Raw genomic sequence first — 57,671 nt, forward strand, 5'->3', positions numbered from 1 at the left:
CAAGTCGCCAATTTGTTGGTCACGAAGATCCTTTTGTGTTGGCGTATTATCGTTTGCTTTCCAACGATAATACGACGAGCGACACCTAAGTAAAGGCAGATTTCTCGGATTGGCATGATTATAGCCTCATTTCAATCGCCTTCATTTTTACTTCTACTGGATAGCTTACTCTAGTTCCCGTAGAAAAAACACCTCCACGTTGGTTTTTAAAGGTAGCATACCCATTTTTCAACGAAAGGTGTTTTTATTTGTCTCATATTTCTAGGTCAGTGCACTTAAACTGAGTATGGGCTTTTTAATAATAATGAAAAATATCCAAGTTGATTGATACAATATTATTCTACCACACTGAAAGGACTCCAACTACAAAGCCCTTGTCTGTGAGAGGAGCCACTTCTTTACAAAATTAAGGTTTGATATTTAATTTTTTTGTTTTTATTTCCTTGAATTTAAGAGTGTAGGGTCTTATATATATTAAGACTACTATCTTATATTATTTGTTTTTGAACTCTAAAATTTGTACTTTAAATAAATCGAGATCTTTATCTCCACGATTATTTATCGCTATTAATAATTTGTTGATTATATCTTCGCCAACAATAAATTCATTTATTATCAAACTAGTAAGTTCTTGAGCAGATTGATACATAATATCTTTATCTTCGTGATTTTCAATAAAGTTAATTAATATAAGAACTAATTGATCAAATTCCTCATAGGATGAAACCCAAATAGAGATGCCGTGTGAAATTTCATCTTTATTCTCACTATGAATTAATTTTTTTGCATTGCTAACTGATAATTCGTACTGATATGGTCCAACTAAATCTATATCATTATAGTCGTGAGTGTATAAATTATTTACCATTTCTTTAAAAGAATTAAATATAGTTTTTATTAGGCGATTCTCTGAGTCAATAAAAGTTATTCTAGGTTCCATAGTAGATTTTCTATAGTCGAGAACTATCCAATAATGTCCATCTCCACTAATAGTTATTAATTTTTTTTCATTAATCCCCCATTCTTTGAGTGCCTCAGTGAATTCTATGATTCCTTTAACCTTCTTTACCCCATATAAAAAGTTTAATGGAACATGATCATCTGCCCACGAATTTTTAAAGCTAACTGGTAAAGAATTGTATATTAGAGAACCACCATTCTGTATCTTTAATAGCTCTGTATATTCCTTTGGTAATTTAATTGAAAAAAATTTTTCTGCGAATTCTATATCAGATTCTTCAAGGCCTTCTAGTTTATAATAGTTATCTTCTGAAAGCTCCCAAATATTTCTCATTTAACTCTGCTCCTTTTTGTGCATTTAGTATAGTATTACATATGTACTGTAAAAAGTTAAGGGGGAACAAAATGTTTAAGAATTTATCAAGGATAATGATAATGCTATTATCAGTTTCATTAATCATTAGTACGGTTCTATCTGCGAAGGTATTTGCAAGTGAAGAATCTAGCATGATTACTGACAATGAAATTAGTGTTACTGACAATGAAAATAATATTACTGAAGATGATCCACTGTCACCCGATGAATATCTAACAGATGAAGAAATTGAAAAATTAGGTGGCGCAGAATCTGTTGAGCCAGATCAGTCTCATTTTCGACCATCTGATGAAGTTACTAGAGATGATTTTGAAACAGAAGAGGAATATCAAAAGTATCAATCAGAAAACACTTATATTACCCCCAGATTAGTTTGGTTAATTCCTCCTGCGATTGCACTAGTAACTAGAGTAGGTGGAAAATTAGTTGTTAAACAGTCATTAAAAAATACAACAAAAAATCTTACAATTAGAAACGGAGCTCTAGCTGGTAAAAAACATCCAGTGACTAATATTCTTTTTGATAAGAATGGTTTCCCGATCTTTCCGAATAAAGCCCAGTATACTCTACCAATGGATTTGCTTAAGTCTTCAAATTCAACACAATTTAAATTTGCTAATCAACAATTGTTAATTAAAGTAACTACTAACCTTAGTTATAGATCTCAGTTTACCTCAGCTCAAATTGCCCAGATTAAAAAGTTACAAACGCCTTCGGGATATATTTGGAATCACCACCAAAATAGAGGTGTCTTACAATTAGTTGATGCCGTTAAACATTCGAAGACTGGTCATACAGGCGGGAAAGCGATCTGGGGATCTTTGTAAATTAAATAGTAAGCCCTTACTCGTTTTGAGTAGGGGCTTTTTTGGTGTGCCGGGCATGTCCGTCAACTAGGTGATGAAAGTTCACTGTGGGCGTTGGGATATGCGAACCACTAGCCAAGAGCAAGGGTGTCCGCGGCGACGCGGAATCTGAAGGAAGCTGGCGGCAAAACCTTGGTACGAGGTACACGAATCACATTCGAGGTTGTTCTGTTTGGACGAGATTGTAGAACAAATCGAAATCCTAAATATCCACGGAAATCAGAGCAATAAATGTGACGGATAGGAATTTGTAGGTTTAAAGCATCCGATATAGAGGAATATTATTTTCCTATATCGGATGTTTTTTACTGGTGAATGGATTGCATGCCGTTCTTTTTCAAATATTTTATCTAAGTAAATCATTGTCGTATCTATTTTTGCATGACCTAGTAATTGCGATACCAATATCTCAAGATAAAGTAGTAGCAATATAAATCTACTAACTTAGTCGAATCATTCGAGAACTGGCAAAACGTTATTGCTTGGATTACTAAGGAGTGTGGTGAAAACAATGAACATGAATATGCGGATTTTTATATTCATACAGTTTCATCAACAATGTAAGTCATTTTCATGTACAATTCACTGAGTTTCTTCTATTATATAGAATGCACTAATTTCGTTTTGTTTAATTCCCTTTTTTCTGGGCAACACTACGATATCTATGATTTGACCATAAATTGAACACATACAATACAAAAAGATTAAATCGTATACATGCATGTAACAAGGTAGTTAAGAATAATGCTATAATAACAAAGGTTTGAATTACCGTTTCGTTGTATACAATTTTTATTTTTTTATTTCGTTGTCGTTAGAGGGGGAACAAGATGAGACAAGCAATACCATTTGCTCTTTCAAAAGATAAATCATTCTTCGACTCATTAGGTGATTGGATGGGCGATATGCTTTATGATGAATTACCTGAAAAGGGTTTAGAGTGTCGTGATGAGCAAATTTTCATGGCTTATCAAATTGAGAAAGTTTTACGCGAAAAATCTGTCCTATTCGCAGAAGCGGGTGTTGGTACAGGAAAAACAATCGCATATTTATTACCAGCAATTTCTTATGCACGTTATACAGGACGTCCAGCACTGATTGCGTGTGCAGATGAAACATTAATCGACCAGCTAGTGAAAGACGGCGGCGATATTCATAAATTACAGCAATATCTTGATTTAAATATTGATGTACGTTTAGCAAAATCACGTGACCAATATTTGTGCTTAAAACGTTTTGAAGAGGCTGAGAAGTTTCATGATGGCGCGTATATCGATGACATCGTAGAAACGATTCCAGACGGCGTATTTGGTCAAGGAAAGCTATCTTTATATGGTCAACGTAGTGACTATCCAAATGTTAGCGATGCAGATTGGCAAAAGGTCAATTACAACTCGATTCAACAATGCTCGGTTTGTGATCTTCGCAACCGTTGTGGTCAAACACTGCATCGTGCAGATTATCGTCAATCGACAGATTTAATCATCTGCTCACAAGATTTCCTTATGGAGCATATTGCGACGAAGGAATCGCGTGAACGTGAAGGACAATTAGCACTTCTTCCTGAAGTATCCATGATTGTTCTAGATGAAGGGCATTTACTTGAGTATGCAGCACAAAAAGCAATGACTTACAAAGTACAAGATTATACAATTGTGAAGCTTTTAGATATGTTAATGGTTGATGGTTTACGAGAAAAAACACTCTACACAATGGAAAAATTACAAGATGGTCATGAATTATTCTTTGATCAATTGCGTGATGATGTCATTGAATCAGATGAAGAACGTAAACGTATTAACAAATCACAGATACTATTAAAACTAGGTCAAAAAGTTATTGACACAGTAGAATCTTTACTTGAAGAATTTGTTTTCGAATCAGAAATGTATGTCATTCCTGACTATGAATTGCGTATGGTAGAAGAATTCTTAGAGCAATATGAAGCAGCATTACGTATTTTCATTGCGCAAGGTGATGCGGTAGATTGGCTAGAGGAAACAGACGGGGAAGAAACGCTAGTTATTATGCCACGCCTTATTACTGAAGTACTTGAGGAAAAGCTGTTCTCCAAAAAAGTACCGTATGTCTTCTCATCAGCAACTTTATCAATCAATAAAGATTTTTCATATATCGCAAACAGTTTAGGAATTAACAAATTCCAATCATTCTCTGTTTCTTCTCCATTTGACTATGAGGAAGTAATGAAAATCTTTTTACACAAAGTAGCACAAGAAGAGAAAGTTGCAGCTGTAGAAAATTTACTACAAGATGATGAAAAAACATTAATCCTTTTCAAATCGAAACAAGCGATGCTTCATTTCAAAGGGAAATTAGTAGAAGAACTGCAAGGAGACATAGCATTTGAAGGAGATCGTGAGCTTTCATCAATCATACGTGATTTCCAAGCTGGTGAAGCGAAAGTTCTATGCTCATACCATTTATGGGAAGGCTTAGACTTACCGGAGGAATCATTAACACGTGTAATCATTTTCGATTTACCATTCCCACCAAATGATCCATTATTTGATGCGAAGCGTTCATTTGCAACTGATGCATTTGAAGAAGTTGATTTACCATTTATGCTATTACGTCTACAGCAAGGTATGGGTCGTTTAATCCGGACATCAAAAGATCATGGTGATATTCATATTTTACTAAACGAAGAAGAATACAAACATATAGACAAAATCAAACCAATTTTCGCTGTTGAAGCGAATGAAGTTTAAATAACGACAGAGCCGGCTCAGCAATACCAATGAGCCGGCTCTTTTTTATAAAATAGGCTCTGTTAAAGAATAATGTTGATATTGGATAATTTTTCAAAATTTTGTAATGGAGAAGTAAGAACTAACGTTCGGGGATATTGCAAAGGTGAGCAAAGCGTTTAGTAACTTATTAAAACTTATCGACAAACTATCGCATACGGAAAAAGAACGAGTATTTCAATGGGTGAAACGCTATGTTGAACCTGTAACCTCTGTCGGTGGTCGTCTAATCAATGAAATGGAAGAAACCCGTTTTAAAGAAGGGTTCGAGTGTTCTTATTGTGCTTCTGAACACGTTGTACCGTTAAAAGCTTATTCCCACCCCGTCGAGGTCGTTTCAATCCCTCGGGTGAAAGGTGGAAAGACACTTTCACTTCGGACTTTCTAGTACTTGTCGGGGGTAAGTGGGCGAATGCCTTCTCTTATTGCGGTATAATTCGGAAATCTATTCAATTTACTTCGAATTTCGTGATAAAATAGAAGTAAGATAAGAGGAGGTTTTACAATGACAGTTGAACAACGCTTTTTGAATTACATAAAGAAAATCGATAATTATGAAGAAGCCCTTTCAGTAATCTATTGGGATATGCGCACTGGAGCACCGAAAAAAGGACTTGAACAACGCTCAGAAGTAGTAGGTACCATATCTTCAGAACTATTCCGCTTACAAACATCTGATGAATTAGATGAAATGCTACAAGAACTTGCAGTAAAAAAAGAAGAGCTATCAGAAATTATCCGCCGTACTTATGAAGAAACACAGAAAAACTTTGATTTAAATAAGAAAATTCCAGCAGAAGAATATAAAGCATATGTCGTACTACAATCAAAAGCAGAAGCTGTTTGGGAAGAAGCAAAAGATAAAGCAGACTTCAATCTATTCTTGCCTTATTTAAAGGGCATCATTGAAGCACAAAAGAAGTTTATTACGTATTGGGGTGTCAAGGACAACAACCCGTACAACACGTTACTAGACCAATATGAGCCTGATATGACAACCGATATTTTAGACCGTGTATTTGCCGAGCTTAGAGAGAAAATCGTGCCATTAGTAAAAAAAATTGTCGCATCGCCAAATCGCCCAGATATGAGCGTAATTTTCGATTTTTTCCCAAAAGAAGGACAAAAGGAAGCTTGTTTAGAAATTTTACAACAACTTGATTACGACTTTGAAGCAGGCCGCCTAGATGAAACAGTGCATCCGTTTATGATCGGTCTAAACCGAGGTGATGTTCGCGTCACAACAAAATATGACGAGCATGATTTTCGCTCAGCACTACTTGGTACAGTGCATGAATGTGGACATGCCCTTTATGAACAACATATAATGCCGGAATTAGACGGCTTACCACTTAGCACTGGAACTTCCATGGGGATCCACGAATCACAATCATTATTTTTCGAAAATTTTGTAGGCCGTAACAAAAACTTTTGGATTCATAATTACGATATGTTGAAAAAACATTCACCAAAACAATTCGAAAATGTATCATTAGAGACATTCTTACGTGCGATTAACGCAGCACAACCATCTCTAATCCGTATCGAAGCAGATGAATTAACATATCCACTCCATATTATGATTCGTTATGAAATCGAAAAAGAATTATTCAACGGTACCTTACAAGTGGAAGACCTACCAAAAGTATGGAATGAAAAATACGAAGAATACTTAGGTATCACGCCACAAAATGATGGTGAAGGGATACTACAAGATATGCACTGGTCGGGTGGTAGCTTCGGATACTTCCCATCCTATGCACTTGGATTCATATATGCAGCGCAGTTTAAACGTGCGATGGATCAAGATATACCAAACTTTGATGAACTCCTTACAGCAGGCAATTTAACGCCAATCCGCGAATGGTTAACAGAAAAAGTACATCAATATGGCGCGCTGAAAAAACCTTTTGAATTATTAACAGAAGCAACAGGCGAAGGTTTAAATGCCAAGTATTTAGCAGATTATCTAACGGAGAAATATACACGGATTTATAATTTGTAAAATGGTACCACCTATCGAGGTGCTTATCCATCAAAAATGGCCGATTTACCAATAAGACGATAAAATTCGCCAACAAAATCAAACTTCCAAAAGCAATACCCTGCAAATACACAAAGGCCAAAGAGGAGCTTAATCGTAAGCTCTCCTTGGCCTTTGTGATTTTTAAGGAAATTATAAAATTTTACATTGAGGAGAATATTAGTGCAAGAAATCTGCTACGTCCAGCTCCGAGCGTTGTCGGGTGTAAACGGTAAACTCATCTATTATGACTATAATGCCCTGGATTTGGCACTGCTCCAATCATACTTACCCAGCGATTTGTGAAGTTAAAGAAACCAGCTATAAAAGAAGCCTCTAATATTTCATGATCGTTAAAGCCAGCATCGCGTAGTAAATCTACTTGTTTTGCCGTTGTTTCTTGCGGGTAGGCAGTGACAAAGTATGCGTAATCACAAAGGGCACGTTGCTTTAATGTCAATTTTGCGGCACGATAATTATAAGTTAGCTGATCCACCAAAATGGGGTCCTTTGTTAAGCCTCTTAGTGCATCGCTATGTGTTGTTAAGCAATAGGCACAGCAATTTGTAGAGGACACAACAAGTCCAATCATTTCCTTATCTGCATTGCTTAAATAACAAGTATCTTCATTAAAAGCGTATTTTTGAAATCAATAAAGCCTTTATACTGTAGGGCATTCAAGGGGAGTACTTTAAATAAATTATTGATAAATCCCCAGTTCTCTTGCTGGAAGGTCGTGTGCTGATCGAACTCAGCTTGTAACTTAATTGGAATGTCTTCTACATTAGGTTTTTGTAAATAAGATAGCTGCTTTTCGTATTTAGTCATCGTAAACACCTCTTAACATTTTATGGAAACTCAAATTATTCATTAACGTAACGGATACATCTTTTTAAGAGAAAATAAAAGCCCCTCCACCAAATAGTGGAGGGGACAGATTCACACATTTACCAAAGTTTATAACCTTTAGAGCCAAGTGGTGCATTTTGAATAATATCAAAGATTGGGTACGAGTACGCGATTAATAGTAACGCAACAAGTACAACAATCCAAAGTTTGAAGTTTTCTAGAATAGCAGGTGTTTTTTCAGCATTTGGTGCAACTTCTCCGATTGGGAATTCTTCTTGGCCTTTTGGTGCGAACCAGCAAAGTTGCACGAAAATATAAAGGAAGAGTAGAATGCCGATGAAAAGAAGTGTACCACCAACAGCTTGTGCGATTTGATACGATGCCCATGTGCTAGCAATTTCTGCACCGCCGTAATCAGAAAATGTAGAACGGCGCGGTGCACCTAGTAAACCAGCTACGTGCATTGAACTAGACATGATAGTCATACCAATTACCCAAACAATCGATTGAATAATTCCTAATTTATTCAACTCTTTTGTAAAAGTACGTCCAGTTAAGTGAGGTACTAACCAATAAGCTGCACCGAAGAATGTTAAGACAACGGTTGTTGCAACAGTTAAATGGAAGTGACCTGTTACCCAAATTGTGTTGTGGATTAATTGGTTCATTTGGTAAGAAGCATTGACGATACCGCCTGCACCACCAGGAATAAAGACTAACATGCCAAGAAACGGTACGAAGAAACGTGCATCTCCCCAAGGTAATTGTCTTAACCATCCAAATAAGCCTTTAGCACCAAGAGCTCTACCACGTAATTCAAAAGTAGCGAATAAAGAGAAAGCAGTTAATAATGAAGGAATGACAACCATCATTGTTAAAATAACTTGTAGGAATTTCCAAGATCCATCCACACCAGGTTCAGTTAATTGGTGATGAAGACCTACAGGAATTGAGAATATGACGAACAGGATAAATGATAAACGAGATAATGCGTCAGAGAAAATTTTCCCGCCAATTATTTTCGGTATAACTATATACCAAATCATATATGCTGGCAATAACCAGAAGTATACAAGTGCGTGACCGAATGACCAGAACAATGTACGTGATAATAGAATATCAATACGATCAACTAAACCTAATGACCACGGAAGTAGTTGGAATAAAACTTCAGAAGCCACACCAATTGTAGCTACGAACCACATTAAGTTGTTACAAACGACCATGAACGATAATAATGGTGATGTTTGACCTTTGTTCTCTTTTCGCCATTGCATCCAACGTAATGCTTGCCCTAAAGCACCAATCCATGAACCTACAACGACTAATGTTAAGCCTAAGTAGAAGATCCAGTGAGCTTGCAGGGGAGCGTAGAAAGTGTAAAGAACTGATGCTTCATTTAATAAAACCATAACTGATGACATGGCAGTACCAGCAGTCATTGTCCAGAAACCAATCCAACAAATTAAGCGCTGTTTGGCTGTTAATGTACCAGAAGTACGACTAACTGCAGCGATTTGGAATCCGTAGATGAAGAATGTTGTTAATATTAATCCTAGTAATACACCGTGAACAGTAAGAACTTGGTAATAGCCAATACCCCAAGGTAATTTAAATTCACCAGAACGCACAAGGACTTGTAATAGACCCGCTATTCCACCTAAAAGTAGAGCAATCATAGCGACATAAATATGTGCCATAGCTACATTTGCGTCTTTACGATCGACTTTCATGAAATCGTTTACTTTATTAGAAGCTTTACTAACGATGTTTTGTTTTTTTGTATCCGTATTTTGTTTATCCGCGATTGCTTGACTCATTTAGGATCCACCACCTTAAGCATAGAATGCATTTGGGCATGACCTGCACCACAATACTCATTACAAACGATTAAATATTCGCCAACTTTATTAACTGTTGTTACATATTCGGAAACGTAACCAGGTTCTAACATCATATTAATATTCGTACCAGCCACACCAAAGCCGTGAACAACGTCTTTAGAAGTAGCGATAAATTTAACTTTAGCGCCAACAGGTACTTCTAATACAGGTGGATCATAATAGAATGCTGAAGCAACAACAACTGCTTCATAATCCCAATCTTTTCCTTCTACCTTATGTACTCCTGGGTTATTGAAAGGAGCAATTTCATCCACTTTCTCGTGGTTAATTGTATTTTTGGCACTTGGTGGGTGACTACCGTTATGGAAGGCCATGATACCAGTAATTAATAAGAATACAATAAGTGAGCCTACCCCAAAAACAAGCCAATACTTTTCATACTTATGAAGATGCATAATTTTCCCTTCCTTCTATCAGTTTAAAAGCGATCAAGAAATAGTCCAAAACAAAGTCCCCAAACTACAACTATAAAGACACCTAATGCCATAACTAAGTAAAATGTACCTTTTAAGTCGCCATCGGTTTGATTTTTGTTAGCCATATTGATCCCTCCCTTTTCATTTAAGTAAAACCTATCTTCCTTGTGTTCATCATATAAAATATAAAATTCCCCGGATGTGATAAAAGTCACACCTTAGCACTTGAAATGTGAATGATGTGTGAAGAAACTTGAATAAGCTACACACTGTGAAGGAAGGATGTATGGGAAGAGGCAATAAAAAAGTGTCCAGTTCATCAATAGAACCGAACACTTAAATGTTATTCATTTGTATCGATCGTTAATAATAGAATAAGATTACCGACGTTCTCAATCGTTACAGGAATTTTGAATGCATGTTGGAAGCCGTATAATTTTGTATGCCCTACCATAACAGTAGGTGGTGTTATATCTAAATCCAACTCTTTGGCAGCCGCAAATGTACAAAGATTCCCAGCAATCATATTGCCGAATTCTCCTGTAAAGGATTCTAACATAGCGCCTTCTAATGTCATTCCATACATACCAGCACCAATAGCACTAAATGTCTCGGGTGTCGAATCGATAATAATGCGTCCCTTTAGATCCCCAACCATGCCAATTAACACGCCTATTTCATTTTGTTCATACGGATCTGATGTAATAGATGGAGATGCAACTTGAATTTCATATGGAATGACAGATTTTAATGCATTTATAGTACCGTTTAGCACGGCTTGTACTTGAATCGAAATACTCATTTTAAACACTCCCGTTACATGACTTTATTTCTATAATAACATGCTCGACACCAAATATGAAATAGAGCTTGACTAAATGAGTGATATTTATTATCATATATTTAGTTGAGAATGATTTTCATATTCAGTACATATATTTAAATATTAAATAAAAGGGAGCGGTCAAAGTGACATTTGCATTTATTGGAGCTACATTATTAATATACGGAGCAATTAGTAAGTATGTTTTCACACAAACAACCGCACATTTAAAATAACAACAAAATCCCCCTGGAAACAGGGGGATTTTTTGTTTGTCCTTTGCCAACAACATGTTAGAATGAGAATACTATAGATAAAGGAGTTATAGCCTTTCATGACAGTATTTGAACAGCAACTTCAACAATTATTAAAGCAAACAGCAATGCAATATTTGATTTACAAAGAAAATGCAGATGAGGAACGTCTACAAAAAACGACTTTATTTGCAAATAAGCTATTGAATAAGGAATACATGATTGGTTTTGCAGGGCACTTCTCCGCAGGGAAATCGAGTATGATTAATGCTTTAACTGGTGATCAGCTCTTACCATCTAGCCCAATTCCAACAAGTGCGAATGTTGTTAAAGTACATAAATCTGAACAAGATTACGCAATTGCCTATTTAACTGGACAAGAGCCTGTGAAATTCGATGGTGATTATGATATTAAAACCGTCAAAGCATTTGCGAAAAACGGTGCGCTCGTATCACAAATTGAAATCGGCCATTCAAAATCTGTCTTACCTGTGGGTGTTACGGTAATGGATACACCAGGGGTTGACTCAACAGACGATGCTCATCGTATGTCGACTGAATCAGCGCTACATTTAGCAGACATCGTGTTTTACGTAATGGACTACAATCACGTGCAATCTGAACTAAATTTTCAGTTTACGAAGCAGTTGATGAAATTTAATCCGAATGTCTATTTAATCGTCAATCAAATAGATAAGCATAAAGACAATGAGCTCGATTTTACTGACTTTGAGCAGTCTGTGCATACATCTTTTGCAAACTGGGGTGTTGTACCTAAAGGGATTTTCTTCACATCTTTACGTGAACTTGAGCATCCTCGTAATAATTTCCAAACGGTAAAGGGAATTGTCATGAGCAGTATGGATGGTTGGCAAGAACAACTGATTGCAACAGCAAAAAAAACACTACAGCAATTAAATAAAGAGCATGAAGAATATTTGCAAGTGACAAAGCAAGAAATTTTCGATACAAATGAAGAAACATTACCTTTTGCAGATTGGGAAAATCGTCAGGAGCTAAAAGAGCAATTTGCCAATATAAAGCGTCAGCTAGAATTATACTCTGTTGTGAAATGGAAGGAATCATTTGAACAACAGCGACAAGAGTTACTTGAAAATGCAGGGATTATGCCGTACGAACTACGTGATAAATTAAAACTTTATTTAGAAAGTATGCAACAGGATTTTAAAGTGGGGGTGTTCTTCTCAGCAAAGAAAACAGTTGCTGAAAAAGAATTACGTAAAGAAGAACTATATAAACTATACCAATTAATTATTACTTCACAAATTTCAGGTCATATGCTGACTATGATGAAAAAGTCTTTGAAGGATGTCGGAGCATTAACAGATGATCTATCACTTGAAATTGATAAGATTGAATTCGATGTACCATTTGAAACAATTCAAGACCAAGTGAAGAAAGATGCTCTAGCAACTGGCGATGCATTATTAAACTTTGCTAATCGTGTGTCAGAAGCGACAAAACGTTGGTTTACAAGAACAACCGATGAATGGAAAGATGACAAAGCTACTTTCATTGAGCAACTATCATTTGGCTCAGTTGAACCATTAAAGAAAAAAGAAGCCATGCTTTCTGAAAAAGTAGATGTGATTAAAGAAATAGAGCATGTCGAAGAACAGGAACAGTTCTATGTGAAAAAGGCAGCTGCTTCTACAAGTGTTTTAAATAAAGATGCGGACAATTATGTCGCATCTTGGACGAAGGAACATTCAGAAGCCTTTGCAAAAATTCGCTTATTTGACCCATCTATGTTAGAACAAGAGGAAGATTCTAGTATAGAAGAAACACAAAATGAAGAGGTTCAAAATGGTATTACGGTTCAAACGACAACAGCTGTCCATCATGCGATACGGACAGCAAATGCCGTTGCCAATGTGCAAGGTTTTAAAGAAGTGTCAAATTATTTGAAGAATAAAGTCGAACGGCTTGAGAAAAAGGACTTTACTATTGCTTTATTTGGAGCTTTTAGTGCGGGTAAATCATCTTTCTCAAATGCACTTATGGGTCAACAAGTATTACCAGTGTCACCAAACCCTACGACAGCTACCATTAATAAAATTCGACCAGTGTCACCTGACCATCCGCATGAAACGGCAGATGTGCAATTAAAAACAGCTTCGCAATTACAAACGGACATCATTGCGTCATATGAAGCAATCGGTGTACGGGTTGCATCTTTAGATGAAGCCTTTATAAAAGCAGATGAAGCTTTGCAGATGGAGTTAGTGGATGAAAGACTACATGTTCATAAATCATTTGTCCGAGCATTTGTACAAGGCTATGAGGAATTTAAAGACCAATTAGGTGAGACATTACGAACAAATCGTGATGACTTCGAGAAATTTGTTGCAGAAGAAAAACGTAGTTGTTTTGTTGATTCCATTGATTTCTACTTTGATTGTGAATTGACGAGAATGGGTGTTACATTAGTAGATACACCAGGAGCAGACTCCATCAACGCTCGTCATACGGGTGTTGCTTTTGATTATATACGAAATGCCGATGCGATTTTATTCATTACGTATTACAATCACGCCTTTGCTAGAGCAGACCGGGAATTTTTAATACAATTAGGTCGTGTAAAAGACGCCTTTGAACTAGATAAAATGTTCTTTATCGTTAATGCAATCGACCTTGCAGCAAATAAGGAAGAAGAGCATGATGTTAAAAAATATGTTCAGCAAGAGTTACAACGCTTCGGTATTCGTAAACCGCGATTATTTGGTGTGTCTAGCTTACTTGCTTTAAAAGAAAAAGTAGAGAAGAACGAATATCAATCAGGTATGCCGCCATTTGAAGAGGCATTCGATCATTTCCTATCTGAAGAACTGAGTGCTTTAGCTGTCCAAGCTTTAGTAGAAGAAACAGAGAAAACGCAAAACCGTCTCGCTTCACTTATAAAGCAAACAGAGGACAACATGAAGCGTAAAGACGAACGCCTAGCGGAGCTGACGAAACTTGAGCAATTTGTCCATACACGTTTTGAAAAATCAGCTGCGGCCGTTATTAAAAAAGATGTCGAGCAAGAATTAGCAGAGCTTATGTATTATGTATTGCAGCGTGTTTACTATCGCTTCCCAGATTTTTATAATGAAGCTTATAATCCAGCGACATTTACAGGGAAATCTTCATCATTAGCTTTACAGATAGCATTAAAAGAAGTATTACAGAGCTTAAGTTTCGACTTTGAACAAGAAATGCGTGTTACAAACTTCCGTGTAGCGCAATTTATTCATAAAAAAGTGACAGAACGTTACATTGAAGATGTACGAAAATTGAAGGATGTTAATGCTAGCTTCTCCTTCACGCCATTTGAAGCTGAAGAGCCAGCAATACTTGAATTCACAGGTCCATTTGAACAACCAGCTCCATATGAATCGGTTAAATCCCATTTTAAAAATAGTAAATCATTTTTTGAAAAGGGCGATCGCGTGAAATTGAGAGATGCGTTAGAGCAATTAACCAAACCGGATGCAGAAAACTATTTAAACACAGCAACAAAACGTATGAACAATTGGTCTGATACGGTTATTTCTACTGAAGCGGAAAGCTTACGCCATCATTTAAGCGTTCAAGCAACAGAGCAAATCGCAACAGAACGCGAACTTCTACAAGAAGAGAGCAAACTAGCTGAATGGAAAAAAATCTATGCATCACTATTTGAAGGAGCTGTGAAGTAATGGGCAATGTATTTATTTCGGTAAAGGATTTAGATATCAACAACACCATTTGGATAGATGCACGATTTAACCTTCAAAATGCAAAAGAAGGCAGAAGAACGTATGAACAAGAGCATGTGAAAGGTGCAGTGTACTGGGATTTGGAACAAGATCTTTCAGACATGACAAAAACCGCGGGACGCCATCCAATGCCAGAAAAAGCGCAATTACAGGCTCTATATGAACGTAGTGGTTTACATTATGACCCAGACAAAATAATCGCTGTCTATGATCAAGGGGGTTCACCATTTGCAACACGTGCATGGTGGATGCTTCAATATGGTGGCTTTAAAAACGTTAAAATAGTTAAAGAAGGGCATGAAGCTATAAAAGAGGCGGGTGTCCCCTTGCAAGCTGGAAATGAAGAAGTTACACCTTCAACGCTGACTGTTCAGTGGCAAGATGACCTTTACGTAAATCGTGAAGGCGTGAAAGAAATTGTTGATGGAAAAGTAAAAAAAGTACTACTTGATGCAAGAGCAAATGCACGTTATCTTGGAGAAATAGAGCCACTGGACAAAGTAGCGGGTCATATTCCCGGAGCACGTAATTTTGACTGGGAACAGTTAAAAGAGAATGGCGTATTAACAGTGTCTGAAAAATTGCATGATGTTGTTCAAAAAGATGAACAAATTGTCGTTTATTGCGGTAGTGGTGTAACGGCATCCCCTATATATGCGATTTTAAAAGAAGATGGCTATCCAAATGTACAGCTTTACACAGGAAGCTACAGTGATTGGATAACAGAATATACACCTGAAAAAGGAAATCCTAAAAAGTAATGTTGAAAATGAGTTAAATACAATATTTCAAGCGAGCAAAGTAACTACTTTGCTCGCTTTGTCATTTTAATTGAACATAAAGAATATATTTTTTTCATATGATGAAGTCTGTCCTATAGTTTTTACTTTTCATTTTTGGGGAAAAGAGTAGAATTGTAAAGATATCTTTAAAGAAAGAAGGCGAAACAATGGATGCAGCTTTCCTAACAAAAATCTTATCCATTATATTGCTAGACATTATTTTAAGTGGTGATAATGCCGTAGTCATCGCGCTCGCTTGTCGTAACCTGCCAAAAGCACAACGCAAAAAAGCCATTTTTATCGGTACAGCAGGAGCCATTATTTTGCGTGTATTACTTACATTCATCGCCGTATGGTTATTACAAATTCCATTAGTTAAATTGGTCGGTGGTTTATTATTATTTTATATCGCATTGGATTTAATAAAATCTGAGGGAGAAGACCCTGATTTGAAAGGTGGTAGCTCATTATTTACAGCTATCCGTACGATCATTGTCGCAGATTTCGTTATGAGTTTAGATAATGTACTTGCGGTAGCAGGTGTAGCAGATGGTCATCTTGGACTAGTTATTCTTGGACTTGCAGTAAGTATTCCATTAATTGTGTTTGGTAGTCAATTGATCATTAGATTAATGGAGAAGTTTCCGATTCTTATTTGGATTGGTGCTTTAATGATTGCCTACACAGCTGGTCATATGGTTGTAGCAGACAAATACGGTGATCAATTTGTTGAACAAACATTCCCTCAAATGGCGTATGTCATCCCGAGTGTTAGTATGATTCTACTCGTCATCTTAGGAGTAGGGGTAAAACTTCGTCAACCACGATATATAAGATAAATATGGAAAGACGGTCGCAATTGCAGACCGTTTTTTCTGTGTGAAAAGAGTACCACTCTATTGAATTTTGATGTCCTGTTTCCTTTGTTGTAAAAAAAGAGAGATAAGGCTGTTTAGATTGGCCTAATCCCTCTTACAATTGTATTATGTGATGTACAAATGCTTTTGACTATTAATTTATTTAACGCTTGTTTCGATCTCAGCTGTTAGTGCTTCTAATTGCTCTATTAGATCACCAATAAAGGAAATTGTATCAAGAAGAGGTTGATCTGTCGTAATATCGACTCCGGCCATCCCGGCAAGCTCTACAGGCGTTTTAGTGCCACCTGCTTGTAATACTTCTAACCAGTTATCAACAGCGGGTTGACCTTCATTTAAAATGCGATGTGACACTTGTGTAGAAATTGTTAGCCCAGCGCTATATGTGTAAGGATATAAGCCCATATAATAGTGAGGTTGGCGCATCCAAGTAAGTTCTGCACCTTCCGTAATTTCCACTGCGTCACCCCAGAAATCTTCTAGTACATCACGTTTTATACGATTTAATACGTTGGCATTTACGCTCTCACCAGCATCGATTTTATCATACACTTTTCGTTGATATGCCGCTTCTAACAAATGAGTGACAAAATTATGGTAATACGTGCGGGAAATAATTGATGAGATGACCCAACGTTTAAAGCGAGCATCTGTCGCCGTTTCTAATAAGTAATTTGCCATTAGCATTTCATTCATTGTAGAAGGAGCCTCAATGAAATACGTGGAAGGGCGACTGTTAAAAAGTGATTGTTTCTTATGCGCATTTACAAAATGTCCTGCATGACCCAGTTCATGGGCTAAAACAAAGACCTCATTCATGCGACTCGTCCATGAAATCAAAATATATGGATGATATCCATAAGGGCTTGAACAGAAGGCGCCTGTCGATTTCCCTTCATTTTGTGCAAAATCAATCCAGCGCTCACTATATGATTTTTCAATCATTTCCATATAATCTTCGCCCATAACGCTAAGTGCTTTTTCAATATAATTCTTGGATTCTTCTACCGTTATCATAGGTTCAAATTCAGGGTCTAAGGAGATTTTTAAATCAGCAAACGTCATTTTATCTAAATTATGCACTTTTTGTAACAGCTTAGCATAGCGTCGCATATGTGGTGCTAATTCTGTAGTAATTAAATCGATTTGTCGGTTATATAATGTACGGTCGACCTCTTGATCAAATAGTAAGTAATCTGTAACAGATTCATAGCCCCGTAAATCAGACAGTGTTTTTTCAGTCGTCACATGTGTGTTATATGTTTTAGCAGTTGTATGTTGATATTCACGAAGTTTATTTGAAAAAGCTTCAAATGCTGCACGACGAATGTTAACATCAGTTTCCAATTCCCAGTCACCTTCGAATAAACTGTAATTTAAAGGGAACGATTCTCCATTTGCAGTAAAGTTGTCAAATTTCATGTCCACAAGTTTTGTCGTATTATATAGCTCATAAGGCGCATCAAAAGAGGAGCTAAGTGCTGCTAATGTTTTTTCAACTTCAGGGTGTAACTGATATGCCTTTTTCTTGATTATTTGATGAATATAGTTTTTAAATTGCGGAGCAATAGCAGTAGCTTCTTCTAAAATTTCAGTAGAAAGCGCAGAAATATCACTATCTACAAATGATAATTGACTGCCAACTTTAGAAGCGACCGAACCAAATTTACTTGCACGCATTTGAGCTTCATCATTCGTTTTATCCACTTCAAAAGAAAGGCTAGCATATGCACTATAAGGAACAAACTTCACGTATAGTTGTTCATAGTCCGTCAATACTTGTACGACAGCTTCAGCATCCGTAATGTTGCCAGCGTATTTTTGATTGAATGCAAGGGCGTCTTGTTCAACTTCAGCAATGCCTGCGAAAAAAGCTTCATCTGAAGCAATAAGAGGGGATAAATCCCAAGTTTGTTCTACTGGTATTTCAATACGTGGTGGAAAACTCTTTTTCATATTAAATCTCTCCCTTAATATTACGAATCTCGAATTAACTCTATTATATTTCAAATATTTAGTAAAGTAAAATAATTTATAAGATATAGTATTGTTCCATCAAAAAAGCTAGCCAAATGATATGGCTAGCTCTAGGTAATGCTTATTTTGCAAGCATTATTTTTTCTAGTTGTAATGGCTCAATATATTCTGAACCTTTATAAGCGCGCATATTACCGCCAGAAATTTCATCGATTAATAAAATTTCACCAGTTTCTGCATCGCGACCAAATTCTAACTTAATATCATAAAGTTCCAAACCTTTTTTAGCTAGTTCAGCTTTGACAAAGTTTGAAATTTCTACTGTACGTTGTTTCAAAATTGCATATTCTTCAAGAGTTAGAAGATTAAGCTCAGCTAATGCATCGGCTGAGATTGGTGGATCTAGACGATCATCATCCTTAATCGTAACTTCAACGAAAGAATCTAGTGTTTGACCTTCTTCTATATAAGCACCGTAGCGGCGTAAAAAGCTACCTACAGCACGGAATCGGCAAATAACTTCAAGACCTTTACCAAATACAGTTGCTGGTTTTACTGTCATAGTAGCATTTTCGATATCGGAAGAAATAAAATGAGTAGGGACATCAATTGCATTTAACTTTTTGTAGAAGAATGTAGTAAGACTTAAACCTGCACGCCCTGCGCCATCAATTGTTAAGCCTACAGTATTAGCACCAGGATCAAATACACCATTTTCACCTGTAACATCATCTTTAAATTTTAATAATAAAGTGCCAACCTCTAGTTGATATACATCTTTTGTTTTTCCTTGATATTTAAGTTCCATACATTTAGCCTCCGTTTCAATGTTATTGTAAAGTAATTAAATCATAAATGAAAGTTTTTTTCATAATAAAGGGAAAACAATGTAAAAAAGACGAATAATCATCGAAAAAGCAGTAAACCCATTTGGATTTACTGCTTTGAAGCTTATATGATAGAAATGTTACACTTAAATAACACCTTGAGCAACCATTGCATCTGCTACTTTTAAGAAACCGGCGATATTGGCGCCAATTAGTAAATTGCCTTCATAGCCGAATTCTTTTGCAGCATCTACACTGTTTTTATAAATTGATTTCATAATTTCATGTAATTTCTCATCAACTTCTTCAAATGACCAGAAGTGACGCATGCTGTTTTGAGACATTTCAAGAGCAGAAACAGCTACACCACCAGCATTAGCTGCTTTAGCAGGGGCAAATAAAATATTATTGTCAAAATACACTTTGATTGCTTGCAGTGTTGAAGGCATGTTAGCACCTTCACCGATCACTTTCACACCATTTGCAACAAGTACTTTAGCTGATTCTTCATCAATTTCATTTTGAGTAGCACAAGGTAGTGCTATGTCACACGGAATAGACCAAATACCTGAACAGCCGTCTGTATAAGTTGCACCAGGATGACGCTCAACATATTCTTTAATGCGACCATGCTCAACTTCTTTAATTTGTTTAACAGTATCCAAGTTAATACCAGTTGGATCAAAGATATAGCCGTTAGAATCGCTACATGCCACCACTTTCGCACCTAATTGCTGTGCTTTTTCAATAGCATAAACTGAAACGTTACCAGAACCAGAAACGATAACATTGGTATCTTGGAAAGTCATATCAATTTCTTTTAACATTTCTTGTACGAAGTAAACAGTACCATAGCCAGTAGCTTCTTTACGTGCTAAACTACCACCAAAGCGCGGCAATTTACCTGTAATAACGCCTGCTTCATAAGCGCCGCGAATACGGTTGTATTGACCGAATAGGAAGCCGATTTCACGAGCTCCTACACCGATGTCACCAGCAGGAACATCGACATCAGGACCGATATATTTATGTAATTCTGTCATGAAAGCTTGACAGAAACGCATAATTTCAGCATCAGATTTACCTTTAGGATCGAAATCCGAACCACCTTTTGCACCCCCAATAGGTTGGCCAGTTAACGAGTTTTTGAAAATTTGTTCAAAACCTAGGAATTTAATAATACTTTCATTTACCGATGGATGGAAACGAAGTCCGCCTTTGTAAGGTCCAATTGCACTGCTGTATTGTACACGGTAACCACGGTTAACTTGTACTTTACCGCTTTCATCAACCCATGAAACACGGAATTTAACAACGCGCTCTGGTTCAACGATACGTTCTAAAAGGCTAGCCTGCATATACTCAGGACGCTTAGCAAAAACAGGAGTTAAAGAATAGATAATCTCTTTAACAGCTTGTAAAAACTCAGGTTCATGTGAGTGATGTGCTTTTAATTTGCTAAACACATCATCGATATATTGTGTTGCGATTTGCTGTGACTCTGTCGTAATTGTGACCATTTGAATACCCCCCAGTAATCTTTTAAGACCTATTCCAATATATTAGCGTTATTTTTCTAATAATTCAATATTATCATTTTATAAATATACAGAAACAAGTAATAATTATACATGAAGTGGTATCAAAAGAGACAATTAAGAAATATCTTACAAATGTTAATGTTCTTTAAATAAAATGTAAAAGAGGTAATGATAAGTGAGCCATATTTTAATAGATGCTGATGGTTGCCCCGTTGTTGATTTAACAATAAAGATAGCGAAGGAATTTCAGTTAAAAGTAACAATTTTTTGTGATACTGCCCATCAAATTGAGCGTGAAGGAGCTGACACGGTCATCGTATCGAAGGGGAGCGATGCCGTGGATTTTGTACTAGTTAACCGCTTACAAAAAGGCGATATAGTCGTTACCCAGGATTACGGTTTAGCAGCTATGGTTTTAGCAAAATCAGGGTATGCCATTGATCAAAATGGAAGAAATTACACGTCGGAAAATATCGAACAATTACTTTATACACGCCATCTCGGGCAAAAAATCCGCCAGGCTGGAGGCCGTACGAAGGGACCGAAAAAACGTTCCAAAGAGGCGAATTTAGAATTTACTAATGCTTTTCGCCGTTTATGCAAAGAGATTTTGACAAAATAGTGAACTTGGAGGAAGTATAAATGCTTAATGTGAAATTAGGTAGTTTAGTTAACGATTTTCCAGACTTGGAGAAAGTTATGACACTCCAAGAAATACTTTGGGTAAACGGGAAGTTTAACGTACAAGCAGGGATTAATCATGCTGACGAAAGCATAAACCAAATTGCTATTGATGATGCAGCAGGAAGGCTTCAACGTTTTGCCCCGTTTATAGCGAATGCTTTCCCTGAGACAGCTTTGTCAAAGGGGATTATTGAATCGGAAATTATGGTAATAAATGAGATGAAGAGCGTTTTAAAGTCCCGTTATGATGTCGCTATCGAAGGAAAGCTACTATTGAAATGTGACAATGCACTACCAATTTCAGGCTCCATTAAAGCACGTGGAGGTATTTACGAAGTGCTAAAACATGCGGAAAAACTAGCGCTAGAAGCGGGCCTTCTTTCTATAGAAGAGCCGTACGAATTGTTTGCTTCTGAAAAAGTTCGCGCATTTTTTTCAAAATATTCTATTGCTGTTGGATCGACAGGGAATTTAGGCTTGAGTATTGGTATTATGAGCGCAAAGCTTGGCTTCCAAGTAACTGTACATATGTCGGCTGATGCAAAAGAGTGGAAAAAGGCATTACTGAGAGAAAAAGGTGTCTCAGTCGTGGAATATGAAACGGATTATAGCTTAGCGGTTGAAAAGGGCAGGGAGCAAGCGGAAAGTGATCCGATGTGCTATTTTATCGACGATGAAAATTCCAAGGACTTGTTTTTGGGTTATGCCGTAGCTGCTTCAAGATTGAAATCCCAGTTAAATGCAATGAACATTATAGTCGATGCAGAGCACCCTCTATTTGTTTATTTACCATGTGGTGTTGGCGGCGGCCCTGGTGGTGTCGCATATGGTTTGAAATCGGAATTTGGCGAGCATGTCTATAGCTTTTTTGCAGAGCCTACGAATGCCCCTTGTATGATGATTGGTATGATGACTGGATTACATGATGGTATTGCCGTGGAGGACTTAGGTATTGAACAAAAAACAGAAGCAGATGGTCTAGCAGTGGGGAGAGCTTCAGGTTTTGTAGGTCGGATAATGGAGCCACTTCTTGCCGGTTGTTATACCATTACAGATGATGAAATGTTGACATTACTTCGAGAGCTGAAAGTTCGCGAGGATATTTTCTTAGAGCCTTCTGCATTAGCTGGTATGAAAGGGCCGGTTATATTAGAAAAAGAAGGGCAAGCATTTTTAGCGAAGCAGGGGCTTAATATGAAAATGGCAAGTGCAACACATATTGTGTGGGCAACGGGTGGTAATATGGTGCCGGATGAATTACAGGAGCAGTATTTGAATGGAAAATACTAAAATAAGTGGAATTTTCAATTATTTCATTTCAGTTATCCCTTTTTATGGTAAAATATTAAAAGGAGGTTAGAATAGATAGAAATCTCCTACACAGGAGGATTACATATGAAACAAGAAAAACTGTTAAAGAAGATACAATCTGTTCAACAAGCTATTCCTTTTTCAGGTACCATATTTGCGAAGCAGGGAACAGATGAACTAGCTAGTTTAAGCTACGGATATGCTAATCGAAGTGAAAAAATCGAAAATGAAGCAAATACAAAATACGGTATCGCCTCAGGCTGCAAAATTTTCACAGCTATCGCTATTTGCCAGCTTGTCGAAAAAGGAGAACTCTCTTTTGAATCGAAATTAAAAGATTGTTTAGCAGTTGAATTCCCATATTTTGATGAAAATATAACAGTCCACCATTTGCTTTCGCATACTTCTGGTGTTCCGGATTATTTTGATGAAGAAGTGATGGATGATTTTGAAGAACTATGGATTAAGACACCTATGTATCATATAAGAAGATTACAAGATTTCTTACCATTGTTTCAACAAGAGCAAATGAAATATCCTGCAGGTGCAAAATTCCAATACAATAATTCCGGCTACATTTTGTTAGGGCTGATTATTGAACAGATGAGTGGTATAAGTTTCAGTGAATATGTTGAAAAGAATATTTTCCAACGTGCTAGTATGCAAGATTCAGGTTATTTCGAGATGGATGCATTGCCTGCAAAAACAGCGGTTGGGTATATCGATCACGCAGACGGTTCATGGAAAACGAATATTTACTCTCTACCTGTAAAGGGAGGCTCAGACGGTGGAGCTTATGTAACGGCAACAGATATGATGAAGCTATGGGAAGCGTTGACAAACTTTACTCTTTTGTCTCAGAACATAACAACTCAAATGTTAACACCATATGCCCATGAAGAGGATGGATTATCCTATGGCTACGGAATTTGGATTGAAACAAATGGTGAAGAAATTTCTAAGTATTTGTTAATGGGTTATGATCCAGGTGTCAATTTTCATGCTGCATTTTACCCTAAGCAAAATCGCAAAATCGTTGTCTGCGTCAACACCTCTGAAGGAGCTTATGATATGATTTCAGGGATTGAGGAAGTGCTTTCTAGTTACTGAAATATAAGAGCTAGACAAAATCTCCAACAAATATACTTTTATTAGAAGATATTATATAGAATTTATTGAAATAAATATCGATGGTATTTTGAATGAGGTGAATCTTTTGAAGAATGACGAATTTGCTGCGGGATTTAAACGATCAGATAAATTATCAGCAAGTATTTTTGCTGTTCCTCAATTATTAGCTATTTTAATGGTGAATCAGTTTTGCTTAGTAAGATAATATTTGCATTAGTATGCTTGATAGCATCTAGTCTACTTTGGATAAGGGGTAAAAAAGAGGATGAGAAATGATAATTTTCTTTTTTGTTAGGAATTATCAGTAACATATTTCTTGGGAAAATTGAGTGAAGAGTAGAATGAGCAGTACTATTTTTCAAATGATATAGAATAAAAAGCGTCCATTAAAGTTAGTTTACGACTTAAATGGACGTTTTCTTGTTTGCTAATCGGCCTGCGTTACTTCCTCAACAGTTTGTTCAACTTCTTGACGTGACATTTTCTCATGACCGTTACGCATTGCTTGAAGTGTTTTGTGTGCAAGAGCTAAAGGGATTTTACAGAACATTAAGATGCTGCGTTTTTTTATGCTTTTATTGTACAAATCACCTTTTGCTAGGTTTTCCTCAGCGTATTTGAATAAATCATCGCGTGTCCAACCTTCTGGCATGAAGCTCACTCCGCGTTTATCGTCTTCATCTTGATTACGTAGAATGTTAACGGCTTGTAAACCTCGTCCGTAGCCGATTGCTAGTTCACGGTCTGTTTCAATGCCAGCTCCCCAGCGCCAAATATCTGATAGCATTGTCCCTACAAGACCTGCTACATAGTATGTGTAGTCATCTAAATCTTCTCTAGTTTTAACAACCCAATTTTTATCTGTCCATTTAGCCATTCCTTCAGCCATTTCACTTGTTGATGCAGCAATTGTTTTACGAATGCCTTCAGGACAAAGAGTTAGCCAATCACCAAGTCGAATGGTTACTTCAGGTAGTATGTTTTCATATGGTTTGACTAATGATAAGTAAGCTTCGTTATCAAATGGTTTTAGTAACATGGCACTTACTTGACGTAGAAGGTCGCTTTTTACGGCGCTATCTAAATCTTCATGGTCTTCAATTTCATCGATGGCGCGCATGCATAAATATGCCGTTGCAACAGTTGTTTTCATTTCTTTTTGCAAAAATGTAATGGGAATAAAAAATGTGCGACTTGTTGCTTTTAAAACGTTCATCGCTTCTTTATAGAGTGCTTTTTGTTCTGTCAATTTGTCTTCCTCCGTTCAATCAAAAAAACGTTCAATACTATCGTATATCAAATGTCGAAAAAGATACAACTAAATCTATGGAAGTCGAAGCAGATTTTTTATAATGGTTAGTAAATCATGATGATATTTAGATATCTAAATATTATCGGCATACATAGATTTTTAGATATCTAAATATTTTCTTTAAAAATAGTCAGGCGTGTTGATTACGCAATTTTAACCATTACTATTAAAGTGGTAGGTTGATTTCCGCTACGGGATGCTCGCTTTCCGCGGGCAGGCACCGAGCTGCTTCCTTCGCTCCGTGCAGTGTCTCGGTTCGCTTTCATTTCCTGCAGGAGTCGAGCACCCTCCGCTATAATCAACTAGAAAATAGTAACTTAAATGGTTAGACTAGATAACAAAGTAGCAATCGTAGCAGGAGGTGCATCAGGTATCGGAGAAAAAATGGTAGAACTTCGCTCGAGAAGGTGCAATTGGTATCGCTGCTGATATTAATGAAGTTGCAATCGATAAGGGTAAAAATATTTTCGGTATGAAATTAAACTATGGATGAAGGTAAATGGAGATAAATGGTGTTTTTTTGATAAGAAAAAAGATTAATCCTCTTGTCTATTAAAGCGTACAAAGAGCATGTTTTTAAACAAAGCTTGATTAAAACATGCTCTTTCATTCTGTAATAGCTTTTGGTTTTAGAATATAGATTGATAATTTAGGTATCCGAATCTTTAAGAAATGCCCGATTTTGTATATCCTATCCAAACAACTACTGCTTCTAAGAGCTATAGAGGTGATTGTGCTGGATTAAAGAATTGCTTTTTTAGGTTTTAAACTTAACGCATAAAACGTTTGCATAAATAATAAAATACAACCAATTCCAATAATAGAAATTATCTGCGATTGCTCTGTAAGAATAGAATAAAACATTAATCCAAAACTTAGTAAAATAAGCAGTGCCATCATCCAGTAATATAGTTTATATAAACCTTTTAACATTAAATATTTTTCACCATCATCAGTATCGGCTTACATTTTAAATAACATTATTATTCAAACACTCAATAAGCTAACTGTTTTTATCGGATTTTATTTCAAATCAACAAATGATTTCTAATAGCAATGAAAAATTCAGTTCAATTGATATCCATATTAATAACGCTGGAATCTCATCAGAAAAACAATAGATACTATTACAGTTGAAGACGGGTCATTAACGCATTCGGACTTTTCTTAGGTATGAAACACGTTTCTGCAGTAATAGAAGAAAATGGTAATGGTTCAATCGTTAACATTGCTTCATTCACTGCACAAATCAGTATGGGCTTAAATACATACTCTGCATCTAAAGGTTCTGTATCTGCAATTTCTAAAGCAGCTGCAACTGCATTTGGTAAATTTGACGTGCACGTGCACGCTTTATTCCCAGGCATTATCGAAACACTAATGACTGCTGTTTTAAAAGATTGGGCTGTATACGTAGAAGCTATAGTTTAAGCAACACCACTTTCTCGTCTTGGCCAACCAGCTGATGCATAAATAGTGAATGGATTGTTAGTTAAATTCAAATAGTGGGGTTATAGGTGGTGTTGATAAAGGGTAGTATCTGGTTCCATCTTCTCTCTATACAACTTATATCATTTGTTTTAAGTTATGTTCATTAAATGGAAAGGATATGTGTAATGAGAACTAATAAAATGATATTACTTGTAATAGTCTTATCCTTGTTTGTAAGTGTAATTATTCCAATGAATAAGGTTGATGCAGCAGTAAAAACAGCTATTGTCAATGTAGATAATCTAAATGTTCGCGCCAAAGCCACTACTTCATCTACATTATTAGGGCAACTTAAAAAAGATTCAACAGTAAGTGTATTAAAAATTGAAAATGGCTGGGCTAATATAAAATTTAAAGGGAAGCTTGCATATATTTCGGCCGTATATATTACATATACGAATGACTCTACGAGCAGTAAAAAAATGTACGTCAATGTAGATCTATTAAACGTAAGGGCTTCAGCATCTCCAGCTAGTAAAATGCTAGGTATGTTAAAAAAGAACGAAACAGTACAAGTTTTATCGACTACAAATGGTTGGTCTAAAATTGTATATCAATCATATCCAGCTTATGTAAAATCTTCTTATTTGTCGACTAATGCTACCAAACCTGTAAAACAGCTTAACTATCAATATAGCTTGAATATGGCTTCAAACTATATGTATGTTTATCGTGACGCAACCTCAAAAGCATATTCATTCTGGCAAAGTAAAGGCGGGGGTGAATGGGATATCACATTATTTGATCGTACTTATGGTACGACCAAGCATATTGGTTATTCTATTGAATCTAAAAAAGAATTATTAATTGGTAGTGAAGAGTCACCGATTATTCAATATCCGTTAACAGTAGGAAAGAAATTCAAAACAATGCAATCTACTGCAACCGTTTTGGCGATTGACAAAATTATGACGGTTAAGGCGGGCACATTTAAAAATGTCGTCGAAATTGATATGGGGAATGGTCTCATCAATTACTATGCACCGAATAGAGGCCATATTTTATCAAAAGATAAAAAATCAAAAAAGATCCTATATGAATTAATCGAATTCTATTAGAATCATAACAATTTAAGGCGCATGGAAGAATACCTTCATCCATGCGCTTTTTTTAATTCAAATGATATAATAGGGATATTTGGGAAATATTTAAAATAAAGAAGGGGTGGTAAAGTGAGTCAATTATGGTTTGGTGGCAAAATTTACACGATGCAGCAAGATGGGGAAACAGTGGAAGCAGTTCTTGTCGAGGATGGTAAGATTAAAAAGATAGGAGCATATAAGGAGCTCAAATCACTAGCGACTGAAATAATCGATTTGCAGGGAGCGGTAATGTATCCCGGATTTGTAGATAGTCATTTACATATGATTGGGCACGGAGAGAAACTTTTACGATTAGATCTGACGACAGTAAAATCTGCAGATGAGATGTTAGCAGTAATTAAACTTGCTGCGGCTAATCGTTCTGAGGATGAATGGTTAATTGCTGAGGGGTGGAATGAATTTCAATTCACTGACCAACGCATACCGACTGCACAGGAATTGGATGATATCCGCCATGCACCGATTGTGTTAAAACGTGTATGCCGCCATGTCCTACTTGCGAACACTTCCGCCATGCTTGCAGGTAGTATTACAAAAGAAACGCAAAATCCATCTGGTGGTGAAATCGGCCGTGACAAAAATGGTCAGTTAACTGGTTTATTATATGACCAAGCACTTTATAAAGTTTTAGATCAAATACCTTCTAATCAAGAATATTCATTGTCAGACGCACTAGAACTTGCAGTCAATCATATGCTGTCACTCGGTTTAACAGGCGGACATACAGAAGATATGAGCTACTATGGGCATTTTTCGAATCCACTAAAAGCTTTTGTTGAAGTAATTGGTAAAAAGAAAAATTTTAGGGCACATTTATTAAGGCATCATCTTATGTTTAAAGAAATGATGACGACAAATACCAAATACGCTGAGCCTTACATTGAACCCGGTGCGATGAAAATATTCTCAGACGGGGCACTTGGTGGCGCTACAGCGGCATTACTTGAACCGTACTCTGATCAGCCAGGTAATAAGGGATTATTTATACATACAGCTGAGCAATTAAATCAGCTTGTGAAAATGGCCAGACACTATGACGAAGCTGTTGCAGTTCATATTATCGGTGATGCCGCGCTTGCTCAAGTATTAACAGTAATTGAAGCGAACCCATTAACAAACGGCAAAAAGGATCGTCTCATTCACTGTAGTGTTGTGAATAAAGAATTGATTGAACGCATGCGTAAGTTACCCGTCATTTTAGATGTTCAACCACAATTTATTCTTTCGGATTTCCCGTGGGTTGTAGATAAGGTTGGTCAACAACGTGCTCAGTTGATGTTTCCGTTTAAAAGCTTTTTAGAACATGATTTAATATGCGCAGGCGGTTCAGATGCTCCGATTGAAGAGGTCAATCCATTACTGGGCATTCACGCAGCAATTGCTAGGAAAAAACGAGAGCACGCACATGATGGCTTTATACCATCAGAAAAGCTTACACGCTTTGAAGCAATTTCGCTTTATACAACAGGCAGTGCGAAGGCGATTGGTAAGGAAGCTGTTAGAGGTATGATTCAACAAGGCTTCGATGCGGATTTTTCGATTTTTGACAAAGATTTATTTACTTGTAATGAGGATGAAATTCCAGATGCAGTGGCACTTAAAACTATCGTTGCAGGTAATGTCGTTTTTTCCAAATAAATAAGTAGAAGGATATAAAAATTAGAACTTCATAGGAAATCGTTGCACAAAATTGCTCATAGCAGTAAAGTTTAGAAAGGGCGATCATAAAGGAGAATTGTATGACGAAGGCAATTGGAATAGACGCTGGGGGAACTCTAACGAAATTAGCTTATGTAAATGAATTTGGCGAGCTAGTGTTAGAGCATTTCCCTTCGAATGATTTACATGCTGTGACGGAATGGATCAGCAAACAACCTGAGATTGAAGAGATTGGCATAACAGGTGGACGAGCCGAGCAAGTCAAAGATTTACTGAAATCGGTTAAATCCATCCATTACATAGTTGAATTTGAAGCAACATTAAAAGGGGTTCGTTATCAACTTATGCAAGAGGGTCATCAATTTGACCGAAGCATCATAACAAATGTCGGGACAGGCACTTCCATTCATTATATGGATGGTGAAACGCATAGCCGTGTCGGGGGTACTGGCATTGGTGGTGGAACACTTGTCGGTTTAGCAGCATTAACGACAGGTATTTATAATTATAATGACATTATAAAACAAGCACAGTCTGGTGAGAGACAGGAGATGGACTTGTTAGTGCAAGATATATACCAAGGTATGGATACACCGATTTCAGGCACGTTAACGGCAAGTAACTTTGGTAAAATGGGAATCGACCAAACGAAAAATCATCCGACTGAAAATATTCTAGCAACAGTGCAAGGTTTAGTAGGGGAAGTTATTACGACGCTAAGTATCCAACTTGCTGAGCAAAATCAGGTCGAACATATTATTTATATTGGTACGACTTTAAACGAAAATGAAGCATTAAAAAAGATTATCGCCAACTACACGAAATTGAAAAAGAAAACACCAATCTTTTTAAATGACCACGGCTTTAGTGGAGCAATTGGTGCATTATTGAATATAGCTGCAAATCAAAATAAATAAAGAAAATGCAAATTGATGGCGTTTACAGAAGCGCCAAGTTGGTCTTGGTTAAAGCACTTGTACCAAGCTTCCAATCAATGACGATTCAATCAACTGATCCAAGACCTTCCGGTTATGCGACAGCTACTTTCTTTACATTATTTGATGTAGGAGTTGCTCTTGGTTCATGGCTACTTGGTATCGTTGCAGTATATCTTTTTGCCGCATTTGTTGTTTCAATTGAAGCCATTGCATATATGGTGACGCAAATGAGAAAAAAGCAAACTCTACTTAGGAGTTTGCCTTTTTTGATTTGTGCGTAATGCTTCTCTTGCAAGGGCATCTGCGGCACGATTTTCTGAATCGGGAATCCATTTGATGAAAAATAAATCGAATTTTCTAGATAGCTCAAGCGCCTCTTCTAAATAAGGCTTATATGCCTCATTTTTGACATATTCCTTTTCAATAGACGCAACGACAATCTTTGAATCCGAGCGAACAGAAATAATGCCTGTTGATAATTTCAAGGCTTCCTTTAAACCTTGAACGAGCGCGATAAATTCGGTCGTATGGTTATCATTTTCTCCAATGGATTCACCGATTTTAATCAGCTGGCCTTCACCTTTAATGAAAATACCGATTGCACTCGGTCCAGGATTCCCTGCAGTTGCTGCATCAATATACAATTCAATCATTAAGTCACCTGCTATATCATATTTACTTCTACAGTCTATTTTATGACATGTTGAATGAAAAGGGAAAGAGTCGGAATAGGACTAGTATAGACTACGTAAACTAATAAGCAATTGTAAGGAGAAAATATTTGAAACTGTCTTCTCCAAATAGTAAAATAAAAAAATACTGAAATTTTGAGGTGAATCGATTTGATGGACAAAGTAACCGTCATAAAGGAAATTGACGAAATCGTGGAAAATTATTGTGAAGGTTGCTTCGTGAAAAATCAACTTCGTAAAGACCGAGGTAAAACTGGAGCCCATCGTTTCTGTATTGAATCATGTACAGTAGGGGAGCAGCTACACTTTTTAGGCGAAGAACTACTAAAAGTTTATACTAAATAACCTACTTCTATCTTCCAAACACCAAGAGTTTTTACCTTTTGGTGTTTTTTTTGTTGAAATAAATGGCCGATGCTAGTAACATTGGATAACAATTACTGAATTATTGTAATAATCGTGCTATTTTAACATCTTCTTATATAGATTTGTAAATATTCATTGACTACTACAGTTAGTATTTGTACACTGTGAAGAAACAACTGTTTTTTACAGGGATACAAATATACAAATAAACAATGTAAGGATATGATGAAATGAAAGTATGTAAATTTGGTGGAACTTCAGTTGCAAGTGCAGAACAAATTAAAAAGGTAGCAGCAATCGTACAATCTGACCATTCAAGACGCCTAATTGTCGTTTCCGCTCCTGGTAAACGTTTTAGTGATGATACAAAAGTAACCGATTTATTAATAGAATTAGCAAACGCTACATTACAACAAGGTGCTGTTGAAGAGAAATTAAAAAACGTCGTAAAGCGCTATGAAAATAATGCAAAGGGTCTTGGTTTAGATCATGTTATTTGTGACGTCATTGAAGCGGATTTACGTAAACGTATTGCGCAAGTTGGATCAGTAAGTGACGAATTCTTAATGGATAGCTTAAAAGCGAGTGGAGAAGATAATAATGCGAAAATGATCGCAGCTTACTTCAAAAGCATCGGTTTAGAAGCAAAATATGTGAATCCACTTGAAAGTGGTTTAATCGTTAATGACTTACCAGCTCGAGCACAAGCATTGCCAAAAGCGTACGAAAATTTGAGTGCCTTAAAGGATTCACAAGAAATTGTTGTGTTCCCAGGTTTCTTTGGCTATACAGAAGAAGGTGTATTACGTACATTTGAACGTGGTGGATCAGATATTACTGGATCTATTTTAGCGGCAGCTGTAAAAGCTGATTTATACGAAAACTTCACTGATGTAGATTCAGTGTTCTGTGCAAATCCCAAAGTTGTGAATTGTCCAGTTGAAATTCAAGAAATTACGTACCGTGAAATGCGTGAGTTATCTTATGCAGGTTTCTCAGTTTTCCATGACGAAGCATTAATGCCCGTTTATAAAGTGGGTATTCCCGTTTGTATTAAAAATACGAATAACCCATCTACACCGGGAACTCGTATCGTCTCCGAGCGTAAAACAAATCGCCGCCCGGTAACCGGTATTTCAGCTGATAGTGGTTTCTCAATTTTATTTGTTAGTAAATACTTGATGAACCGTGAGATCGGTTTTGGACGTAAATTACTCCAAATTTTAGAAGAAGAGAATATTTCATATGAGCATACTCCTTCTGGTTTGGATGATATCTCTGTTATTATTCGTAGCCATCAACTAACTGTTGATAAAGAAGATCGCATCGTAAAGCGTGTTGAAACAGAATTATATGCAGATGATGTACATTTCCGTCATGATTTCTCAATGATTGTTATTGTGGGAGAAGGTATGAATAACAATACAGGCTTAGCGGCGCGTGCTGCGACAGCCATTTCAAAAACAGGCGCTAATATTGAAATGATTAACCAAGGATCTTCTGAAGTTAGTCTCGTATTCGGTGTTCGTAAAGAGTTTGAAAATAAAATATTACAAGCACTATACAATGAATTTTTCGCTCTTTCAGCAACAATATAATTGAGGATAAATTATTTAGGGCGATCAACGTAAAATCATACGTTGGTCGTTATTTTATATTTGCTGTATAAAAAAATGTTCAGATAAATAAAAAAAATAAAAAATAAACATCATCTTAATTGCAATTTACATATACTTTCCTATAGATTAATAATAGTAACTTATTTTAGGAGGTGAATTCTTTATTCTGAATCTGAATAAGGATCAGATCAGATATAAAGAACATGATTGGACAATGATATAGCCATTAAGTTAGTTGTTTTCATAATACTAATCGCATTTACCGCGTTTTTCGTAGCGTCGGAGTTTGCGATTATAAAGGTGAGATCAACTAGGATCGACCAGCTCGTCCTTGAAGGCAATAAAAAGGCGATTAAAGCAAAAAAGGTCACGAATAATTTAGATGAGTATTTATCAGCTTGCCAGCTTGGCATTACGATTACGGCATTAGGGCTTGGGTGGTTGGGGAAACCGACTATTGAAGCTATCCTGAAACCACTGTTCGAGATATTCAGCTTAGATGCTCGTATTTCTTCAGTGTTATCATTTATTATTGCGTTTTCAATCGTTACATTTTTGCACGTTGTAGTCGGAGAGCTTGCCCCAAAAACATTAGCGATTCAACAAGCTGAAACGGTCACATTGCAAACAGCTGGATCACTTATTTTATTCCATAATATTATGTATCCATTCATTAAATTATTAAATGGTTCTGCTAGAGGTTTAACCGCTTTATTCGGTTTGAAAATGGAGTCAGAGTCTGATGCTGCCCACAGTGAAGAAGAGTTACGCATGATTTTGTCAGATAGCTATAAGAGCGGTGAGATTAATCGCTCTGAATATAGTTTTGTAAATCGTATTTTCGAATTCGATGATCGTATTGCAAAGGAAATTATGGTCCCTAGAACGGAAATTATTAGCCTTGATAAAGAACTAACGCTGAAGGAAGTATTTGATGTCATCAATGTAGAACAATATACTCGCTATCCAGTCGTAGATGGTGATAAGGATCATATTATAGGCATCGTTAATATGAAGCAGTTGTTAACAGCATTCATCTTAGATGAAACGAATGCAACAAAACCAATGACCAACTTTATGCAACCAGTTATTCGAATTATTGAAACAGTACCTATCAGTGATTTATTACTTAAATTTCAATTAAAGCGCATTCATATGGCTATTCTTATGGATGAGTATGGTGGTACATCGGGTCTTGTAACTATTGAAGATATCATTGAGGAGATTGTTGGGGATATTAAAGATGAATTTGACTATGATGAACTACCTGAAGTGCAAAAGATAGCTGAAAATCATTATAATCTTGATGCTAAACTACGATTGGATGAAGTAGAAGCGCTTTTACATATCGATATTCATGATGATGATATCGATACAATCGGGGGGTGGTTCATGACAAATCATGATCGTATCTTTAAAGGCGAAAAGTACGAAGCAGAAGGCTATGAATTTACTATTCAAGATGTGAATATGCATCAAATTGTAAGACTTGAAGTGAAAAAAGTAATTTCATAATGAAACTGCCATGACATAGTTCATGGCAGTTTTTTTGATAAAAAATAGTTATGTTAATATCGTGTAGAAATGATTGTTATTGTATAAAAAATACGTAAAAAAAGCTATTCCTCAAGAAATACTTGTAGAATAGCTGCTACCCATTATATTTTCATCACGTTCGCAGCTTGTGGACCACGATTACCTTCGATAATATCAAAACTTACATCTTGTCCCTCTTCTAAGGTGCGGAAACCTTCCTCCTGGATACCAGTGAAATGGACGAATACATCTTCATTATCATTGTACTCTATAAAACCATAACCTTTTTCGTTATTGAACCATTTTACTTTTCCTTGTTGCATGTAGGTTCCTCCCGTATGAAACAGAATGTTCAAGCGTGAAAATCATCACACATTATTAGTGAAATGATGGATAAACTATACATGATAAGATAAAAAATGTCAATTGATTGTCGAATTAGCATATGATTTGCTGGAAAAAGTACTTTATAATAGGGTTAGATGGCAAAATCACGAAGATTTACATCTTACTATCTGACTTTATTAAAAGTAAATGAAAGAGGGATCTGCTGTGTCTAAAATTGCTCAACCATTATCAGATTTAGAAATTGCACAAAATGCAACAATGCGTCCAATAACAGAAATTGCAAAGAACGCAGGTATACCGCAAGAAGCATTAGAACTTTACGGGAATTATAAAGCGAAAATCAATCCATTAAAATTACCCCAAAAAGCAACTGAAGCAAAAGTGGTTCTTGTAACAGCGATCAGTCCAACACCTGCAGGCGAAGGAAAATCAACTGTGACAGTTGGTTTAGCTGATGCACTTAAACAACTAAATGAAAATGTCGTAGTTGCATTGCGTGAACCTTCACTCGGTCCTATAATGGGCATGAAAGGCGGGGCAACTGGTGGTGGCTACGCACAAGTATTACCGATGGATGACATTAACCTCCATTTCACTGGAGACATTCACGCCATTACAACAGCAAACAATGCACTCGCTGCATTAATAGATAATCATATCCAGCAAGGTAACGTTTTGCAAATAGACCCACGACGTATTATATGGAAAAGATGCTTAGATATGAATGATCGAGCACTTCGTAATATTGTTATTGGTTTAGGTGGGCCTGTGCAAGGTACACCACGAGAAGATGGTTTTGACATTACAGTAGCTTCAGAAATAATGGCTATTTTCTGTTTAGCAAAAGATTTACAAGATTTGAAAAAACGTATTTCTGATATTGTTATCGGCTACACCTTTGATCGTGAACCTATATTTGTACGCGATTTAGGTGTGGAAGGAGCACTAACACTTCTACTAAAAGATGCCTTCAAACCAAATTTGGTGCAAACAATAGAAGGGACACCAGCTATTATTCACGGTGGACCATTTGCTAATATCGCACACGGCTGTAATTCAATTCAAGCAACAAATACAGCACGGAAACTCGCTGATATCGTGGTAACGGAAGCGGGATTCGGTGCGGACTTAGGTGCAGAGAAATTCATGAATATTAAAGCAGTACAAGGTGGCTTTAAACCGAACACAGTCGTTATTGTAGCCACTGCACGCGCATTGAAAATGCATGGTGGTGCGCTAAAAACAGAGTTAAAGGCAGAAAATATAGAAGCAATCACTAAAGGTATCAAAAATTTAGCGAAGCATGTGGAAACAATTCGTACCTTCGGCGTAGAACCAATTATCGCTTTAAATCGCTTTATCACAGATACGGAAGTTGAACTTGCTACTATTTTAGAATGGTGTCAAGAAAACAACGTTAAAATCGCTCGTACGAATGTATGGGAAGAAGGCGGTAAAGGTGGTATTGAATTAGCCAAACAAGTACTATCAGTTATTCATGAAGAAAATAACTTCGCCCCACTTTATGACGTATCAGTTTCAATTGAAGTAAAAGTACGTACAATCGTACAAAAAGTATACGGTGGACTAGGCGTGCAATTTTCAGATAAAGCATTAAAACAAATGGCAGAAATCGAAAAATTCGGTTGGGATGCACTGCCGATATGCATGGCGAAAACACAATATTCTTTATCAGATCAACCGAAATTATTAGGACGTCCAGAAAACTTCACAGTAACAGTGCGTGAAATCATTCCAAAACTTGGTGCAAAATTTCTCGTGTGCTTGACTGGTGACATAATGACAATGCCAGGATTACCAAAAGTACCAGCAGCATTGAAAATGGATGTAGACGCTGACGGTAATGCTATTGGTCTATTTTAATTATTGAATTGAATGAAGAGCTGTCTAAAGGTTTATTAAAATAAACTTTAGCTAGCTCTTTTTTATTGCTTTTCCAAATCTGAAAAAATTTTCACCAAATAGACTTCAAGATCATATAGTGGAAGAAAGAGTTTGTACTGGAATATAAAGGTGTAATATGATAGACTTCAATTTAATACCAAGTAAATAAATAAGAATAATAATGATGATAATAGAGGTGTAAAATTGGGAAGAGAATTTATTCATCTTTTTGATGATTGGGCGAAGTCGTATGAATCATCAGTGACGGGTCAGGATAAAGAATATCGTGATGTTTTCGAAGGATATGAAAATATATTAGAAAAAGTCGCAAATGCTTCAACAGGTACCGTTATTGAATTTGGTACTGGAACAGGAAACTTGACACTTAAACTGGTGGCAGCAGGAAGAGATGTCATTGGAATCGAACCGCATGAGTCCATGCGTGAAATTACGGGTAGACGATGCCCTAATATTCAGCTTGTCGACGGCGATTTACAAAACTTCTCAATTGAAGATAAAGTAATAGATTCAATTGTTAGCACTTATGTTTTTCACCATTTAACGGATGAAGAAAAACAAGAAGTGCTAAAAACATACGCAAAGTTATTACAAGCGGGAGGGAAAATTATTTTCGCAGATACAGCATTTGCATCTGAAGAACATAAGCTGGCACAGGTGAAAAAGGAGAGAGCACGCGACTTCCATGCAGTGGCAGATGATCTAGAGCGTGAGTATTATACAACGATTCCAAAGTTGCAAACGATGTTTCAAGAAGCGGGTTTTGATGTCATTTTTAATCAATTAAACGATTATGTTTGGTATATGGAAGCGACCAAGACTAGAGAGACTATTAATAAATGATGTATTAAAAAGGTGGGATAAACATGACTTTGTATAACAATGTTCATCAATTGATTGGTAATACGCCATTAATGGAAATTACACATATTGAGATTCCTAATAATTGCCGAATATTTGCGAAACTAGAATATTTAAATCCTGGCGGTAGTGTCAAAGATCGCCTAGGAATTTCTTTATTGGAGGATGCGAAAGAACTCGGGATAATACGACCTGGTAGTACCATTATTGAAGCGACCGCTGGTAATACAGGGATTGGTTTAGCACTTGCTGCAATAGGCAAAAAGTATCGTGTAATATTTGTTATTCCAGAAAAATTTAGTCAAGAAAAACAAATATTAATGAAAGCTTTAGGAGCAGAAATCATTAATACACCAACAGAATTCGGTATGGAAGGGGCTATAAAAAGGGTAAATGAACTAGTTGAAGCCATCCCGAATTCCTTTTCACCATCTCAGTTCTCAAATCCTGCAAATCCTGCAACTTATGAAAAAACACTTGGTCCAGAAATTTGGAGAGATTTAGATGGAAATATCGATGTATTTGTAGCTGGAGCTGGCACGGGTGGTACCTTTATGGGAACAGCCCGTTACTTAAAAACAAAAAATGGCAAATTAAAAACGGTTATTGTAGAACCAGTTGGCTCCATATTAAATGGCGGAGAGGCATCGGCACATGTTACGGAAGGTATTGGGATGGAATTTTTACCAGATTATATGGATACATCATATTTTAATGCCATCCATACTATAAGGGATGAAGATGCTTTTCACGCATTAAAAGAATTGGCCCAAAAAGAAGGTTTACTTGTAGGAAGTTCCGCTGGAGCAGCTTTCCATGCAGCGCTACTTGAAGCACAAGTAGCAAAGCCGGGAAGTAATATTGTTACTATTTTTGCTGATTCAAGTGAACGCTATTTAAGTCAATCAATATATGAATTATTTGAAGAGGAGCTTATTTAAATGAGAGCAAAAACAAAATTTATACATGCTGGTATTGTTGGTGATGAAACAACAGGTGCGGTTTCAACTCCTATTTATCAAGTTAGTACCTATAAACAAGATGCAGTTGGTAAGTTTAATGGATATGAATATTCTCGAACAGGCAACCCAACACGCCATGCGTTAGAGGTATTAATAAGTGATCTTGAAGAGGGACATGCTGGATTCGCTTTTAGTTCAGGAATGGCTGCTATAAGCTCAGTAGTTATGCTTTTTAACCAAGGTGACCATATTATTGTTACTGATGATGTTTATGGTGGAACTTTTAGAATTTTCACGAAAGTTTTAAATCGCTTTGGTATAAAGGCAAGTTTTGTAGATACAGCAAATATTCAGGCTGTTGAAGACGCCATTCAACCAAATACAAAAGCAATTTATATTGAAACACCAACTAACCCATTATTAAAAATTACAGATATAAAGCAAGTAAGTATTTTAGCAAAACAGTATCAATTATTAACAATCGTAGATAACACATTTTTAACCCCATACCTACAACAGCCGATTACACTAGGTGCTGATATTGTATTGCATAGTGCAACAAAATATATTGGTGGCCATAGTGATGTAGTAGCAGGACTTGTTGTTGTAAATAGTGCAGAACTTGCAGAACAATTACATTTTGTTCAAAACTCTGTAGGTGCTATATTAGGGCCTCAAGATTCGTGGTTATTAATACGAGGAATAAAAACTTTGCCCATTCGAATAGAAGAAGTAAATTCAAATACACGAAGAATCGCAGAATTCTTGGAGCAACATAACAAGGTAGGGAAAGTGTATTATCCTGGTTTAATACATCATCCAGGTCATGAAATACAAAATACACAAGCAACTGGCTTTGGAGGTATGATTTCTTTTGATGTTGGAAGTGCAGAAAAAGCCGATGAAATGCTTTCGAAATTGCGTTATTTCACATTAGCAGAAAGCCTTGGTGCTGTAGAAAGTTTAATTTCTATTCCTGCGCGTATGACACATGCTTCAATTCCTGCAGAACGTCGTGCTGAACTAGGAATAGTGGATGGACTTGTGCGCATTTCAGTAGGTATTGAAGATGTAGAAGATTTACTGGAAGATTTAGAACTAGCGTTAAAATAAAATAAAAATGAAACAAAGTGAACAGCTACCTTTATAATAGAAGGTAGCTGTTTTATTTAGGAGGAAAAAAATTGACGATTGTAGAACGATGCAAACAATTAGTAAAGGATATTTATGATCAGTTTGATGCTAGTCATGACTGGCAACATATAGAACGAGTTATGCAAAATGCAAAAGCTATCTTAAAAACAGAACCTTCGGCAAATGCTGAAATAGTAGAACTGTCAGTATTATTACATGATGTTAGTGATTCAAAATATACAGATTCAAAGGAAAACGAACAACGAATTTTACAACTGCTTGATCTATCTAAACAAAAGCAACACATAATTCGAGAAATCATTGCTTCTGTTTCATATAATGGAGGTAACCAATTAGAAACCAAATCAATTGAAGCACAAATCGTACGTGATGCAGATCGCTTAGATGCCATCGGGGCAGTAGGCATTGCAAGAACATTTGCGTACGGTGGAGCAAAAGGTCGTAAGCTCTATGATGACCAAGAGGAAGCACGTTATAATATGTCGGTAGAAGACTATCGCAAGAAGCAAACAGCCTCTGTCACGCATTTTTATGAAAAGCTATTATTGCTAAAAGATTTAATGACTACAACTAAAGGCAAGCAGATGGCTAAGGAACGACATGAATTTATGGTATGCTTTTTAAAACAGCTTAAAAACGAAAGAGACGGGGAACTATGAGCCATTTAATTATATCTAACTTAACTAAAACGGTTGGAGACAAAACTTTATTCGAAAATATCGACTTTACTATTTATGACGGGGAACGTGCTGGATTAATCGGCATTAACGGCACCGGCAAATCGACACTTATGTCCATTTTAGCTGGTGATCTGGATGCAGATAATATTGACATAGATCATCCAAACAAATATCGCATCGCCCACTTACCACAAAATCCGGAATTCGCACAACAAGAAACAGTGTTACAAGCTGTATTCTCAGGTGACTCACCGATCTTAAAACTAAACCGTGATTATGAAGACACACTTAAAGAGCTTGGCAAAAATCCAGAATCAGCGCAATTACAGGCGCAATTATTCCGTCTGCAACAAGAAATGGATACACAGCAAGCTTGGGATGTCAACGCTTTAGCAAAAACAGCCCTTACAAAGCTTGGTATTGAAATGTTTGAAGAGCAAGTAACAAATCTATCTGGTGGGCAACAAAAGCGTGTAGCGCTAGCAAAAGTGCTTATTGAGCCTGCAGATCTTTATCTATTAGATGAACCGACAAACCATTTGGACGTGCAATCGACTGAATGGCTACAAGAAATGGTGTTGCGCTTAAAAGGAGCGGTCATCTTCATCACCCATGACCGTTACTTCTTAGATGAAATTTCGACTCATATTTATGAACTAGCAGACCAAACAATGTACAAGCATACCGGGAACTACGGTGACTATTTAGAATCCAAAGCCATCCGTGAGGAAATGGCAATTGCGACTCAACAAAAAATGCAAAACCGTTATCGCTCAGAGTTAAAATGGATTCGCCGCGGAGCACAGGCACGCTCTACAAAGCAAAAAGCACGTATTCAGCGTTTTGAAGAGCTATCTGATAATCTAGATCGCAAATCAGATGATACGGGCCTTGAACTTGGGTTAGCAACATCAAGACTTGGTAAAAAGGTGTTAGAAGCTGAAAATATTACAAAAACATTTGGTGAACGCCATCTTATTCAAGGTTTTTCATTCTTATTGCAGCAAGGCGACCGTATTGGCATTATCGGAGCAAATGGAGCAGGGAAAAGTACATTACTGAAAATGCTAGCTAATGAAATAACACCAGACAAAGGTCGCATAGAAGTTGGCTCAACTGTTCGAATTGCCCACTTCACACAACAGCTGCCACAAATGAATGACAAGCAACGTATGATTGAGTACATTCGTGAATCGGCAAATGATATTCAAGACTCAGAAGGAGAGCGTCACTCAGCTGCTTCGATGCTAGAACGCTTCTTATTTCCACTACACGCGCATGGAACGCCAATTGGTAAGCTTTCTGGTGGTGAACGTAAACGTCTGTACCTATTGAAATTATTAATGGAACAGCCTAATGTTCTATTACTTGATGAGCCTACAAATGATCTAGATATTGCAACACTATCTGTATTGGAAGACTTTATCGAACAATTCCCAGGTGTTGTTGTAACTATCTCCCATGACCGCTTTTTCTTAGATCGTATCGCGAAAAAGCTTTGGATTTTAGATGGTCGTGGTGGTGTTGATGAAAGCCTTGATATTTACAGCGATTATTTAGCGGCACTTGAAGCAGCCCCAGCACCAGTGAAAGAAGAAAAAGCTGAAAAATCAAAAGAGCAAAAAGTGAAAACGCAAAAGAAAAAGCTATCATTCAAAGAACAAAAAGAGTGGGAAACAATTGAAGCTGATATTGCAAAAATTGAAGAAGCGATAATGGTGGCAGAAGAAGGCGTATCAACTGCTGGTTCTGACTTCACTAAACTTCAACAATTAACTGCAAAGCTAGAAGAACTAAACGCACAATATGAGTACCTTATTGAACGTTGGGAATACTTACAAGATATTGTCGGCTGATAAGAGGGGGATTTTAAATTGAACATATTAACAATTGAACCAACACCAAGTCCCAATACGATGAAAATTGTCATAGATCATGAATTGCCTTTTGGAAAGGCTCATAACTATAACGAAGCAAACAAAGCGAATGCACCAAAGGAAGTACTGGACATTCTAGCAATTAATGGTGTCAAAGGTGTTTATCACGTTGCAGATTTCCTAGCAGTAGAAAGAATTGCGAAATTCGACTGGGAAACTATTTTGGCAGCAGTTCGCACTGCATTTGGTGAGGACGAGCAAGCTCAGAATGGAGAACAACAACAAGCAGACGAACATTACGGAGAAGAATATGTACATGTTCAAATGTTCAAAGGCATTCCATTACAAGTAAAAGTGTTTGATAGTATTGGTGAACAACGCTTTGGGCTAGCAGCACGTTTTATCAATGCTTTTAATGAAGCGATGAGTACGGATGAAAACTATATTTATGAACGTAAATGGGTGGATTATGGTGTTCGCTACGGTGATAAAAAAGAGATTGGCGATAGCATTGTAGCAGAGCTAGAGGCATCTTTCCCACAACAGCGTATTAATGAATTAATCGAAGCAAGTAAAGCGAAAAAAGATGTTGTGGAGTCACGTAAACGGAAAGTAACTTTAGAAGAATTTTCAGTAGATGAATGGGAAATGCGCTTCCAATTGCTTGAGCAAATGGCTAACCCAGAAGTGGATGACCTATCGTTACTTGATAAAGCGCTACAAGATGAAAAAATGTCAATCCGCCGCTTAGCAACAATTTACTTAGGTATGGTGGATGATGTTGCAGTTGTACCTTTATTAGTACAAGCATTAAATGATAAGAGCTCATCAGTACGCCGTACAGCAGGGGATTGCATAAGCGACCTCGGCTTTGTAGAATTTGAGTCTGCGATGTTGGAATCACTTAAAGACCGTAATAAGCTCGTTCGCTGGCGTGCTGCAATGTATTTGTATGAAACAGGTACAGAAGTCGCCCTTCCAGCTTTAAATGAAGCAAGTGATGACAGCGAATTTGAAGTAAAACTACAAGTGAAGATGGCAATCGCTCGTATTTCGCAAGGCGAGGAAGCAAAAGGTTCTGTTTGGAAGCAAATGACAGAATCACGTGCAGCAAAAAAAGAATAAGAACGTTAAAAAATACAGCGAAGCCTATGCTTTAGCTGTATTTTTTTTTGACGAAAATAGATGAGATTGAAAAACTAAAAAAACTGTTAATGGAGTTGTGTTTTTCTATAAGTAAACGTTCAAATTAGTTCTTTTATATTTTATTGATTATTAATAGTGTGACTTTTGTCTCTCTGTAGTATAATGAAATGATTGTGAAAAAAGAAATAGATTAAGAATTAGCAGATTTCACTAGAAATCTTTTTAGTGGAATTTTGAATAGGAGAGATTGTATGATTTGTGGGAAATGTAGTTGTGAAAAAAAGCCAGCGCTAGTTTCGCAAAATTTCAAACTAAAGGATGGAGAGCTTTATATTCAAAATATACCGGCAGCCACTTGTGACTGTGATTTATGGCTTGCTCCTTCTATTAGAATGGAACTACAACGATATGCATCAGAAAATAGTCAATTACAAGGTATTCATCATATCTCTTTCGAAGACATTTAACAAATTTCAGTACATATTTGAAAAAAGGACTTCCGAATTCGGAAGTCCTTTTTTCATTCATCGTATGCTGTTGAATTAAGAGTGCTACGCTTTTTGCTCTCAATAATGGAAAATGCATGAATACTACGGTAGCAAAAGTTTATGCCTAAAAGCAATAGCACCGCGCGAACTGCGGGACTATGAATAGGTGCAATGATAGAAAATGCTAATAGAGAAATACCCAAAATGATAAAGAAAACAGCAGTATTAAAATCCTTCATCAACAAAAACTCCTTTTGTTAAATGCTCATTACCATTAAAGTACTTTTCTCTTATTTCAATATTTTTATACATTTTCTATGGAAAATATTAAATTTCAAATCTCACATAAATTAACAAAGTAATAACTATTTTTTAACATAAAATTCATAGTTATGAAATATACTATTAGTAGAATACAGCAAACGGGGTGATCAATTGCAAGTAAAAACAAGCATTTTGACATTCATCTTCATGATTATCGTGTTAACCACTGTAACAGGCTGTAACTCACACAAGTACCAGGACGCAATCGCTGAAGGACAGAGCGCCATGGCAGCAAATGATTATAACCATGCGATTAAAGCATTCAGTCAAGCTGTTGAAAAAGATCCACAACAACAAGAAGCGAAAGAGTTGTTGGAATTCGCGAAGAAAAAAGACATTGCCAACCAAATTCAAGCAGTGGAAAACGATATAAACGCCAAGCAATGGAAAGAGGCTATTAAGAAGGCAGATGCGGTTTTGAAGGAATATGAATCTGACAAACAACTTAAAGAACTAACGACAAAAGCGAAGTCTTCTATGAAAATCGCACAATTCAACCAATAGAATAATTAAGAAAAAGGAGAAAATACTGGTCTATATAGCCAGTATTTTTTTATTTTAATATAAATAATCATGTGTGTTGATTAGGGGAATATTAGGTTGTTATTTACCGTTAAAAAGTTTTTTTATGTTCAATACTAACGTATGTTACTACATTTTTTAGTTGATTGTAGCGGAGGGTGCTCTACTCCTGCGGGAAATGAAAGACCCTGCACGGAGCGTAGCGAGCATCCCGTAGCGGATATCAACCTACCACTTTAATGGCAATGGTTAAAATTGGTTAATCAACACGCCTGATAAATAATAAAGATTTATTGAAAAAAGTGTGAACAATTGTCTATAATTGTACTACTTATAATTTTATAGCATATACATAAGAAAGGGGACGACTGCGTGTATCCTTTAGAACAATGCATATTAGATGGAGATTTTGATTGTGCAAAGCAACTTGCGGATGCGATGGAATTTGACGTCTTACAAGAACAAATTTTGTATATGGCATATGATAACGAAAGTTTAACTACTTATACTTTTATCAATTACCTACTCATAGAAAACGAGAAATAAAATTTGCATCAGTTAGCATTTTCTATCTTAATAAACGGTCTTTGTTTTTTAGAAGGAGCTTATGCCTCTGCCCTGTATCATGCTAGAAGAGCGGTGGACCTATCTAACCGCAAAGATGTAAACGCATTTTTAGAATTACTGTTTCTATATTCCGTTCCAGAAAAAATAGTAAGTGATAAAGAGGCAGTGCGAATTTGTTCTGAAATTTTGGAGCTAGATTTACAAAATAATACAGCAAAGGCTATTCTAAAGGAATTAACATAATGGCATTAGCAGAAAGGGGCTCGTCTATGGACAATATCAAACTCGTCCCACACGATGTCATGTACGCAGATAAAATATCTTCATTAATAAGTTCCAAAGGAGTAAAAGATGCACTTGGGATGGATGATTATCAAACATCAATAAACGGTGTATTAGATTTTATTCGCGGTACGCAGCTAGCAGAAAGGGAAGGTCAGCAATATTCTCGTGTTATCATCAATTCTGTTCTTGAAATAGTCGGTGTGACTACTTTAAAAGAGATTGATCATGACAGCAAAATATGCCATATAGGTACGTGGATTGCGGAACCTTATTGGGGAGTAGGTTACAATGAGAAAGCCAAGGAAATGATTTTATATAAAGCATTTGAATATCTCAAGTTAGATTATGTATTTGCTGGTGCCAGAGTAGAAAATATTCGCTCACAAAAAGCACAAGCAAAACTTCCATATATAACATTATCAGTAGAAGAACAATTCCCTGAAGAACATAAAAAAATTGAGCGCCAAGAAAAAACGCCATGTGTTTTAAATGTCATCAAGCGAGCTGATTTCCTCGCATGGTACCATTTACAGCATAGCGAAAGCTCTGTGAATAACTAAAAACCCGCTTCTGGTGAGCTAGAAGCGGATTTTTATTAATCTATTTTAGAAAGCTGATCAATGTCCGTAATTGTTGGTAGAGCATGGATTGCGCCTTTTTTAGTCGTTGTTAAAGCACCACAACGATTTGCAAATGACAACATTTTTATAGCATTCTGCTTACAAAAAGTCGATAACTCTTGCATCCCCGCATTATTTTGAGAAAGATAATACAATAGCGCCCCAATAAATGCATCACCAGCACCAGTTGTATCAACAACATCAACGCTATGCCAGTATCTGAAAACGACGAATCTTTAGTGAAAAGAGTTGCACCATTCGCACCTTTCGTATAAACGACAACTTGCACATGACCTGTAAACAAAGAAGCAATTGCCGTGTCCTCATCTTCAATCCCCGTAATAAAGCTAAGTTCATCATCCGAAATCTTCACAAGATCCGCAAAAGGTAAAAATGCTAAAATCGTTTCTCTACAATCTAATTTAGATTCCGATACGAAAAATCTGTTAAAATATAGATAAATCTATTTTAAAACAACTTTTTACTGTGACACAACTTATATCTTTCGACTTTTCGTTTTGTGTCTTCCTTCTTCTTTGAGTCTCGATTTGCCGAAGCTACTACGATTTGATACGACTCTCCAAAGGCTTAAATTCCGCAGTATCGTTACGTACATATCTAAGGTTTATTTTCAGTTAAACTCCTTAGATTGGATAATTTTCTAAGTTAATGCTTGCGTTCAAATCTCTATCTAATTCTAGTCCACAAGAACAAACATACAGTCTATCTTTAAGTTTTAAATCAGATTTAATTTGACCACAACAAGAACAAGTTTTTGATGATGGGAACCATTTATCAGCTTCAATAAATTCAATGCCATACTTTTGACATTTGTATTGAATTTGCCGTTTAAATTCATATAGCTTTTGCTTCGCTATCGCCTTAGATAAATGTTTGTTTTTCATCATACCTTTAATATTTAAGCATTCCATAACAATGCGAGATGGTTTGGTTTTCACAATCTCATTTGAGCATTGATGCAAATGGTTTGTTCGAATATCCGTTAGCTTTTTATGAAGTTGTCTAATTTCAGCGTTTTGTTTTTGAATGTTTTTCGTGTCTTTCAGTGGTGTCTTGTAAATAGGTTTACGATTCTTAGTGTGTCCAATGATGTTAGCTTCAATCTTTCGAGATAGTTGCTTTTGTTCTCGTTTTAACTTTTGTTCTAATCGTTTGACCTCTTTAGTTTTATTAACGTTTTTATAGAATTTACCATTAGATACAACAGCCAACTCTTTTACTCCAACGTCTATTCCTAATTTCTCATCCGTTAACTCTACTTTTTCATATTCAATCTCATACCCAACTGATAAAAACCAATTGCGACCATCATATGAGATTCTAGGATTTGAATATTTTTCACCTCTAGGTAACTTAGGTAGAGTTTTATAAGTTTTTACAACACCAATTTTTTCACCTCATCAATCAAACGTCTAGTTTTCTTTGACCTTTGACCATATAATCTATTTGCAAAGACTGTAATGATTAGAATTAAATCAAATCATCGGTTAACTCTTCCTCTTTAGATTTTTCATCATGGTCTATAATCTCAATTTCGACACCATTAATTTCACAAAGATACTCAATTAATTCAAATCCAAATCTAATTAATCTGTCTTTATACAGAATAACTATTTTAGAGATTTCTCGATTGTTTATTTTGTCAATCAATTGTTTCAAACCTTTTTTCTTATAGTTTATACCACTACTAACATCTTGAATAATATCAAACTGATAGCCCTTTGCAATCATATAAGATTTCACGCTTGAAACTTGTGTCTCTAAATCGTCTTTTTGACTTGATGTACTTACTCTGCAATAGCCAATGACAAGCTTTTTGTCATCCTCAACTTTCTAAAACGCTCTTAACTGTTCAGTTGAATAGTACCTTGTACCACCATCTGAAACACGACATGGTTTAAGTAATCCCTCTCTATCCATTTTTCTAATGGTAGACGTACTTACACCAACTCGTTTAGCAAATTTTCCAATGGACATTAGTTCCATATGTACCACCTCCATGTATTTATAATTACCTGGAGTAAAAATTTGTTTCAATGCAAATTTATTATATTTAAACAGATTTTTCTTGTTCACATGAAGGAGCAACCCTTTATGCAGTCTTTCTGTTGCCAGTAGACCTCTTATGTTTTCACATAAGCGCAGACTATATCTTCATCTTATCTTTTGATAAGAGCCACATTTTTCTTCCGCCTTTCGCTTGCGGTTTTACTCTCCCTCAAGGAGATAGTCGTTGAAGGTCTCCCATGCACGTAGATACGTGTTTAGGGCGTTCCCTGCTAAAGACCCATTGTCAAAGCAAGTAGGACTAACGTTTTATAGGATTCACTATTACTTCGAATGACTTCGAGATTATCACCTAGACACTGATTAGCTTTTATTTCACCTTATGCCATCCTTACTGTTTTTTCTGCTTTCGCACCGTTACGCTTACTGTTTCCAGTTTCGCTTTGGTCGTAAGGCTTTAGGGATTCTAAGCAATTAACGTGGAGTTTGCACCGATTGCTCGATACAAAGGGTATTCAGTTTATAAATCTATTTTTAAATGAATTTTATAGGTTTTTATAGATTCTTCGCAACTGTTTAGTTACCCATAAAGGCAGCCGGACATTTGGATCAAAGCTAATCATTGCGCCCTTTTCGCGCGCATATGTAATGGCTGTTTTATGTGCTTCTTTCATCGGACTTTCCACTAAATCAACCGAGCAAAAATGCAAAATATCCCCACTCTTAAACCATGCTTTCTCAATATAATCCGCCTTATACAATAAATCTGCGGAAGGTTTTCGATAAAAGGAAAAATCCCGCTCGCCATTTGAAGCTAACGAAACGAATGCTAACGCTGTATTTGCCTCATCAGTCACTTTTATTAAATCAGTATTCACTCGGGCCATTCGTAATGTTTCCACTAAAAATTGTCCAAAAGCATCAGCCCCTACTTGGCTAATCATTTTCGCATTGCCCCCGAGCTTCGCTACAGTCGCGGCTACATTGGCAGGGGCACCACCAGCCATTCGTTCAAATAATGAAACGTCTTTTAATATGACCCCCTTTTGGTGTGGTATAAAATCGATTAGCACTTCCCCGATCGTAAATAATGTTTTCATAAAGGACCCTCACCTTCTAAATGTCGGTATGTTTATTTTACATGGAAATGAAGAACAATGTTTAAGTTGATTTTTGATGGGAAAAGAATAGAGGAGAGTTGTCTCTTTTAGACAAGTTACTAATAATTTAATATTTTTTCATTATTTCACAGTAGTACATAAGTAGAAAACATACTTGTGAATTATTTATACCTTATGAAATACCTTTTTACTATGAATAGTAAAGCGTTTGGAATTTTAGTATTATAAACATTAGTACATAGTAATATAGGAGGTCCCGATGAAAAAGCAATTGATCGTAGGAATCACAAGCATTTTAGTGATTGGAGCAGGAATTTATGCATTCCTTCATTTTTCAACAAGATTTCATGATAAAACGGTATTTATCCATCAGCATACGATAGAGGAAGAAGACTTTCTAACAGATAAAACGGCTGTCTTTTATGCATCTTTAAGTACAGAAAAGTTACAAAAAGGAAAAGGTTTTGCAATATTCATCAATAAAAAAGGTGTTGCCCAAGCAATGGAAACGTCCGGAATGGAATTCGGCGTAAGTAAATACAACGGCCAACAATTATATATGGATGATAAAAAAAGTGTTTATTTATTAGGAAATAAGGCGCAACAGTTTCCGATAGAGCGTGAGGAAATCCGCAATACGTTAACAGGCTATCTACCTTCAGAAAAGTACTTTTTTAGCCTTTATAACACAGGTTTTAGTAAAGACTCGGATTATGACACAGGTATACGATACGGTAATACATCAGGCTTCCACTCAGCATCGCTACCGTTTTACGTTGCAACGGCAGGTACGATGAAAGAACAAATAATTATTTTAGCTCAAGACTTAGTTAACAGTAGCTTTGATTTAAAATCTGTTACTTTAAAAGATAAGGTAGAAACAAAACAGCTAGCTTCTATCCCATTACCAAATGCAGAAGAGTTAGACCCGATTTCAGCAATTATAGAAGATAAAGAAAATTATTATTTCGTTTTTTCGAATTTTAAAGGCGATAAGGAAGAAGATATTTTACTCGTAAAAATCCATAAAATAACATTGTCTGTAACAGTTAAAACCTTAGCTGAATACCACAGTGAAGAAATTGTATCTACCTCATTACCTTTTAACTTTGATAATTCAACACATCTTTACAACGAGGAATTATATTATGTTAACGGCTTAGGGGAAGTCTATTCATACAACACATTTAATGAAGTTATTCAGAAGAAATTTAAGTTGAAACGGCCAATTGGTGATTTCCAACCGGAATTTGAGCAAATCGATTTCAGGGGACAAGCACTTTACTACTTAAATAACCGGAAAAAAGACGTCTATTATTTAGAGAAATATGATCTCGTAACCGGCGAAATGCTTGAAGAGCAACAGGTAAAAAATCTCGATAAAATTTTAACTTCAGAAAATGAAAATCTTACATTATATAATTTGGAAATGCTAAACCCATAAGAAAAACCTAGATGCCACGGTGCATCTAGGTTTTTCTTTTTTTTAGAATAAAGAAAAAGCATTTAAATTTCCCTAAACAACTGTTTGTATTCTATGTAAAGAGTAAAAGGGAGGAATAATTAACATCGCAAATGAATGAGAAGATGAAAAAAGTAAGCTTCAAACTCATGTTTTTCACAAAAAGTAGAGTATTTGCATTTAATAGATAGTAATGACACTGTTATTGATCTTTAAATGCGGGACAAGAATCCATTTTACAGGAGATGAAAAATAAATGATTGAAATTAGAAAACACTTAGTTCCACAATCCATTATGAACAAAGTAACTAGCGGAATAGGAAATGGTCGTAAATGGATTACTATCCATGAAACAGATAACGTAAGAAAAACAGCTAACGCCAACGCTCATGCTCGTTTACAAGCTACAGGGAATAGTCGTGCGGCTTCTTGGCACTGGACTGTAGATGACAAGGAAGCGGTTCAATCGTTTAATCACACTATTAAATGTTGGGCAGCGGGGGATGGTAGTGGTGATGGAAATTCAAATTCCATCCATATTGAAATTTGTGTAAATCAAGACGGTAATTACAAAAAGGCTGTAGGAAATACTGCCTATTTAGTAGCGAAGATTATGAAAGACGAGAAAATCTCAATAAGCAATGTTGTACAGCATAATCACTGGAGTGGTAAAAACTGCCCTTCCAAAATGAGGGGTGGAAAATCTGGATACACATGGGCGAAATTCCTTAAGTTAATAAGCAAAATAAAAATTACGACAGTATCAAAGCCAGTAGAGAAAGATCCTACTACAAAAGGTACGTTCAAAATCCAAGTACTTGCAAACTCATTGAATTACTATGATAGCCCTCGTTGGATAAGACCAACAGGTACAGTAAAAAAAGGTATGAAATTAACAGCCGAAAAGACAGTTGTTGTAGAAGGTTCCGCAATGTATAAAACAATTAACGGGACGTACGTATCAGCAGACTCAAAATATGTGAAAAAGCTTTAAACGTTTAAGATCTTTGGTCATTCAAATGTGAATGGTTCATTTTGGTACGGAAGGAGGTAAGTTTAATGGCATTTAATAATCCAAAATGGCGTAGATTTATTAATGCTCAGTTACTAAAGCATGTAGAGCCCGTAGCAGGAAGTATCGTCTATTGTAAATTATTAGGTCTTCCTAATAGAATCATCGGTACACCGGATCATACCGGTATATATGTTGGCAATAAAAGAATAATAGAATTGAATGGCAACGAAAAAATAATTGAAGTAGATTATTATAACTTTCTAAATAGTTCATCTGTACGCTCTGGAACAGAATTTTATGTAGCTTGCGATGCGAGAGGGAATGTCTTACATGATCCTGCCATCGCCAAAAGAGCAATTGCAGCAAAAAATACGCATAATGGGTACAATCTTATCAGAAACAACTGTCATATGTTCACATCTCGTTGTATCAAAGGCTCCAACAATGATCCACTAGATGCGACATTTATGAACGTCGAGAGAAATATTAAAAAGCATTTTGGCGTTTCAGTTATTAGCTGGCGCATTGTGAAGCAACGAATCTTTTAAACTTCTCTAATTACTAGCAATTAATAGATTATGATAATTACTTTAGATTTTTTATGAAATCGTAAAGTGCCAAGCATGGATTTAACTCCAAGATTGGCATTTTTTCGTACAAATATTGAGTAAAGTATGTAATAAGTGCGTATGCCTATTTATCTTCTATCAATTTTTCGCTCAATTCTTCCTAATTGAGCAGCCATATAATCCAGCTGTTTTTGCATATGTCTCAATTGTCGTTCTTGATTAATTTGATTTTTCGTATTTAACTGCTCGGCTTCTTCAACTTCATTTATTTCCTCTACGATTGCAAGCGCGGATAAAGCCTCAGCTAATATTGAAACGGCGGCAGCAACAACTTCAATCTTAGCAGCATTTTTTTTTGGTAATGCAGAACCTTTATCATTTTTATCACTATTAAAGTTGTTTTTCTTCAATGTCATACCCTCCTTCAAATAAAACAAAACGAACATCATATCCGGCTATAATATCTTATGGTTGGGAAAGCAGCTTCATCTATGTGTACAAGAGTGTTTATATTATTTATTAGCGTTTCTGTAACTTTTAATAGCCGTTTTTAAGGCTGCATAATTTCCTATCGCTGCATATCCATAAAACCAGCCCATCAATACACCGGCAAGCAAATCATGTCGGTGGCTAATGAAAATCGAAATGAATAACCCGAAGAACAACGCTATTGTAGGTACAAATTTTGATGGAGTATGATAAATGAGTTTGGTCAGTTGAGTAATAATCATAATAATTGGAATGGCAATAACAGCATCCCAAAAATTTGTATGGATAATAGGGAAATTCATGTACTCACCACTTTCAACTATTATGAATATATTTTTACCTAAAACAAAGTAATTATTCATTTTGTTTATGGAGGAAATTTACTGTGTGAGTGGCGCTTTATTTACGAATCATTAATAACAGAAATCACATTGTGAGATCACTTGTCAGAGATAGGTTAATAAATAGTTTAGGACTATCAGTTTGACGGGAACGATAAATTACCTTGTATTTTAATTTTTTTTACGGTCAATTTTTGATAATTGGGCTGTTAAATAATCAATTTGATTTTGCATACGCATCAATTGTTTTTCTTGTTCTTTTTGGGATTGTGAATTTTGATTATTGCTATTTTGTGCTTCTTCTAATGCAAGCGCAGCTGCGATAGTTGAAATTGCGTCACCTAATGTAGTAATGGCAGCACCAACTACGGCTAATTTGGCAGGGTAATTATCCTGTGATGATAGATATTGTAAATCTTTATTTTGAATTAGCTTTTTTTTATCCAATGTTATCTCCTCCTTAGCTACAAACAATTCAATTTTTGAATTAGTTTTAGACAATTCAAAAAGATTAGCCACAATTAGGCAATGGGGATCCATAAAATAAAGACCAACCATCTACATTGCACAACGAATGCTTTTTAGGAATTCAAGTTCTTTTATATAGTGTATGATAATTTTATGCAGGTGTAACTTGTACGAAATCCGTTGCAAATTAGCTAGGGGGATATTGTAGTGTCATAAGGAGGAAATGATCGTTAAGCAGATCTGACTCAGTTAAGTAACGAAAACGTAAGGAAGACTAAATAGTAAATTAAACCTATAGGCTTTCTCCTACTTAAAACGGATGTAATTTAGTTAGTCATTGTACGTCTGAAGAAATATCGCTCATATAAAGGCAGGGGAGATTGTATTGTGATCAATCTTTTAAAACGTGATTTCAAGGTTTCATAAACAAATGAGAAATGAGTTACAGATGTAACTGAGTTTTCCTAATGTATTGAAAATCTATACCGATCAATTTTGTACGACCTAGCTAATAGCGAATTCATTGCGTACAACATCCAAGCACGGCCTGTCTAAGTATAGCGAAGTACTTCAAACACAAGAAATTACAGAAAGCATTATCTCCAATTAATATACTAATTGATTATTGGGCTTAATCTACAAATAGAAAAATTATTTTTCTATCTTTTTTTCTCGTAAATTACTGTTTTTATTGTAAGGAGAACCACGACTACAATAGTGATTAATTGAATCCAAATCGACCAACTTTCCTTTAATACTATACAAATAATTGCTAGTGTTAAAGATATATAGCAGTGAGTTCTATAAGACTTCTTTGACCTAAATTCCATTACAAAGAAGAAGAGAAACAGACCCCCAAAAAAATATTTAATTATATCTACAATCTCCATAAATTAAAAACCCCCATCTAATATTGTTTTTACACTTAATAATTCATATAAAGCCCTATAGCATTGAATTGCTAGAAATCACGTAACACCTCTAATGCTTTTTTGACTCATAATTTGTATACTTTCTAACTCTACAATTTGGTTTCTTTATATCACTAAACTTAATATATTGTGTAAGTGCTTTATTTGCAAATTACAAACTGTCCCCAGAAGCATCAACAATTTTTTTGATTTTAACTAATTTTGCAATCAGAATTACATTGAAAACAATAGCTTCGCCGGTTCCACCTGCGCAAGAAATGCAAGAAAACCGACTTACAATATTCATTTTAGTATTTTTATATAAATGTTCAGTATAGGAGAGACCTCGAATTCAAATTTTTCTTTTAATACATTTACTATTGTATTTGCTAAAAGCCAATCTAATTTTGTAGTGAGACTGAAACCTGTGTAATAAAAAGACATTGAGTTCATTTGCATATTCGAGTATGACGTCATATCATAAAAAAAGAGATAATTATTGATGAAAAAAGATAATTATTTCATGATGTAAAGAATGACTAATGGTCAATCGGTTAAGGAGGTTTGAGGGATGGATGCAATAGATGTATTAACAAATTTAGGGAAATTGAAGGCGTACTTCCAACCCATTTTTAGTGCAGACGAGCATATTGTCATAGCATATGAAATTTCAGGCAAGCTCATAAATAATGAAGAGCTTATATGTTTAAACTCATTTGTCTACGATGAGGATATCCCTGAAGAGTATCGAGTGGATGTGGAGCATAGGATTTTTGATTTATCCCTTTCTCAACTGGTAGAGGAACCAAAGGATTTCGATATTTACTTACCATGTAATGCCAACTTGTTAATACTTGACTATGGGGAAAGTTATTTCGATATTATAAAAAAATATATACCAGAGGAAGAGCTAGGACGTATTGTTCTCGTGATTTCAGAGCATAATTTTAAAGGTGAATTCAGACAACTTAATAATATCATTCGCTACTTCCAAACATATGGTATGAAAATTGCGATTAATCAGGTTGGTTCTGAAAGTCATTGGGAATATATTAAGATGCTGTCACCGAATATTTTAAAGCTGAATATTGAGCAATTGAGTTATCAATCTTGGGGTGAGCAAAATGATTTGTTCACATCATTAGGTAAATTGGCTCGTAAAATTGGCGCAAATATGTTATTTGAGGGCATTGATAGTGTGCATCAACTTCAATTTGCGTGGAAAAATGGTGGACGTTATTATCAAGGGAAATATTTAGCTGGTATACATACAGGAACAATTCAACCTGAACTGCTAAAGAACAGTTTTAAAGAGAGCTGTCAGCAGTTTATCACTGCAGAAAAGCGGTTGCTTGAGGAGAATTACAATGCATTAAAAATTTTGCAGAATATATTAGAGAAATCCGTACAACGTGTAAAACCTTCTAGCAAGAGTACTGATCATCTTCTAGCGCTTGCTAAAGAACTTGATGCCTATTCCTTCCGTCTTTATATTTGCGATGAAGAGGGCTTTCAAACCTCACCGAATATTATGCGAATCGATAAGAAGTGGCATATACAGGAAGAGGCAGTTAATAAAAACTGGAGCTGGCGTCCGTACTTCTTAAAAACAATTATTGAAATGCGCAATGATCAGAGTGGCGTGTTTTCTGATTTATATAGCGATATAGATACAGGAGAAATGACACGTACTTTTTCTATTCCGATAAATGGAAATGAGTATTTATTTATTGATATTTCCTATGAGTATCTATATAAACATACAATTTTAAAATAAAAAGAGGTACTGCAGGGGAGATGTTTCTTTCAAGCAGTGCCTTTTTAATCGTTTTGGACTCCTTTACTTGTAATAATAAAGACAAGGAATGAGAAAGTTGTTGCTCAGCCAAACTATGTTCAACTTCAAATAGAAGTGAGTACTGAAGGAAAAGTAATCAGTGAAGCTTAGCTGGGAAATATGAATATCATGAATAGTGTAATCCAGTTTATTTAGGCACTAGATATACTTAGAGAGAATAATAAAACTGCTGCATATAATAATATTTCCAATTATGACTTTATCAAAGGGAATCAATCGTTAGAGGATATGAGGTTACCAATGCAATTACCTTTGCATCTATAATCAATAGAGATTTTAGAAGAGGGTAATGCTGGAACCGTATTGTATAATTGGTTGCCAGGACTGATTAGACACCAATCGAACAAGGGGAAATTAGGACCAGTGTAGCAGTTAAGGTTAAATTTCAATACGTGTTTTATAAAAAGTTCTAGTGCCAAGGCATTAGAGCTTTTTTTCTGTTCAATTAAAAATTCAATATACAAATTTCGCAATTGCATGCGATAACTTGTTTAATTTAGGGTAAAACTATATCAAGTAAGTTTGTAATAGAGTAAATGGTTTTGTAGAAGTAAATAGTTGAAAAATACGAATCATCTTTCAATTTACATCCTCAGTGCTTTTTGTTAAGATGCATAAGGGTTGTCTGTCTTCAGATGTCTAATTATGGAATTTTTAAAAAGAAATATTTTTTTCTACTACATACTAAGAAGGTGTCTAATATGAACGTGTTATGGGGAATTTGCGGTATACTCGTTGTTCTAGGTATAGCTTTTATTTTTTCGAGTGCAAAGAAATCAATTAATTTGCGAACAATTTTAGGGG

General features: G+C 36.0%; 53 protein-coding genes and 4 pseudogenes (1 of these 57 running past the window's edge). 35 read left to right on the forward strand and 22 right to left on the reverse strand.

Annotated features, from left to right (window positions below; translation table 11 throughout):
* Positions 1-493 precede the first annotated feature (493 nt).
* Entirely contained in the window at positions 494-1,294 is an 801-nt protein-coding gene (locus tag JFL43_RS08710) for an SMI1/KNR4 family protein (protein ID WP_200748730.1), read from the reverse strand.
* Between the two features lie 71 nt (positions 1,295-1,365).
* On the opposite strand from JFL43_RS08710, the gene JFL43_RS08715 reads away from it, so the two are divergent.
* From JFL43_RS08715 to JFL43_RS08730, 4 genes and pseudogenes are all read left to right on the forward strand, one after another.
* Positions 1,366-2,163 (forward strand): HNH endonuclease, encoded by a 798-nt coding sequence (locus tag JFL43_RS08715; RefSeq protein ID WP_200748731.1) that lies wholly within the window; start codon positions 1,366-1,368, stop codon positions 2,161-2,163.
* Between the two features lie 869 nt (positions 2,164-3,032).
* Entirely contained in the window at positions 3,033-4,931 is a 1,899-nt protein-coding gene (locus JFL43_RS08720; RefSeq protein WP_200748732.1) for an ATP-dependent DNA helicase, read from the forward strand.
* 145 nt (positions 4,932-5,076) lie between these two features.
* Positions 5,077-5,271: pseudogene (locus JFL43_RS08725) on the forward strand (IS1595 family transposase); the annotation flags it as partial.
* A gap of 204 nt (positions 5,272-5,475) precedes the next feature.
* Positions 5,476-6,975 (forward strand): carboxypeptidase M32, encoded by a 1,500-nt coding sequence (locus JFL43_RS08730; RefSeq protein WP_200748733.1) that lies wholly within the window; start codon positions 5,476-5,478, stop codon positions 6,973-6,975.
* Positions 6,976-7,231: 256 nt separating this feature from the next.
* Here the strand turns inward: JFL43_RS08730 and JFL43_RS22455 are convergent, their stop codons facing one another.
* The 6 genes from JFL43_RS22455 to JFL43_RS08750 all read right to left on the reverse strand — a co-directional run bounded on the left by JFL43_RS22455 (position 7,232) and on the right by JFL43_RS08750 (position 10,964).
* On the reverse strand, positions 7,232-7,585 hold the full coding sequence (locus tag JFL43_RS22455) for a peroxidase-related enzyme (protein WP_234447681.1): 354 nt from the start codon (positions 7,583-7,585) through the stop codon (positions 7,232-7,234).
* Between the two features lie 17 nt (positions 7,586-7,602).
* Positions 7,603-7,821, reverse strand: coding sequence for a hypothetical protein (locus JFL43_RS22460; protein ID WP_234447682.1), 219 nt, complete (start codon positions 7,819-7,821; stop codon positions 7,603-7,605).
* A gap of 119 nt (positions 7,822-7,940) precedes the next feature.
* Positions 7,941-9,575 (reverse strand): b(o/a)3-type cytochrome-c oxidase subunit 1, encoded by a 1,635-nt coding sequence (locus JFL43_RS08740; RefSeq protein WP_200748822.1) that lies wholly within the window; start codon positions 9,573-9,575, stop codon positions 7,941-7,943.
* A gap of 83 nt (positions 9,576-9,658) precedes the next feature.
* Positions 9,659-10,141 (reverse strand): cupredoxin domain-containing protein, encoded by a 483-nt coding sequence (locus tag JFL43_RS08745; protein WP_200748734.1) that lies wholly within the window; start codon positions 10,139-10,141, stop codon positions 9,659-9,661.
* A 23-nt stretch (positions 10,142-10,164) separates the two neighbouring features.
* The gene (locus tag JFL43_RS23030; protein ID WP_267907772.1) at positions 10,165-10,287 is read right to left on the reverse strand and encodes a hypothetical protein; all 123 of its coding nucleotides are present in this window, start codon (positions 10,285-10,287) and stop codon (positions 10,165-10,167) included.
* A gap of 218 nt (positions 10,288-10,505) precedes the next feature.
* A complete protein-coding gene (locus JFL43_RS08750; RefSeq protein ID WP_200748735.1) occupies positions 10,506-10,964 on the reverse strand; it encodes a chemotaxis protein CheX in 459 nt (152 codons plus the stop codon).
* 355 nt (positions 10,965-11,319) lie between these two features.
* On the opposite strand from JFL43_RS08750, the gene JFL43_RS08755 reads away from it, so the two are divergent.
* From JFL43_RS08755 to JFL43_RS08765, 3 genes are all read left to right on the forward strand, one after another.
* Entirely contained in the window at positions 11,320-14,940 is a 3,621-nt protein-coding gene (locus tag JFL43_RS08755; protein WP_200748736.1) for a dynamin family protein, read from the forward strand.
* A complete protein-coding gene (locus JFL43_RS08760) occupies positions 14,940-15,761 on the forward strand; it encodes a sulfurtransferase (RefSeq protein ID WP_200748737.1) in 822 nt (273 codons plus the stop codon). The genes JFL43_RS08755 and JFL43_RS08760 overlap by 1 nt, the downstream gene beginning before the upstream one ends.
* A gap of 188 nt (positions 15,762-15,949) precedes the next feature.
* Complete coding sequence (locus JFL43_RS08765) at positions 15,950-16,621, forward strand: TerC family protein (protein ID WP_200748739.1); 672 nt, start codon at positions 15,950-15,952, stop codon at positions 16,619-16,621.
* A 177-nt stretch (positions 16,622-16,798) separates the two neighbouring features.
* Here the strand turns inward: JFL43_RS08765 and pepF are convergent, their stop codons facing one another.
* The 3 genes from pepF to gdhA all read right to left on the reverse strand — a co-directional run bounded on the left by pepF (position 16,799) and on the right by gdhA (position 20,984).
* The gene (gene pepF / locus JFL43_RS08770) at positions 16,799-18,616 is read right to left on the reverse strand and encodes an oligoendopeptidase F (RefSeq protein WP_200748740.1); all 1,818 of its coding nucleotides are present in this window, start codon (positions 18,614-18,616) and stop codon (positions 16,799-16,801) included.
* A 142-nt stretch (positions 18,617-18,758) separates the two neighbouring features.
* Entirely contained in the window at positions 18,759-19,445 is a 687-nt protein-coding gene (locus tag JFL43_RS08775; protein WP_200748741.1) for a phosphoribosylaminoimidazolesuccinocarboxamide synthase, read from the reverse strand.
* Between the two features lie 165 nt (positions 19,446-19,610).
* Entirely contained in the window at positions 19,611-20,984 is a 1,374-nt protein-coding gene (gene gdhA / locus JFL43_RS08780) for an NADP-specific glutamate dehydrogenase (RefSeq protein WP_200748742.1), read from the reverse strand.
* A 196-nt stretch (positions 20,985-21,180) separates the two neighbouring features.
* Between gdhA and JFL43_RS08785 the strand changes: the two genes are divergently transcribed.
* The 3 genes from JFL43_RS08785 (at position 21,181) to JFL43_RS08795 (ending at position 24,110) form a co-directional block, all read left to right on the forward strand.
* Positions 21,181-21,627 carry a YaiI/YqxD family protein gene (locus JFL43_RS08785; protein WP_200748744.1) on the forward strand — a complete coding sequence of 149 codons (447 nt, stop codon included), beginning with the start codon at positions 21,181-21,183 and terminating at the stop codon, positions 21,625-21,627.
* Between the two features lie 20 nt (positions 21,628-21,647).
* Positions 21,648-22,979 (forward strand): D-serine ammonia-lyase, encoded by a 1,332-nt coding sequence (locus JFL43_RS08790; RefSeq protein ID WP_200748745.1) that lies wholly within the window; start codon positions 21,648-21,650, stop codon positions 22,977-22,979.
* Positions 22,980-23,084: 105 nt separating this feature from the next.
* Positions 23,085-24,110 carry a serine hydrolase domain-containing protein gene (locus tag JFL43_RS08795; RefSeq protein ID WP_200748747.1) on the forward strand — a complete coding sequence of 342 codons (1,026 nt, stop codon included), beginning with the start codon at positions 23,085-23,087 and terminating at the stop codon, positions 24,108-24,110.
* A 448-nt stretch (positions 24,111-24,558) separates the two neighbouring features.
* Here the strand turns inward: JFL43_RS08795 and JFL43_RS08800 are convergent, their stop codons facing one another.
* Entirely contained in the window at positions 24,559-25,380 is an 822-nt protein-coding gene (locus JFL43_RS08800; RefSeq protein WP_198517904.1) for a squalene/phytoene synthase family protein, read from the reverse strand.
* Between the two features lie 1,209 nt (positions 25,381-26,589).
* Here JFL43_RS08800 and JFL43_RS08805 point away from each other — a divergent pair.
* The 5 genes from JFL43_RS08805 to JFL43_RS08825 all read left to right on the forward strand — a co-directional run bounded on the left by JFL43_RS08805 (position 26,590) and on the right by JFL43_RS08825 (position 30,915).
* Positions 26,590-26,874 carry an SDR family oxidoreductase gene (locus JFL43_RS08805; protein WP_325166655.1) on the forward strand — a complete coding sequence of 95 codons (285 nt, stop codon included), beginning with the start codon at positions 26,590-26,592 and terminating at the stop codon, positions 26,872-26,874.
* Between the two features lie 185 nt (positions 26,875-27,059).
* Positions 27,060-27,992 carry an SH3 domain-containing protein gene (locus JFL43_RS08810; protein ID WP_200748750.1) on the forward strand — a complete coding sequence of 311 codons (933 nt, stop codon included), beginning with the start codon at positions 27,060-27,062 and terminating at the stop codon, positions 27,990-27,992.
* 114 nt (positions 27,993-28,106) lie between these two features.
* Positions 28,107-29,675 carry an amidohydrolase gene (locus JFL43_RS08815; protein WP_200748751.1) on the forward strand — a complete coding sequence of 523 codons (1,569 nt, stop codon included), beginning with the start codon at positions 28,107-28,109 and terminating at the stop codon, positions 29,673-29,675.
* Between the two features lie 101 nt (positions 29,676-29,776).
* Positions 29,777-30,613 carry a type II pantothenate kinase gene (gene coaW / locus JFL43_RS08820; RefSeq protein ID WP_100796842.1) on the forward strand — a complete coding sequence of 279 codons (837 nt, stop codon included), beginning with the start codon at positions 29,777-29,779 and terminating at the stop codon, positions 30,611-30,613.
* Positions 30,614-30,651: 38 nt separating this feature from the next.
* Positions 30,652-30,915 carry a hypothetical protein gene (locus JFL43_RS08825; protein WP_200748752.1) on the forward strand — a complete coding sequence of 88 codons (264 nt, stop codon included), beginning with the start codon at positions 30,652-30,654 and terminating at the stop codon, positions 30,913-30,915.
* Here the strand turns inward: JFL43_RS08825 and JFL43_RS08830 are convergent.
* Positions 30,880-31,287: a ribonuclease HI family protein gene (locus JFL43_RS08830; protein ID WP_100796844.1), complete on the reverse strand. Its 408-nt coding sequence runs from the start codon at positions 31,285-31,287 to the stop codon at positions 30,880-30,882. The two genes, JFL43_RS08825 and JFL43_RS08830, sit on opposite strands and share 36 nt — an antisense overlap.
* Before the next feature lie 192 nt (positions 31,288-31,479).
* Between JFL43_RS08830 and JFL43_RS08835 the strand changes: the two genes are divergently transcribed.
* The 3 genes from JFL43_RS08835 (at position 31,480) to JFL43_RS08845 (ending at position 34,826) form a co-directional block, all read left to right on the forward strand.
* Positions 31,480-31,671, forward strand: coding sequence for a zinc-finger domain-containing protein (locus JFL43_RS08835; RefSeq protein WP_100796845.1), 192 nt, complete (start codon positions 31,480-31,482; stop codon positions 31,669-31,671).
* 251 nt (positions 31,672-31,922) lie between these two features.
* The gene (locus tag JFL43_RS08840; RefSeq protein WP_100796846.1) at positions 31,923-33,290 is read left to right on the forward strand and encodes an aspartate kinase; all 1,368 of its coding nucleotides are present in this window, start codon (positions 31,923-31,925) and stop codon (positions 33,288-33,290) included.
* Between the two features lie 228 nt (positions 33,291-33,518).
* Positions 33,519-34,826, forward strand: coding sequence for a hemolysin family protein (locus JFL43_RS08845; RefSeq protein WP_100796847.1), 1,308 nt, complete (start codon positions 33,519-33,521; stop codon positions 34,824-34,826).
* Between the two features lie 143 nt (positions 34,827-34,969).
* On the opposite strand, the gene JFL43_RS08850 is transcribed toward JFL43_RS08845, so the two are convergent.
* A complete protein-coding gene (locus JFL43_RS08850) occupies positions 34,970-35,170 on the reverse strand; it encodes a cold-shock protein (RefSeq protein ID WP_100796848.1) in 201 nt (66 codons plus the stop codon).
* 229 nt (positions 35,171-35,399) lie between these two features.
* Between JFL43_RS08850 and JFL43_RS08855 the strand changes: the two genes are divergently transcribed.
* From JFL43_RS08855 to JFL43_RS08890, 8 genes are all read left to right on the forward strand, one after another.
* Positions 35,400-37,079, forward strand: a complete 1,680-nt coding sequence (locus JFL43_RS08855) for a formate--tetrahydrofolate ligase (RefSeq protein WP_407701969.1) — start codon at positions 35,400-35,402, stop codon at positions 37,077-37,079.
* A 225-nt stretch (positions 37,080-37,304) separates the two neighbouring features.
* On the forward strand, positions 37,305-37,961 hold the full coding sequence (locus tag JFL43_RS08860; RefSeq protein ID WP_200748754.1) for a class I SAM-dependent DNA methyltransferase: 657 nt from the start codon (positions 37,305-37,307) through the stop codon (positions 37,959-37,961).
* Between the two features lie 23 nt (positions 37,962-37,984).
* Positions 37,985-38,920, forward strand: coding sequence for a PLP-dependent cysteine synthase family protein (locus JFL43_RS08865; RefSeq protein ID WP_200748755.1), 936 nt, complete (start codon positions 37,985-37,987; stop codon positions 38,918-38,920).
* Positions 38,921-40,054, forward strand: a complete 1,134-nt coding sequence (locus JFL43_RS08870) for a bifunctional cystathionine gamma-lyase/homocysteine desulfhydrase (RefSeq protein WP_200748756.1) — start codon at positions 38,921-38,923, stop codon at positions 40,052-40,054.
* 71 nt (positions 40,055-40,125) lie between these two features.
* On the forward strand, positions 40,126-40,755 hold the full coding sequence (locus JFL43_RS08875; RefSeq protein WP_200748757.1) for an HD domain-containing protein: 630 nt from the start codon (positions 40,126-40,128) through the stop codon (positions 40,753-40,755).
* Positions 40,752-42,632, forward strand: a complete 1,881-nt coding sequence (locus JFL43_RS08880) for an ABC-F family ATP-binding cassette domain-containing protein (protein ID WP_200748758.1) — start codon at positions 40,752-40,754, stop codon at positions 42,630-42,632. Before JFL43_RS08875 ends, JFL43_RS08880 begins: the two co-directional genes overlap by 4 nt.
* 18 nt (positions 42,633-42,650) lie before the next feature.
* Complete coding sequence (locus JFL43_RS08885; protein WP_200748759.1) at positions 42,651-43,778, forward strand: conserved virulence factor C family protein; 1,128 nt, start codon at positions 42,651-42,653, stop codon at positions 43,776-43,778.
* Between the two features lie 272 nt (positions 43,779-44,050).
* Positions 44,051-44,266: a hypothetical protein gene (locus JFL43_RS08890; RefSeq protein WP_100796856.1), complete on the forward strand. Its 216-nt coding sequence runs from the start codon at positions 44,051-44,053 to the stop codon at positions 44,264-44,266.
* A gap of 53 nt (positions 44,267-44,319) precedes the next feature.
* Here JFL43_RS08890 and JFL43_RS08895 read toward each other — a convergent pair whose 3' ends face one another.
* On the reverse strand, positions 44,320-44,526 hold the full coding sequence (locus tag JFL43_RS08895; protein WP_200748760.1) for a hypothetical protein: 207 nt from the start codon (positions 44,524-44,526) through the stop codon (positions 44,320-44,322).
* Between the two features lie 196 nt (positions 44,527-44,722).
* Between JFL43_RS08895 and JFL43_RS08900 the strand changes: the two genes are divergently transcribed.
* The 4 genes from JFL43_RS08900 (at position 44,723) to JFL43_RS08915 (ending at position 46,545) form a co-directional block, all read left to right on the forward strand.
* On the forward strand, positions 44,723-45,115 hold the full coding sequence (locus tag JFL43_RS08900; RefSeq protein WP_200748761.1) for a hypothetical protein: 393 nt from the start codon (positions 44,723-44,725) through the stop codon (positions 45,113-45,115).
* Between the two features lie 390 nt (positions 45,116-45,505).
* Positions 45,506-45,679, forward strand: a complete 174-nt coding sequence (locus JFL43_RS08905; RefSeq protein ID WP_157812980.1) for a hypothetical protein — start codon at positions 45,506-45,508, stop codon at positions 45,677-45,679.
* Between the two features lie 3 nt (positions 45,680-45,682).
* Positions 45,683-45,943, forward strand: a complete 261-nt coding sequence (locus tag JFL43_RS08910) for a hypothetical protein (RefSeq protein WP_200748762.1) — start codon at positions 45,683-45,685, stop codon at positions 45,941-45,943.
* Positions 45,944-45,969: 26 nt separating this feature from the next.
* A complete protein-coding gene (locus JFL43_RS08915; protein WP_200748763.1) occupies positions 45,970-46,545 on the forward strand; it encodes a GNAT family N-acetyltransferase in 576 nt (191 codons plus the stop codon).
* A 35-nt stretch (positions 46,546-46,580) separates the two neighbouring features.
* Here the strand turns inward: JFL43_RS08915 and JFL43_RS08920 are convergent, their stop codons facing one another.
* From JFL43_RS08920 to JFL43_RS08940, 5 genes and pseudogenes are all read right to left on the reverse strand, one after another.
* The gene (locus JFL43_RS08920) at positions 46,581-46,760 is read right to left on the reverse strand and encodes a hypothetical protein (RefSeq protein WP_234447683.1); all 180 of its coding nucleotides are present in this window, start codon (positions 46,758-46,760) and stop codon (positions 46,581-46,583) included.
* Positions 46,691-47,068, reverse strand: a complete 378-nt coding sequence (locus JFL43_RS08925; RefSeq protein ID WP_200748824.1) for a PfkB family carbohydrate kinase — start codon at positions 47,066-47,068, stop codon at positions 46,691-46,693. The genes JFL43_RS08920 and JFL43_RS08925 overlap by 70 nt, the downstream gene beginning before the upstream one ends.
* A gap of 181 nt (positions 47,069-47,249) precedes the next feature.
* A pseudogene (locus JFL43_RS08930) lies at positions 47,250-48,020 on the reverse strand (RNA-guided endonuclease InsQ/TnpB family protein); the annotation flags it as partial.
* Positions 48,002-48,612 (reverse strand): annotated as a pseudogene (locus JFL43_RS08935) (IS607 family transposase). The pseudogenes JFL43_RS08930 and JFL43_RS08935, both read right to left, overlap by 19 nt.
* Positions 48,613-49,196: 584 nt before the next feature.
* Positions 49,197-49,733 (reverse strand): annotated as a pseudogene (locus tag JFL43_RS08940) (carbohydrate kinase family protein); the annotation flags it as partial.
* 280 nt (positions 49,734-50,013) lie between these two features.
* Between JFL43_RS08940 and JFL43_RS08945 the strand changes: the two are divergent.
* From JFL43_RS08945 to JFL43_RS08955, 3 genes are all read left to right on the forward strand, one after another.
* Positions 50,014-51,198, forward strand: coding sequence for a hypothetical protein (locus JFL43_RS08945; RefSeq protein WP_200748765.1), 1,185 nt, complete (start codon positions 50,014-50,016; stop codon positions 51,196-51,198).
* A 274-nt stretch (positions 51,199-51,472) separates the two neighbouring features.
* On the forward strand, positions 51,473-52,210 hold the full coding sequence (locus tag JFL43_RS08950) for a peptidoglycan recognition protein family protein (protein ID WP_200748766.1): 738 nt from the start codon (positions 51,473-51,475) through the stop codon (positions 52,208-52,210).
* A gap of 65 nt (positions 52,211-52,275) precedes the next feature.
* The gene (locus JFL43_RS08955; protein ID WP_200748767.1) at positions 52,276-52,779 is read left to right on the forward strand and encodes a hypothetical protein; all 504 of its coding nucleotides are present in this window, start codon (positions 52,276-52,278) and stop codon (positions 52,777-52,779) included.
* Between the two features lie 149 nt (positions 52,780-52,928).
* Here JFL43_RS08955 and JFL43_RS08960 read toward each other — a convergent pair whose 3' ends face one another.
* From JFL43_RS08960 to JFL43_RS08970, 3 genes are all read right to left on the reverse strand, one after another.
* Entirely contained in the window at positions 52,929-53,210 is a 282-nt protein-coding gene (locus JFL43_RS08960) for a hypothetical protein (protein WP_200748768.1), read from the reverse strand.
* 102 nt (positions 53,211-53,312) lie between these two features.
* Positions 53,313-53,591 carry a hypothetical protein gene (locus tag JFL43_RS08965; RefSeq protein ID WP_200748769.1) on the reverse strand — a complete coding sequence of 93 codons (279 nt, stop codon included), beginning with the start codon at positions 53,589-53,591 and terminating at the stop codon, positions 53,313-53,315.
* Between the two features lie 210 nt (positions 53,592-53,801).
* A complete protein-coding gene (locus JFL43_RS08970) occupies positions 53,802-54,077 on the reverse strand; it encodes a hypothetical protein (RefSeq protein ID WP_234447684.1) in 276 nt (91 codons plus the stop codon).
* A 1,503-nt stretch (positions 54,078-55,580) separates the two neighbouring features.
* Between JFL43_RS08970 and JFL43_RS08975 the strand changes: the two genes are divergently transcribed.
* Together JFL43_RS08975 and JFL43_RS08980 are read left to right on the forward strand one after the other, a co-directional pair.
* Complete coding sequence (locus tag JFL43_RS08975) at positions 55,581-56,786, forward strand: EAL domain-containing protein (protein WP_200748770.1); 1,206 nt, start codon at positions 55,581-55,583, stop codon at positions 56,784-56,786.
* 782 nt (positions 56,787-57,568) lie between these two features.
* A protein-coding gene (locus tag JFL43_RS08980) for a NupC/NupG family nucleoside CNT transporter (protein WP_200748771.1) crosses the window boundary here: on the forward strand, positions 57,569-57,671 show its 5' end (the start). The gene runs 1,109 nt beyond the window's last position; the window shows 103 of its 1,212 coding nt (coding positions 1-103); the start codon lies at positions 57,569-57,571; its stop codon lies off the right edge, out of view.

Source organism: Viridibacillus soli (assembly GCF_016612995.1).
Taxonomy (GTDB): Bacteria; Bacillota; Bacilli; order Bacillales_A; family Planococcaceae; genus Viridibacillus; species Viridibacillus soli.

Coding starts and splice junctions, on each gene's coding strand:
- JFL43_RS08710 (WP_200748730.1), bottom strand. CDS start 1,294: ATGAGAAATATTTGGGAGCTTTCAGAAGATAACTATTATAAACTAGAA.
- JFL43_RS08715 (WP_200748731.1), top strand. CDS start 1,366: ATGTTTAAGAATTTATCAAGGATAATGATAATGCTATTATCAGTTTCA.
- JFL43_RS08720 (WP_200748732.1), top strand. CDS start 3,033: ATGAGACAAGCAATACCATTTGCTCTTTCAAAAGATAAATCATTCTTC.
- JFL43_RS08730 (WP_200748733.1), top strand. CDS start 5,476: ATGACAGTTGAACAACGCTTTTTGAATTACATAAAGAAAATCGATAAT.
- JFL43_RS22455 (WP_234447681.1), bottom strand. CDS start 7,585: ATGATTGGACTTGTTGTGTCCTCTACAAATTGCTGTGCCTATTGCTTA.
- JFL43_RS22460 (WP_234447682.1), bottom strand. CDS start 7,821: ATGACTAAATACGAAAAGCAGCTATCTTATTTACAAAAACCTAATGTA.
- JFL43_RS08740 (WP_200748822.1), bottom strand. CDS start 9,575: ATGAAAGTCGATCGTAAAGACGCAAATGTAGCTATGGCACATATTTAT.
- JFL43_RS08745 (WP_200748734.1), bottom strand. CDS start 10,141: ATGCATCTTCATAAGTATGAAAAGTATTGGCTTGTTTTTGGGGTAGGC.
- JFL43_RS23030 (WP_267907772.1), bottom strand. CDS start 10,287: ATGGCTAACAAAAATCAAACCGATGGCGACTTAAAAGGTACATTTTAC.
- JFL43_RS08750 (WP_200748735.1), bottom strand. CDS start 10,964: ATGAGTATTTCGATTCAAGTACAAGCCGTGCTAAACGGTACTATAAAT.
- JFL43_RS08755 (WP_200748736.1), top strand. CDS start 11,320: ATGACAGTATTTGAACAGCAACTTCAACAATTATTAAAGCAAACAGCA.
- JFL43_RS08760 (WP_200748737.1), top strand. CDS start 14,940: ATGGGCAATGTATTTATTTCGGTAAAGGATTTAGATATCAACAACACC.
- JFL43_RS08765 (WP_200748739.1), top strand. CDS start 15,950: ATGGATGCAGCTTTCCTAACAAAAATCTTATCCATTATATTGCTAGAC.
- pepF (WP_200748740.1), bottom strand. CDS start 18,616: ATGAAAAAGAGTTTTCCACCACGTATTGAAATACCAGTAGAACAAACT.
- JFL43_RS08775 (WP_200748741.1), bottom strand. CDS start 19,445: ATGGAACTTAAATATCAAGGAAAAACAAAAGATGTATATCAACTAGAG.
- gdhA (WP_200748742.1), bottom strand. CDS start 20,984: ATGGTCACAATTACGACAGAGTCACAGCAAATCGCAACACAATATATC.
- JFL43_RS08790 (WP_200748745.1), top strand. CDS start 21,648: ATGCTTAATGTGAAATTAGGTAGTTTAGTTAACGATTTTCCAGACTTG.
- JFL43_RS08795 (WP_200748747.1), top strand. CDS start 23,085: ATGAAACAAGAAAAACTGTTAAAGAAGATACAATCTGTTCAACAAGCT.
- JFL43_RS08810 (WP_200748750.1), top strand. CDS start 27,060: ATGAGAACTAATAAAATGATATTACTTGTAATAGTCTTATCCTTGTTT.
- coaW (WP_100796842.1), top strand. CDS start 29,777: ATGACGAAGGCAATTGGAATAGACGCTGGGGGAACTCTAACGAAATTA.
- JFL43_RS08830 (WP_100796844.1), bottom strand. CDS start 31,287: ATGATTGAATTGTATATTGATGCAGCAACTGCAGGGAATCCTGGACCG.
- JFL43_RS08835 (WP_100796845.1), top strand. CDS start 31,480: ATGGACAAAGTAACCGTCATAAAGGAAATTGACGAAATCGTGGAAAAT.
- JFL43_RS08840 (WP_100796846.1), top strand. CDS start 31,923: ATGAAAGTATGTAAATTTGGTGGAACTTCAGTTGCAAGTGCAGAACAA.
- JFL43_RS08850 (WP_100796848.1), bottom strand. CDS start 35,170: ATGCAACAAGGAAAAGTAAAATGGTTCAATAACGAAAAAGGTTATGGT.
- JFL43_RS08865 (WP_200748755.1), top strand. CDS start 37,985: ATGACTTTGTATAACAATGTTCATCAATTGATTGGTAATACGCCATTA.
- JFL43_RS08870 (WP_200748756.1), top strand. CDS start 38,921: ATGAGAGCAAAAACAAAATTTATACATGCTGGTATTGTTGGTGATGAA.
- JFL43_RS08880 (WP_200748758.1), top strand. CDS start 40,752: ATGAGCCATTTAATTATATCTAACTTAACTAAAACGGTTGGAGACAAA.
- JFL43_RS08890 (WP_100796856.1), top strand. CDS start 44,051: ATGATTTGTGGGAAATGTAGTTGTGAAAAAAAGCCAGCGCTAGTTTCG.
- JFL43_RS08895 (WP_200748760.1), bottom strand. CDS start 44,526: ATGAAGGATTTTAATACTGCTGTTTTCTTTATCATTTTGGGTATTTCT.
- JFL43_RS08915 (WP_200748763.1), top strand. CDS start 45,970: ATGGACAATATCAAACTCGTCCCACACGATGTCATGTACGCAGATAAA.
- JFL43_RS08945 (WP_200748765.1), top strand. CDS start 50,014: ATGAAAAAGCAATTGATCGTAGGAATCACAAGCATTTTAGTGATTGGA.
- JFL43_RS08950 (WP_200748766.1), top strand. CDS start 51,473: ATGATTGAAATTAGAAAACACTTAGTTCCACAATCCATTATGAACAAA.
- JFL43_RS08955 (WP_200748767.1), top strand. CDS start 52,276: ATGGCATTTAATAATCCAAAATGGCGTAGATTTATTAATGCTCAGTTA.
- JFL43_RS08965 (WP_200748769.1), bottom strand. CDS start 53,591: ATGAATTTCCCTATTATCCATACAAATTTTTGGGATGCTGTTATTGCC.
- JFL43_RS08975 (WP_200748770.1), top strand. CDS start 55,581: ATGGATGCAATAGATGTATTAACAAATTTAGGGAAATTGAAGGCGTAC.